The organism is Microvirga medicaginis (assembly GCF_052658925.1).
Genome location: NZ_JBQWEL010000015.1, coordinates 1 through 54,691, shown reverse-complemented (window position 1 = coordinate 54,691; position 54,691 = coordinate 1). Strand labels below are relative to the sequence as shown.

General features: G+C 61.2%; 58 protein-coding genes and 2 pseudogenes (1 of these 60 cut by a window edge). 32 read left to right on the top strand and 28 right to left on the bottom strand.

Translation table 11 applies throughout. The features are described 5' to 3' along the window. The 5 genes from ACUXUR_RS18225 to ACUXUR_RS18205 form a co-directional block, all read right to left on the bottom strand. Positions 1-252 carry the 5' end (the start) of an enoyl-CoA hydratase family protein gene (locus tag ACUXUR_RS18225; RefSeq protein ID WP_445503769.1) on the bottom strand. It extends 585 nt beyond the left edge of the window, so 252 of the gene's 837 nt are visible here — the first part of the coding sequence; it begins with the start codon at positions 250-252; the stop codon falls past the left edge of the window. Further along, complete coding sequence (locus tag ACUXUR_RS18220; protein WP_445503768.1) at positions 249-758, bottom strand: MarR family winged helix-turn-helix transcriptional regulator; 510 nt, start codon at positions 756-758, stop codon at positions 249-251. The genes ACUXUR_RS18225 and ACUXUR_RS18220 overlap by 4 nt, the downstream gene beginning before the upstream one ends. Position 759: 1 nt before the next feature. After that, positions 760-1,521, bottom strand: coding sequence for an SDR family NAD(P)-dependent oxidoreductase (locus ACUXUR_RS18215; RefSeq protein WP_445503767.1), 762 nt, complete (start codon positions 1,519-1,521; stop codon positions 760-762). Between the two features lie 7 nt (positions 1,522-1,528). After that, complete coding sequence (locus ACUXUR_RS18210) at positions 1,529-3,883, bottom strand: bifunctional salicylyl-CoA 5-hydroxylase/oxidoreductase (RefSeq protein WP_445503766.1); 2,355 nt, start codon at positions 3,881-3,883, stop codon at positions 1,529-1,531. A gap of 224 nt (positions 3,884-4,107) precedes the next feature. Further along, entirely contained in the window at positions 4,108-5,751 is a 1,644-nt protein-coding gene (locus ACUXUR_RS18205) for a benzoate-CoA ligase family protein (protein ID WP_445503765.1), read from the bottom strand. A 382-nt stretch (positions 5,752-6,133) separates the two neighbouring features. On the opposite strand from ACUXUR_RS18205, the gene ACUXUR_RS18200 reads away from it, so the two are divergent. The 6 genes from ACUXUR_RS18200 (at position 6,134) to ACUXUR_RS18175 (ending at position 11,903) form a co-directional block, all read left to right on the top strand. Then, on the top strand, positions 6,134-7,309 hold the full coding sequence (locus ACUXUR_RS18200) for an ABC transporter substrate-binding protein (RefSeq protein WP_445503839.1): 1,176 nt from the start codon (positions 6,134-6,136) through the stop codon (positions 7,307-7,309). 143 nt (positions 7,310-7,452) lie between these two features. Next, positions 7,453-8,373, top strand: a complete 921-nt coding sequence (locus ACUXUR_RS18195; protein ID WP_445503764.1) for a branched-chain amino acid ABC transporter permease — start codon at positions 7,453-7,455, stop codon at positions 8,371-8,373. Positions 8,374-8,383: 10 nt separating this feature from the next. Next, complete coding sequence (locus tag ACUXUR_RS18190) at positions 8,384-9,415, top strand: branched-chain amino acid ABC transporter permease (RefSeq protein ID WP_445503763.1); 1,032 nt, start codon at positions 8,384-8,386, stop codon at positions 9,413-9,415. Then, positions 9,408-10,163, top strand: coding sequence for an ABC transporter ATP-binding protein (locus ACUXUR_RS18185; protein ID WP_445503762.1), 756 nt, complete (start codon positions 9,408-9,410; stop codon positions 10,161-10,163). The genes ACUXUR_RS18190 and ACUXUR_RS18185 overlap by 8 nt, the downstream gene beginning before the upstream one ends. Beyond that, a complete protein-coding gene (locus ACUXUR_RS18180; protein WP_445503838.1) occupies positions 10,163-10,861 on the top strand; it encodes an ABC transporter ATP-binding protein in 699 nt (232 codons plus the stop codon). The genes ACUXUR_RS18185 and ACUXUR_RS18180 overlap by 1 nt, the downstream gene beginning before the upstream one ends. A gap of 187 nt (positions 10,862-11,048) precedes the next feature. Then, positions 11,049-11,903 carry an alpha/beta hydrolase gene (locus ACUXUR_RS18175; RefSeq protein WP_445503761.1) on the top strand — a complete coding sequence of 285 codons (855 nt, stop codon included), beginning with the start codon at positions 11,049-11,051 and terminating at the stop codon, positions 11,901-11,903. Here ACUXUR_RS18175 and ACUXUR_RS18170 read toward each other — a convergent pair. Then, positions 11,875-12,105 (bottom strand): hypothetical protein, encoded by a 231-nt coding sequence (locus ACUXUR_RS18170; protein ID WP_445503760.1) that lies wholly within the window; start codon positions 12,103-12,105, stop codon positions 11,875-11,877. The genes ACUXUR_RS18175 and ACUXUR_RS18170 overlap by 29 nt on opposite strands. Before the next feature lie 284 nt (positions 12,106-12,389). On the opposite strand from ACUXUR_RS18170, the gene ACUXUR_RS18165 reads away from it, so the two are divergent. Both ACUXUR_RS18165 and ACUXUR_RS18160 read left to right on the top strand, forming a co-directional pair. Then, positions 12,390-12,710, top strand: coding sequence for a hypothetical protein (locus ACUXUR_RS18165; RefSeq protein WP_445503759.1), 321 nt, complete (start codon positions 12,390-12,392; stop codon positions 12,708-12,710). A 290-nt stretch (positions 12,711-13,000) separates the two neighbouring features. After that, a complete protein-coding gene (locus ACUXUR_RS18160; RefSeq protein WP_445503758.1) occupies positions 13,001-13,420 on the top strand; it encodes a hypothetical protein in 420 nt (139 codons plus the stop codon). 469 nt (positions 13,421-13,889) lie between these two features. On the opposite strand, the gene ACUXUR_RS18155 is transcribed toward ACUXUR_RS18160, so the two are convergent. Continuing rightward, a complete protein-coding gene (locus tag ACUXUR_RS18155) occupies positions 13,890-14,135 on the bottom strand; it encodes a BrnA antitoxin family protein (RefSeq protein ID WP_445503757.1) in 246 nt (81 codons plus the stop codon). 433 nt (positions 14,136-14,568) lie between these two features. Here ACUXUR_RS18155 and ACUXUR_RS18150 point away from each other — a divergent pair. Beyond that, positions 14,569-14,747, top strand: a pseudogene (locus ACUXUR_RS18150) (cold-shock protein). Positions 14,748-15,047: 300 nt separating this feature from the next. After that, the gene (locus ACUXUR_RS18145; protein WP_445503756.1) at positions 15,048-15,485 is read left to right on the top strand and encodes an SET domain-containing protein; all 438 of its coding nucleotides are present in this window, start codon (positions 15,048-15,050) and stop codon (positions 15,483-15,485) included. Between the two features lie 43 nt (positions 15,486-15,528). Here ACUXUR_RS18145 and ACUXUR_RS18140 read toward each other — a convergent pair whose 3' ends face one another. The 4 genes and pseudogenes from ACUXUR_RS18140 to ACUXUR_RS18125 form a co-directional block, all read right to left on the bottom strand. Beyond that, complete coding sequence (locus ACUXUR_RS18140; protein ID WP_445503755.1) at positions 15,529-15,747, bottom strand: hypothetical protein; 219 nt, start codon at positions 15,745-15,747, stop codon at positions 15,529-15,531. A gap of 228 nt (positions 15,748-15,975) precedes the next feature. After that, the gene (locus tag ACUXUR_RS18135; RefSeq protein ID WP_445503754.1) at positions 15,976-16,695 is read right to left on the bottom strand and encodes a hypothetical protein; all 720 of its coding nucleotides are present in this window, start codon (positions 16,693-16,695) and stop codon (positions 15,976-15,978) included. Between the two features lie 319 nt (positions 16,696-17,014). Then, positions 17,015-17,110, bottom strand: a pseudogene (locus ACUXUR_RS18130) (IS6 family transposase); the annotation flags it as partial. A 131-nt stretch (positions 17,111-17,241) separates the two neighbouring features. Next, positions 17,242-17,847, bottom strand: a complete 606-nt coding sequence (locus ACUXUR_RS18125; protein WP_445503753.1) for a hypothetical protein — start codon at positions 17,845-17,847, stop codon at positions 17,242-17,244. Positions 17,848-18,691: 844 nt separating this feature from the next. On the opposite strand from ACUXUR_RS18125, the gene ACUXUR_RS18120 reads away from it, so the two are divergent. The 3 genes from ACUXUR_RS18120 (at position 18,692) to ACUXUR_RS18110 (ending at position 20,726) form a co-directional block, all read left to right on the top strand. After that, on the top strand, positions 18,692-19,087 hold the full coding sequence (locus tag ACUXUR_RS18120) for a VOC family protein (protein ID WP_445503752.1): 396 nt from the start codon (positions 18,692-18,694) through the stop codon (positions 19,085-19,087). Between the two features lie 200 nt (positions 19,088-19,287). After that, positions 19,288-20,016 carry a vWA domain-containing protein gene (locus ACUXUR_RS18115; protein ID WP_445503751.1) on the top strand — a complete coding sequence of 243 codons (729 nt, stop codon included), beginning with the start codon at positions 19,288-19,290 and terminating at the stop codon, positions 20,014-20,016. Next, positions 20,016-20,726, top strand: a complete 711-nt coding sequence (locus ACUXUR_RS18110; RefSeq protein WP_445503837.1) for a DnaJ domain-containing protein — start codon at positions 20,016-20,018, stop codon at positions 20,724-20,726. Before ACUXUR_RS18115 ends, ACUXUR_RS18110 begins: the two co-directional genes overlap by 1 nt. Before the next feature lie 254 nt (positions 20,727-20,980). Here ACUXUR_RS18110 and ACUXUR_RS18105 read toward each other — a convergent pair whose 3' ends face one another. After that, positions 20,981-21,721 carry an FCD domain-containing protein gene (locus ACUXUR_RS18105; protein WP_445503750.1) on the bottom strand — a complete coding sequence of 247 codons (741 nt, stop codon included), beginning with the start codon at positions 21,719-21,721 and terminating at the stop codon, positions 20,981-20,983. Between the two features lie 364 nt (positions 21,722-22,085). Here ACUXUR_RS18105 and aldA point away from each other — a divergent pair, with 364 nt between their 5' ends. From aldA to ACUXUR_RS18070, 7 genes are all read left to right on the top strand, one after another. Further along, positions 22,086-23,558: an aldehyde dehydrogenase gene (gene aldA / locus ACUXUR_RS18100; protein WP_445503749.1), complete on the top strand. Its 1,473-nt coding sequence runs from the start codon at positions 22,086-22,088 to the stop codon at positions 23,556-23,558. 78 nt (positions 23,559-23,636) lie between these two features. Continuing rightward, a complete protein-coding gene (locus tag ACUXUR_RS18095) occupies positions 23,637-24,617 on the top strand; it encodes an ABC transporter substrate-binding protein (protein WP_445503748.1) in 981 nt (326 codons plus the stop codon). Positions 24,618-24,688: 71 nt separating this feature from the next. Continuing rightward, positions 24,689-26,215 (top strand): sugar ABC transporter ATP-binding protein, encoded by a 1,527-nt coding sequence (locus ACUXUR_RS18090; protein ID WP_445503747.1) that lies wholly within the window; start codon positions 24,689-24,691, stop codon positions 26,213-26,215. Further along, entirely contained in the window at positions 26,208-27,215 is a 1,008-nt protein-coding gene (locus ACUXUR_RS18085; RefSeq protein ID WP_445503746.1) for an ABC transporter permease, read from the top strand. Before ACUXUR_RS18090 ends, ACUXUR_RS18085 begins: the two co-directional genes overlap by 8 nt. An 8-nt stretch (positions 27,216-27,223) precedes the next feature. Next, the gene (locus tag ACUXUR_RS18080; RefSeq protein ID WP_445503745.1) at positions 27,224-28,201 is read left to right on the top strand and encodes an ABC transporter permease; all 978 of its coding nucleotides are present in this window, start codon (positions 27,224-27,226) and stop codon (positions 28,199-28,201) included. A gap of 35 nt (positions 28,202-28,236) precedes the next feature. Further along, positions 28,237-29,325 carry a mandelate racemase/muconate lactonizing enzyme family protein gene (locus tag ACUXUR_RS18075; protein WP_445503744.1) on the top strand — a complete coding sequence of 363 codons (1,089 nt, stop codon included), beginning with the start codon at positions 28,237-28,239 and terminating at the stop codon, positions 29,323-29,325. 57 nt (positions 29,326-29,382) lie between these two features. Continuing rightward, positions 29,383-31,071, top strand: a complete 1,689-nt coding sequence (locus ACUXUR_RS18070; protein WP_445503743.1) for a GMC family oxidoreductase — start codon at positions 29,383-29,385, stop codon at positions 31,069-31,071. 301 nt (positions 31,072-31,372) lie between these two features. Here the strand turns inward: ACUXUR_RS18070 and ACUXUR_RS18065 are convergent, their stop codons facing one another. From ACUXUR_RS18065 to ACUXUR_RS18040, 6 genes are all read right to left on the bottom strand, one after another. After that, a complete protein-coding gene (locus tag ACUXUR_RS18065) occupies positions 31,373-32,452 on the bottom strand; it encodes an ABC transporter ATP-binding protein (protein WP_445503742.1) in 1,080 nt (359 codons plus the stop codon). Between the two features lie 13 nt (positions 32,453-32,465). Continuing rightward, a complete protein-coding gene (locus ACUXUR_RS18060; RefSeq protein ID WP_445503741.1) occupies positions 32,466-33,305 on the bottom strand; it encodes a carbohydrate ABC transporter permease in 840 nt (279 codons plus the stop codon). Positions 33,306-33,315: 10 nt separating this feature from the next. Further along, positions 33,316-34,179 carry a carbohydrate ABC transporter permease gene (locus ACUXUR_RS18055; RefSeq protein WP_445503836.1) on the bottom strand — a complete coding sequence of 288 codons (864 nt, stop codon included), beginning with the start codon at positions 34,177-34,179 and terminating at the stop codon, positions 33,316-33,318. A gap of 139 nt (positions 34,180-34,318) precedes the next feature. Further along, the gene (locus ACUXUR_RS18050) at positions 34,319-35,584 is read right to left on the bottom strand and encodes an ABC transporter substrate-binding protein (protein ID WP_445503740.1); all 1,266 of its coding nucleotides are present in this window, start codon (positions 35,582-35,584) and stop codon (positions 34,319-34,321) included. Positions 35,585-35,644: 60 nt separating this feature from the next. Next, positions 35,645-36,817, bottom strand: coding sequence for a PLP-dependent transferase (locus tag ACUXUR_RS18045; protein WP_445503739.1), 1,173 nt, complete (start codon positions 36,815-36,817; stop codon positions 35,645-35,647). Next, entirely contained in the window at positions 36,814-37,461 is a 648-nt protein-coding gene (locus ACUXUR_RS18040; RefSeq protein WP_445503835.1) for a FadR/GntR family transcriptional regulator, read from the bottom strand. Before ACUXUR_RS18040 ends, ACUXUR_RS18045 begins: the two co-directional genes overlap by 4 nt. Before the next feature lie 460 nt (positions 37,462-37,921). Between ACUXUR_RS18040 and ACUXUR_RS18035 the strand changes: the two genes are divergently transcribed. Next, complete coding sequence (locus ACUXUR_RS18035; protein ID WP_445503738.1) at positions 37,922-38,398, top strand: YbaK/EbsC family protein; 477 nt, start codon at positions 37,922-37,924, stop codon at positions 38,396-38,398. Positions 38,399-38,601: 203 nt separating this feature from the next. Here the strand turns inward: ACUXUR_RS18035 and ACUXUR_RS18030 are convergent, their stop codons facing one another. Further along, positions 38,602-39,075 (bottom strand): VOC family protein, encoded by a 474-nt coding sequence (locus ACUXUR_RS18030; RefSeq protein ID WP_445503737.1) that lies wholly within the window; start codon positions 39,073-39,075, stop codon positions 38,602-38,604. 298 nt (positions 39,076-39,373) lie between these two features. Beyond that, a complete protein-coding gene (locus ACUXUR_RS18025; protein WP_445503736.1) occupies positions 39,374-40,042 on the bottom strand; it encodes a class I SAM-dependent methyltransferase in 669 nt (222 codons plus the stop codon). A gap of 315 nt (positions 40,043-40,357) precedes the next feature. Between ACUXUR_RS18025 and ACUXUR_RS18020 the strand changes: the two genes are divergently transcribed. Then, a complete protein-coding gene (locus ACUXUR_RS18020; protein ID WP_445503735.1) occupies positions 40,358-40,693 on the top strand; it encodes a hypothetical protein in 336 nt (111 codons plus the stop codon). Positions 40,694-40,852: 159 nt separating this feature from the next. On the opposite strand, the gene ACUXUR_RS18015 is transcribed toward ACUXUR_RS18020, so the two are convergent. Continuing rightward, entirely contained in the window at positions 40,853-41,203 is a 351-nt protein-coding gene (locus tag ACUXUR_RS18015; protein WP_445503834.1) for an NAD(P)-dependent oxidoreductase, read from the bottom strand. A 323-nt stretch (positions 41,204-41,526) separates the two neighbouring features. Here ACUXUR_RS18015 and ACUXUR_RS18010 point away from each other — a divergent pair, with 323 nt between their 5' ends. From ACUXUR_RS18010 to ACUXUR_RS17980, 7 genes are all read left to right on the top strand, one after another. After that, entirely contained in the window at positions 41,527-41,946 is a 420-nt protein-coding gene (locus ACUXUR_RS18010; protein WP_445503734.1) for a DUF5602 domain-containing protein, read from the top strand. Next, on the top strand, positions 41,943-42,473 hold the full coding sequence (locus ACUXUR_RS18005; protein WP_445503733.1) for a plastocyanin/azurin family copper-binding protein: 531 nt from the start codon (positions 41,943-41,945) through the stop codon (positions 42,471-42,473). Before ACUXUR_RS18010 ends, ACUXUR_RS18005 begins: the two co-directional genes overlap by 4 nt. A gap of 306 nt (positions 42,474-42,779) precedes the next feature. Beyond that, positions 42,780-44,579: a family 1 glycosylhydrolase gene (locus tag ACUXUR_RS18000; protein WP_445503732.1), complete on the top strand. Its 1,800-nt coding sequence runs from the start codon at positions 42,780-42,782 to the stop codon at positions 44,577-44,579. After that, complete coding sequence (locus ACUXUR_RS17995; RefSeq protein WP_445503731.1) at positions 44,572-45,120, top strand: hypothetical protein; 549 nt, start codon at positions 44,572-44,574, stop codon at positions 45,118-45,120. The genes ACUXUR_RS18000 and ACUXUR_RS17995 overlap by 8 nt, the downstream gene beginning before the upstream one ends. An 84-nt stretch (positions 45,121-45,204) precedes the next feature. Then, the gene (locus tag ACUXUR_RS17990; RefSeq protein ID WP_445503730.1) at positions 45,205-45,915 is read left to right on the top strand and encodes an RNA polymerase sigma factor; all 711 of its coding nucleotides are present in this window, start codon (positions 45,205-45,207) and stop codon (positions 45,913-45,915) included. A 397-nt stretch (positions 45,916-46,312) separates the two neighbouring features. Further along, the gene (locus ACUXUR_RS17985) at positions 46,313-46,762 is read left to right on the top strand and encodes a GreA/GreB family elongation factor (RefSeq protein WP_445503729.1); all 450 of its coding nucleotides are present in this window, start codon (positions 46,313-46,315) and stop codon (positions 46,760-46,762) included. A gap of 17 nt (positions 46,763-46,779) precedes the next feature. Beyond that, positions 46,780-47,217: a GreA/GreB family elongation factor gene (locus tag ACUXUR_RS17980; protein ID WP_445503728.1), complete on the top strand. Its 438-nt coding sequence runs from the start codon at positions 46,780-46,782 to the stop codon at positions 47,215-47,217. 239 nt (positions 47,218-47,456) lie between these two features. Here ACUXUR_RS17980 and ACUXUR_RS17975 read toward each other — a convergent pair whose 3' ends face one another. The 6 genes from ACUXUR_RS17975 to ACUXUR_RS17950 all read right to left on the bottom strand — a co-directional run bounded on the left by ACUXUR_RS17975 (position 47,457) and on the right by ACUXUR_RS17950 (position 50,846). Further along, a complete protein-coding gene (locus tag ACUXUR_RS17975; protein WP_445503727.1) occupies positions 47,457-47,780 on the bottom strand; it encodes a GreA/GreB family elongation factor in 324 nt (107 codons plus the stop codon). A 49-nt stretch (positions 47,781-47,829) separates the two neighbouring features. Beyond that, entirely contained in the window at positions 47,830-48,678 is an 849-nt protein-coding gene (speE, locus tag ACUXUR_RS17970; RefSeq protein ID WP_445503726.1) for a polyamine aminopropyltransferase, read from the bottom strand. Then, positions 48,675-49,193, bottom strand: coding sequence for an adenosylmethionine decarboxylase (gene speD / locus ACUXUR_RS17965; RefSeq protein ID WP_445503725.1), 519 nt, complete (start codon positions 49,191-49,193; stop codon positions 48,675-48,677). The genes speE and speD overlap by 4 nt, the downstream gene beginning before the upstream one ends. 118 nt (positions 49,194-49,311) lie before the next feature. Beyond that, positions 49,312-49,731 carry a nucleoside diphosphate kinase regulator gene (gene rnk / locus ACUXUR_RS17960; RefSeq protein WP_445503724.1) on the bottom strand — a complete coding sequence of 140 codons (420 nt, stop codon included), beginning with the start codon at positions 49,729-49,731 and terminating at the stop codon, positions 49,312-49,314. A 37-nt stretch (positions 49,732-49,768) separates the two neighbouring features. Next, positions 49,769-49,936, bottom strand: a complete 168-nt coding sequence (locus ACUXUR_RS17955; protein ID WP_445503723.1) for a hypothetical protein — start codon at positions 49,934-49,936, stop codon at positions 49,769-49,771. 361 nt (positions 49,937-50,297) lie between these two features. Then, a complete protein-coding gene (locus ACUXUR_RS17950; RefSeq protein WP_445503722.1) occupies positions 50,298-50,846 on the bottom strand; it encodes a PTS sugar transporter subunit IIA in 549 nt (182 codons plus the stop codon). A 532-nt stretch (positions 50,847-51,378) separates the two neighbouring features. Between ACUXUR_RS17950 and ACUXUR_RS17945 the strand changes: the two genes are divergently transcribed. Further along, positions 51,379-51,876 (top strand): GNAT family N-acetyltransferase, encoded by a 498-nt coding sequence (locus ACUXUR_RS17945; RefSeq protein WP_445503721.1) that lies wholly within the window; start codon positions 51,379-51,381, stop codon positions 51,874-51,876. A gap of 224 nt (positions 51,877-52,100) precedes the next feature. On the opposite strand, the gene ACUXUR_RS17940 is transcribed toward ACUXUR_RS17945, so the two are convergent. Continuing rightward, on the bottom strand, positions 52,101-53,264 hold the full coding sequence (locus ACUXUR_RS17940; protein ID WP_445503720.1) for a cytochrome P450: 1,164 nt from the start codon (positions 53,262-53,264) through the stop codon (positions 52,101-52,103). Between the two features lie 326 nt (positions 53,265-53,590). Between ACUXUR_RS17940 and ACUXUR_RS17935 the strand changes: the two genes are divergently transcribed. Both ACUXUR_RS17935 and ACUXUR_RS17930 read left to right on the top strand, forming a co-directional pair. Then, positions 53,591-54,061, top strand: a complete 471-nt coding sequence (locus ACUXUR_RS17935) for an RrF2 family transcriptional regulator (protein ID WP_445503719.1) — start codon at positions 53,591-53,593, stop codon at positions 54,059-54,061. A 33-nt stretch (positions 54,062-54,094) separates the two neighbouring features. Further along, complete coding sequence (locus ACUXUR_RS17930; RefSeq protein WP_445503718.1) at positions 54,095-54,334, top strand: hypothetical protein; 240 nt, start codon at positions 54,095-54,097, stop codon at positions 54,332-54,334. The last annotated feature ends 357 nt before the right edge of the window (positions 54,335-54,691 follow it).

The following is a 54,691-nucleotide window of genomic DNA, read 5'->3' as shown; positions in this document are numbered from 1 at the left end:
GATTTCGAGCACATCACCACCGGAGGAAAAGTTGCCGCCGGCACCTGTCACAACGATGGCCCTGACGTTGTCGTCCTTCGCACAGGCGTGAAAGAAGTCGGTCAGTTCACGGTAACTCTCGAATGTCAGCGGATTCTTCTTCTCCGGACGGTTGAATGTGATCGTTGCGACCGGACCCTCTACCGAGAGGAGGAAGTGACAAGGCTTATACTCGGCGAGGGGCAACGTGACCGGGTTGGCGAACTGCATCACTGAACCACTCCCATGATGGCGTTTTTGGCGGAAAGCTTTGTCTTGGCGAGCAGGCGCATCAGATCCTTCTGCTCCCTCTGCGTCAGCCCGCCAAAGATCTCGGCGATCCACGCCTCGTGCTCGGCAGCCATCGCGCGGAACTCCTTGCGACCGGCTGGCGTCAGGTTGATGATCTGAGCCCTCCGGTCGATCTCGGAGACGCGGCGTTCGATGTGTCCGGAGGCGACGAGCCGGTCGACCAGGCTGGTGAGATTGCCGTTCGACACCATCATCCGCTTCGAGAGGTCCGAGAGCGTCATCCCCTCCGGTGTTTTGTCGAGTTGCGCCATCAGGTCGAAGCGGGGAAGTGTCACGTCGAACCGGTCACGCAGGCGACGGCGGACCTCGCCTTCGATCAGCGTCGAGCATGTCAACAGCCGGAGCCAGAGCCGAAGTTCGTCACGGTGATCTTCCGGCATCTCGAGAGCCTTCGTCTCGGCATCAAGCGGGATTGTCTGGTTGCTCATATCAAATCTCTCCACCTGCCACCGCGATGGCTTGGCCCGTCACGGAGCGTGCGCCCTCGCCGCACAGCCACAAGACCGCATCGGCAACTTCCGACGGGCTGATCAGTCTTTGCTGGGGATTGTGCTTTATAAATTCGCTCAGAGCCTGTTCGCGCGTTCTGCCCGTCTTTGCCATGACGCGCTCAAGACTCTCCGTCACAAGATCCGTATCGGTGAATCCAGGGCAGACGGCGTTGACGGTAACGCCCGTCGTGGCGATCTCCAGCGCGAGCGCCCGCACGAAACCGATAACCGCGTGTTTCGCCGCGCAATAGGCACTCACGTAAGGATAACCCTTCAGGCCCGCCGTCGATGCCACTGCGATGATGCGTCCGAAGCCCCGCTCGGTCATAGAACCGAGTACCGCGTGCGTGACGTTGGTCACGCCGAGCAGATTGACGTCCAGCATCTGCCGGAACACGGCCGGAGTAGACTTCAGGAACGGCGCCGAGACCGCTGATCCGGCATTGGCGATCATGAGATCCACGGGTCCATGCCACGAAACGGCAGCCTGAACGGCGGCCCGAACGGCATCCGGATTGGTGACGTCCGCCACAGAGGCAGCATGGGCATCACCTTCTGATACGACGCGATCCAGGGTTGCCTGATTCCGGCCGAGGATGGTGACCTTGGCCCCCGCCCCTGCAAGCGTCCTGGCAATGGCGCGTCCTATGCCGCGCCCGCCGCCCGTGACAATTGCATGGCGGCCCTGAAGAGGGTTCATATCCATATCATTCCGCGGCGAGGGACTTCCCGCCGGCCTCCATTTTCAGTTCGGCCCGCGTCTTCGGCTTGGCCTTCACCTTGAGTTCCTCAAGATCCTGCCGGTCGCGGACGGAATTACGGAAAATCTGGTCCTTGCCCATCAGGTATTGCGGCGGGCAATGAATATCCTTCGCGCCATACCATGCGGCCGCCTTCATGGTGAAGAACGGGTCCACCAGATGGGGCCTCCCAAGCGCGACGAGGTCGGCGCGGCCCGCAGCCAGAATGGTATTGACCTGATCGGCCGTGGTGATGTTGCCGACGCACATGGTGGCGACCTGCGCCTCATTGCGCACCTGATCGGAGAACGGCGTCTGGAACATGCGTCCATAGACCGGCCGGGCCTCCCGCACGGTCTGGCCTGTCGAGACATCGACAAGGTCGACGCCATGTTCGGCGAAGGAGCGCGCGACCTCAACGGCATCCTCCCCCGCGATGCCGCCCTCGGCCCAGTCGGTGGCTGAAATGCGCACGGACATAGGCTTATGCGCCGGCCAGACCTCGCGCATGGCGTCGAAGATCTCCAGCGGATAGCGCAGACGGTTTTCGAGCGGACCACCATAATCGTCCGTGCGCCGGTTGGTGAGGGGAGAGATGAAGCTCGCCAGCAGATAGCCGTGAGCGCAGTGGAGCTCGAGCATGTCGAACCCGGCCCGGTCTCCGCGCTCTGCCGCAGCGACGAACTGCGCCTTGATGGCCTCCATATCGGCGCGGGTCGCCTCGCGCGGCACCTTGCTGTCGGGGAAATAGGGAATGGGCGAAGCGGAGCAGATGTCCCATCCACCCGTGTCCAAGGGGCGATCCATGCCCTCCCACATGAGCTTCGTGGCGCCCTTGCGTCCGGAATGACCGAGCTGCAGACAGAACTTCGCGGCTGAGTTGGCATGAACGAAATCGACGATGCGCCTCCAAGCCGCCTCCTGCTCGTCGTTCCACAGACCCGTGCAGCCGAGGGTGATGCGAGCCTCGGGCGAAACGCAGGTCATCTCGGTGAAGATCAGGCCAGCACCGCCCGTGGCGCGGGAGCCATAATGGACAAGGTGCCAGTCGCCAGGAACACCATCTTCGGCAGAGTATATATCCATCGGAGACACGACCACGCGATTCTCGAGGGTCATGTCACGAAGCCGGAAGGGCTGGAACATCGGCACATTCGGATTGTCGACGGACACGTCGAAGCCCTTATCCCTCACCTGCCGTGCGAAGGTGCGATCGACGGCAGCCACGAAATCCGGCGCACGCAGGCGCAGGTTGTCGTAGGTGATCGCCTTGGCGCGGGTCATCACACCGAAAGCGAACTGCACCGGATCGAAATGCCAGAAACGCGCGACATGCTCGAACCAGACGAGGGACACGTCGGCGGCGTGCTGGGTTTTCTCCACCTCCTCGCGCCGACCCGTCTCGTAAAACGACAAGGCCCGTTCGACATTGGAATCGCGGCGGAAGGCTTCGTAAAGGGCGATGGCGTCCTCCATGGCGAGCTTGGTGCCCGAACCGATGGAGAAATGAGCCGATCCCTTGGCATCGCCGATCAGCACCTTGTTGCCCATGACCCAACGCTTGTTGCGGATCATCGGGAAGTTGCGCCAGAGAGAGCGATTGGTGAGAATCTTGTGTCCGTTCAGGAACCAGCCGAAGATCTGCTCCATGAGAGCAGCGGATTCCTCCTCTGTCTTCTGGCCGAGCCCGGCACGGTTGAAGGTTTCGGGATCAGTCTCGAACACCCAGGTGGAGCGGTTCGCCTCGTACTGGTAGGCATGAGCGATGAACGGTCCCCATTCGGTCTCCTGGAAGATGAAGGTGAAGGCATCGAGCGGCCTGGTGGATCCCATCCAGGCGAACTTGTTGGGCCTTAGATCCACCTCAGGCTGGAAGTGGTCTGCATAGCGATCCCGGAAGCGACTGTTGATACCGTCGGCCACGACGACGAGATCCGCATCGGCGAACAGGTTCTCGTCGTCAACATCCACTTGGTAGCGCAGCCTCACGCCGAGCTCTTCCGCGCGGTCCTGCAGGATGAGCAGCAGCGTACGGCGCGAGCAGCCGCAAAATCCGTTGCCGCCGATGCGGTGCTCGGTTCCCCTGAAGTGGATCGCGATGTCGTCCCAATAGGCAAACTCGCGCGTGATCCTCTGGTAGCTTGGCAGGTCGTATTTCTCGAAGTTGTCGAGGGTCGCATCAGAAAAGACGACGCCGAAGCCGAAGGTGTCGTCGGCGCGATTGCGCTCATAGACCGTGACATCCGCCCCCGGCTGTAGCTTCTTCATCAGGATAGCGAAATAGAGACCCGCAGGGCCCCCGCCGATGATCGCCGTTTTCATGAAGGTCGCCTCCAAGGCAATGCGCAATTGTTTTAAGCATAAAATAATTTCGAATCAACCTCCTGAGCGGCGGGACGCGATGGGCACTGTCGTTCTGCATTGGCTTCGCTCGGCGGTCTTAGCTGACCCAAGCTCAACATTGGCTTTGAACCGGGCTGGATCGTGAGCGAATCCGGGGCGCCGGGCTTCATCAGAAGTGCAACCCTTCTGCCCGACGCTACATCTCAAAGGATCCCGGCTTCACGTGATTGCTCCGCGGCCATCTGACGAAGCTGGAACCGTTGCAGCTTTCCTGTCTGGGTGCGGGGAAGAGCGTCAACATATTCGATGAGGCGCGGATACTTGTAAGGCGCGATCTCTGCCTTCACATGGTCCTGCAACGCCTTGGTCAGATCGGCGCTGGGTCTGAAGTCGGAGCGCAGGACCACATAGGCCTTCACGACCGTTCCGCGCCCGTCATCGGGAGCGCCCACCACTCCGCATTCGGCCACCGCCGGGTGGGTGAGGAGCGCCGCCTCGACCTCGGGTCCCGCGATGTTGTAGCCCGCTGAGATAATCATGTCGTCGGAACGCGCCTGATACCAGAAATACCCGTCCTCATCCATGAGGTAGGTGTCTCCGGTGACGTTCCAGCCATTCTGTACATATTTGCGCTGCCGCTCGTCGGCGAGATAGCGGCACCCGGTCGGCCCACGGACGGCCAGACGACCGATGCTGCCGGGGGGCAGGGTGCGGCCCTCGTCATCGATGACCTTCGCCTCATATCCGGGAACGGGTTTGCCGGTGGCCCCCGGGCGGATGTCCTCCTCGGCCGCGGCGATGAAGATGTGGAGCATCTCCGTCGCGCCGATCCCGTCCATCAGCTTGATGCCGGTTGCGTTCCTCCAGGCCTCAAACGTATCTTTGGGCAGCGGCTCCCCAGCGGAAACGCATTTTCGCAGCGAGGAGAGATCGCGGTCCGCCAGCTTGGCCAGCATGGCGCGATACGCCGTCGGGGCCGTGAAGCAGATCGTGGCGTTGTACTGCATGGTGGCCGCGAGGAGGTCGTCGGGCCCTGCCTTCTCCAGCAGAACGGTCGAGGCGCCCACCCTCATGGGGAAGAGGACGAGCCCGCCGAGCCCGAAGGTGAAGGCCAAGGGGGGAGAGCCGATAAATCTATCGTTTGGCTCGGGCCGCAGCACATTGCGGGAATAACCATCGCAGACCGCCAGCATGTCGCGATGGAAATGCATGGTGCCCTTCGGCTCACCGGTCGTGCCGGAGGTGAAGCCGATGAGGCAGACATCGTCCGCTGCCGTATCGACCGCATCGAACTCGGGTGAAGCCTCGGCGATCAGCGCCTCGAGGCTGTCGGGCTCGCCCGAGCCCCAGTACACCACATGCTGCAGATCCGGCGCCATGGCCTTCGCACGCTCCATCTCCTCCGCGAGGCGATGGTCACACAGCGCGATGCCGATCCTGGCCTTGTTCAACGGATAGGCAATCTCCTTGGCTCGCAGCATCGGCATGGTCGCAACGACGACGCCGCCCGCCTTCAGCACGGCCAAATAGGCCGCAACCATCATCGGGTTGTTGGCCGAGCGGAGCAGAACACGATTGCCCGGCACGAAACCAAGCCGGTGCACAAGCACATTGCAGATCCGGTTCACCCGCTCCTGAAGCTCGCCATAGGTGAGCGTCTCGGCAGGGCTGATGAGACAGGGCTCGTCGCCCCTGCCCCCATCGATCCACCGATCGAGGAAGGCCACGGCGCAATTGAGCCGCTCCGGATATTGAAGCTCCGGACGGGCAAACAGAAAGTTCGGCCATTGATCTCGAGGCGGAAGATTGTCCCGTGTGAAGGTATCGACATGTGCCGTGTTCGCCATCGCTGGGCTCCCATTGTTCTCGCCTGACCGACGATGCGCTGCGATGATCGATAGGGCTAAGATCGACCTCTTTCGGGCCAATACGCAGCTTCATGACCACCAGAGCCTCAGCCGGGATTTATCGATCAAGTCTCTCTCGCCACCTGCCTATCTGCAGAACACTACACTTGAACCTACCTCGAATTTATTTAAAGCCTAAAATATTTATTGGCAATCCTGATGATCGAATCTAACATTCGTCCTCTGTCGAAAGCGGAGTATTCGGCGGGATCGTTTTGCGGCAGTATAGCGCCGACTTTCCGTCGAGGCGTCTCACGTCCCGCCGGGAACAATCATGCAGCACGGCAAACGTGCGCAGGGAACAGCGACTCGGGAGACCATGATGAACGTGACGATCAAGACCCTTGGCCTGGCAGCGGCCGTGACACTGGCTGCAGCCCCCGCCATGGCGCAGGAGAAGCTGAAGATCGGCCTGCTCCTGACCCTCTCCGGCCCCTCGGCCGTCCTCGGCCAGCACGCCCGAGATGGTTTTCAGCTCGCCGTGAAGGATCTCGGCGGCAAGCTCGGCGGACGGGATGTCGAAGTGATCGTCGTCGACGACGAACTGAAGCCCGACGTGGCGGTCACGAAGGTCAAGGGCCTTCTGGAGCGCGACAAGGTGGACTTCGTCGTAGGTCCCATCTTCTCGAACGTGGCGGTTGCCACCCACAAGCCGATCGTCGATTCCAAGACGTTCTACATCAGCGTGAATGCCGGCCCCTCGAACCTCGCCGGCAAGAGCTGCAATCCTTACTTCTTCGCCACCTCCTACCAGAACGATCAGAACCACGAGGTTCTCGGCAAGGTGGCCCAGGACCGCGGCTACAAGAAAGTCTATCTGCTCGCTCCGAACTATCAGGCCGGCAAGGATGCGCTCGCCGGCTTCAAGCGCCACTACAAGGGCGAGGTCATCGAGGAATCCTACGTTCCCCTCAACACCCTGGATTTCCAGTCGGAGCTTGCGAAGATCGCCTCCATGCAGCCCGATGCGATTTTTACCTTCATGCCGGGCGGCATGGGCGTGAACCTGGTCAAGCAGTATCGCGCCGCAGGCCTTGCCGACCGCATTCCGTTCCTCTCGGCCTTCACGGTCGACGAGACGAACCTGCCCGCGCAGCAGGACGCTGCCGTCGGCATGCTCAGCGGCTCGAACTGGGCTCCCAACCTGGACACCCCGCAAAACAAGAAGTTCGTCGCGGCCTACGAGGCGGCCTACAACACCGTGCCGGCCTCTTACGCCATGCACGCCTATGATGCCGCCCTCCTCATCGACAGCGCCCTCAAGGCGACGGGCGGCAAGACCGAGGACAAGGATGCCCTGCGCGCCGCCATCAAGAAGGCGGATTTCAAATCCCTGCGCGGAGACTTCAAATTCGGGGCGAACGGCTTCCCGATCCAGGACTTCTATCTCGTGAAGGCCGCCAAGCGCCCGGACGGCAAGCTCGAGACGGAGGTGGTGGAGAAGGTGTTCGACGACTATACGGACGCCTATGCCAAGGAATGCGCAATCACGAATTAAGGCGCAAAGGGATGGGCCTGTCTGCTCCGGGCACTGCCTCGAGCAGATTGGCCTTTCCTCTTTTGGTTCATGATTGCGCTCCTATCCCGTGAGTGCCCAAGCGGGCACCCAACCGATGCAGGCCTGCTGCCAGCGATGTGCCTATGACTGCAACACTCTTTTTTATCCAGGCTCTGAACGGCCTTCAGTTCGGGCTCATTCTCTTCCTCATTGCGGCCGGTCTGACCCTTGTCTTTGGAGTGATGGACTTCATCAACCTGGCCCATGGCGTGCAGTATATGGTCGGAGCCTATCTGGTTGCCGCCTTCAGTGCCTGGACGGGCAGCTTCGGCTGGGGGCTTCTTCTCGCGCTCCCCACCGCCCTCGCTTTCGGTCTGCTTCTCGAAGTCCTCATCTTCCGGCACCTCTATGACCGGGACCATCTCGATCAGGTGCTCGCGACTTTCGGCGTTATCCTGTTCTTGAACCAGGGTGTGAAGTTCGTCTGGGGAGCGGCCCCGCTGAGCGTGCCCGTGCCGGAGATGCTGTCGGGATCGGTGGAGATCATGGATGGTCTTCTCTACCCGGTCTACCGCATTGCCATCATCACGGCAGGCCTTCTCGTTGCGGCGCTTCTCTACGTTCTCGTCAGCCATACGCGGGTCGGAATGCTGGTGCGCGCGGGTGCCACGAATGCGCCGATGGTATCGGCGCTCGGCGTCAACATCCGACGGCTGTTCATGATCGTATTCGGCTTTGGGGCCATGCTCGCGGGCTTTGCCGGAGCCATGGTTGCGCCGATCCTCTCCGTACAGCCCGGCATGGGCGACAACATCCTTATCCTGGCCTTCGTCGTGATCGTGATCGGCGGCATCGGCTCGATCCGCGGGGCCTTCCTGGCCGCGCTCCTGATCGGCCTCGTCGATACGCTCGGACGCTCGTTCTTGCCCAACCTCCTCCGCCTCGTCCTCGACCCGTCTGCTGCGAGCCAGACCGGGCGGGCGATTGCGCCAATGCTGATCTATATCTTCATGGCTGCCGTGCTGTTCTTCCGCCCCTCCGGTCTGTTCCCGGCGAAGCGATAGAGGCGTAGCGATGACAGAACTGACTCAAGTACGGTCTGCTCCCATGCCATCTGCCGTTGCGCGCTTCGAGCTTTTTCCCCTCGTCGTCTTCGCGGTGTTTGCGGCAGCGCCTTTCCTGGCATCGGCGTCAGGAGCGGAGGGCTATGTGCTGTCGCTCCTCACCCGGGTGATGATCTTCGGCCTTGCGGCGATGTCGCTCGATCTCATTCTCGGCTATGGCGCGCTCGTGAGCTTCGGCCACGCAGCCTTCTTCGGCATCGGAGCTTATGCGGTGGGCATCCTGTCGAGCCACGGCGTCGAGGATGCGCTCATTCAGGTTCCCGTCGCCCTTGCAGCATCGGCGTTCTTCGCTGCCGTGACAGGAGCGATCTCGCTGAGGACGAAGGGTGTGTATTTCATCATGATCACCCTCGCCTTCGCGCAGATGCTCTATTTCCTCGCCTCGTCGCTGGCCGCCTATGGCGGTGATGACGGCCTGACGCTTCCATCGCGCAGCCTTGTGGCTGGCTCGAGCCTTCTCGAAAACGACTTTGCGCTTTATGGCGCGACCCTGGTCTGCCTCATCGGCGCCTACATCCTGTCCAGATCGATCGTGGCATCCCGCTTCGGACGCGTCCTGCGCGGAGCGAAGGAAAATGCTGTTCGCATGGAAGCCATCGGCTTCCAGCCCCTCCACTTTCAACTCACGGCTTATGTGATCAGTGGCATGATGGCGGGGTTGGCCGGGTGCCTGCTGGCCAATCAGGCAGAATTCGTCAGCCCGGCCTTCATGACCTGGCAGCGCTCTGGCGAGCTGATCTTCATGGTCGTGCTCGGCGGGCTCGGCTCGCTTCATGGTGCAATCATCGGCGCGGCAGCCTTTCTGCTCCTGGAGGAGTTCCTGCCCGAAATTCTTCATGCGGCGGGCTTCTTCCTGAGCGACGATCTCCGTTGGCGTCTCACGGAAAACTGGCAGATGGTCTTCGGCCCTATCCTTATTCTTGTCGTGCTATTCGCCCGCGGCGGCATCATGGGTCTCCTGCGGCGGGGTCATCATGGCTGAGCCTCTCCTCGAGCTGCGCAATCTCCGGAAGACCTATGGTGCTGTCGTCGTCACCGACGATGTGAATCTCTCCGTTTATCCCGGCGAACTGCACGCCGTTATCGGGCCGAACGGCGCTGGCAAGACGACGCTCATTCACCAAATCTCGGGCCTGGTGAGCTCCGATTCCGGACAGGTCCTGTTCGATGGCGAGGATATCACTTACCTGCCCATGCACGAGCGGGTTCGGCGCGGTCTCGCTCGCTCGTTCCAGATCACGTCGATCCTCCCTGCATTCTCCGCCCTCGATAACGTGGCGCTCGCAGTCCAGGCACGCTCGGGATCGAGCTTCCGCTTCTTCGGTAACGCAGCAAAGGAGAGAACGCTGAACGAGGCCGCCATGGAATGCCTGAACGTGGTTGGGATTGGTCCGCGTGCCCCCGTTCCGGCGGGCCTTCTTTCCCATGGGGAGAAGCGGCAGCTTGAACTCGCCATCGGACTTGCAACGCGACCGAAGCTCCTCCTGCTCGACGAACCGCTGGCGGGCACGGGCCATGAAGAATCCCTACGTGTGGTCGAAACTCTGCAGAAGCTCAAGAGCCGCATCACCATTGTGTTGATCGAGCACGACATGGATGCGGTTTTCTCCCTTGCCGATCGCGTCAGCGTTCTGGTCTATGGACGCGTGATCGCCACCGATACGCCAGAGCACATCAGGGCCAACGAGGAGGTGCGCGCCGCGTATCTCGGCGAGGAGGAGAGCCTATGATGCTGTCCGTCCGGCATCTCCAGGCGTCCTACGGCGCGGCCCAAGTCCTGTTCGATGTCTCCCTCGATGTCGACGCTGGCGAAGTGGTGACGCTGCTGGGGCGTAACGGAATGGGCAAGACTACGACCATCAAGTCCATCATGGGCCTGGTGCGCCCGTGCGGCGGCGATATCCGCTTCGACGGAACCATCGTAACGGGGCTCGCGCCCTACAAGATCGCACAGACCGGCATCGGCCTCGTACCGGAGGGGCGGCAGATCTTCCCGACCTTGACGGTCGAGGAGAACCTCGTTGCGACCGCTGCCTCGCGAACCGGCGCGCGCCGCTGGAGCCTGAATGCGGTGTACGAGCTTTTTCCGCGACTGAAGGAGCGCCGGAGCAATCTGGGCACGCAACTTTCCGGCGGCGAACAGCAGATGCTGGCTATTGGCCGGGCGCTCATGACCAACCCGAAACTCCTCATTCTCGATGAGGCGACTGAAGGACTCGCGCCGCTGATCCGCGCGGAGATCTGGTCCTGCCTCAAGCGCCTTCGGGGCGAGCGCCAGTCGATCCTGGTGATCGACAAGAACGTGGACGTGCTTGCGAGCTTCGCTGACCGGCATGTCATCATCGAGAAGGGCCGCTCGGTCTGGACGGGCACGAGTGCGGAGCTCGTTGCCGATCCCAGCATCAAGGAGCGGTATCTCCACGTCTGACGAAGCTTCAGGCCTTTCCCTGACGTTGGATGCGGCCGACGAAATGAGAGCGTTTGACGCCGGTGTCCCCTGAATTCGGACCTGCTCGGAGGCTGTTTAAGTGCTAAAATATGATCAGCCGTCCATGAGCTGCTCGACAAATGTTTATAGGCAAGCGCGAAATGGCTCTGTCGCTTGAGGGGGGTAAATGCTCTATCGTGGAATGGACAAGATCGCGCTGGATGCCGCCTACGACAATCCTCGTGCGGTTGGGCTGCCCGTGCTGCAGCAAATAATGGCTGACTGGGCCGCTCGCAGCAGGGATATCGCATCTGCCGCGCGCCTCACGGAAATACGCTATGGTGACGGGGAACGGAACCGTATCGATATCTTCAAAGCGTCCCGCAGCTCAGGCTTTCACGGCAGAGCGACGATCGCCTTCATCCATGGCGGTTATTGGAGGAGCCAGGACAAGGAGACTTATCGCTTCCTTGCGAAGGGAGCTCTTGAGCGAGGATTGAACTTCGCAAATATTGAATACACCTTAGCCCCGCACCAGACCATCGGCGGAATCGTTCAGGAGATCAGGCAGGCAATCAACTGCCTGAACAGGCACCTCAACCAGGTCATTCCTGACCATTCTCTCCTTCACATATCAGGCCATTCCGCCGGAGGCCATCTTGTTGCGACGACGCTCAATGAGAGAGGAGTCAGCAGCGGCACCTCCATTAGCGGGATTTTCGATTTGGAGCCGATCCGCCTGAGCTATCTTAACGAGGAGGTGAGGCTTACGCCCGATGACGTGGCTCGATACAGCCCGCAGCATCACATCCCCGCGCTCTCTCCTCCCCTCATCATAGCCTATGGCGAGGCGGAGCTTCCGGAGCTCTGCCGACAGTCCGAAGACTTCCACATCGCATTGGATGCCGGAAAGCTCGCCTCCAAACTGCTCCGCCTTCCTCAACATCATCATTTCAGCATACTCGAGGAACTCGCGGATCCAGAAGGTGTGATCTTGAAGGAAATCGTCTCTCTTATTTCAGGAACGTTTCCAGCCCAATAACGCCGAAATCGATTGCAGCTCCATCGTCAATGAGCAGCCACACGGCTCCGTAAAGCACGATGATGAACGATTGGGCCACGCGCTCCGACGTCGTCTCCTTGAGAGGGCGGAAGTGGATCCTGCGCCGGTCTCGAAGGGCCAGCCGCACCGGACGTGCTACAAACTCGAAGGGATGATGACTGGATCCCCGTTCCGGCTGCATCAAGTCATTTCATTTAACGATTTGTTAGCTTCTAGGGCGCAGCCTTCTCCCGTGCCTCGTTGGCACGGTCATCGTTCTCCCTGGAACCGGCCGTGAAAGGCGGCCTCCCTTGAGCGCCAAGTGTGTGGCGCTCTTTCTTCGATGGGCCCTGTCACTGAACACAGCATACTTGGGCCCAATGGGACGAGACCGTCGGCAACCTTGAAAGACGGTCTTATTGATGAGGGCCTGAACGTGCCCTCGCACGCATAGCGCACATTGAACGGTACAGAGAAGGAAGCACCATGATTTTCCGCATCGTAACCGCTACCGGTCTCCTGCTTGTCGCAGGCCATGTTATCGCAGCGCCATCCAAGCCCAAGCCTGCCTCTGCACTCGTCATCACCAACGCCCGTGAGGTGCCTGCGACTGACATTGCCATCGAGGCCAACGGGCAAACCGTGAGGATCAAAAAGCCTCTGGCTCCTCAGGCGAAGACCACTCTCAAGCTGCCGAAGATGACGGGTTGCCAAGTGGCAATTGCAGCGAGCTTCCCAGACGAGGCCTCCATCCAGATAGACGAGTTTGACGTGTGCAAGGATGACACCATCCGCCTGACCGACTGAGCGGCCTCAGAGCGTTCTTATCTTGGTACGATCGAACTTCTGAACCAGTCGCATCATCAGCATTTCCAGAGCGCCATCCGAACAGGCGCTCTTTTCTTGTTTGCACCAGATTTCTATTACGATGCCAGCTTGGGTGGCGCAGCTTAAAGTGGCTTCAGCTACGAAATTTCGATTCAAACCTCACCAGTGGGCCGGCTTATGATGGGACGTCATCCTTTCGCCTGCCGCAAGAAAGCCAATGAGTGCGAGACTAAATCGCAAGGCAGACTTGGACTCTCGGGAATCCCTCAATGGTCAGCCTCCTCTCGAAACTCACGCCTGCAGACTGGGCCGTTATCGGAGTTCTGGTCCTGGTGCCGCTCCTAATGGTGTTCGGGATTTATTCGATCCGGAAGGAGGTGCGAACTGCTGCACGTATCGAAGCCAGATCAATGAAGCTCAAGACAAGCAAGGAGCAGCGTCAGAGATGGCGTCAGGAGACCACGTCTCGGGATCTGCTCGACCTGCTGGATGATGTCGAGACACTGCTCAGGTTCACCAATGCTGATGCGGCGGCTCTTCGGCAGGAGCACAAGGAGGCCATGCATCTGTCCTGGATGAGCTATCACATTCCCATCCGCACGGCCCTTCTGGGCAGCTTGCTGCTCGCTGGAGCGCTCTCGGCCATTCTGATGGTGGTCACTCTGGGCCCTCACAATTCCATGCCCTGAGCAATGATGCTTGGCAGCAGGTGTGCTGGCGCACACCCGTCAAGCTGCGGAACGGCTATACAATCGGTCATACTTTCAAAGGCGAGAGAGGGACATGCGGACACTCCTTCGCTTATTAGGCTCCTCAGGTCAGACGACAAAGAGGATGCCGGATGAACTTGACGCAAGGCGCCGAGAGACAATCGAGCGGTATCGTTCTGTTCTGGCCGAAATTGCGGCCAACAAGGTTTCATCCCGTGCGCTGCCCTTGGACCTCCCCCAAAGTATCCGCGAGGCCGTTGAGATTTGGGACATGGCTGCGGAGGAGCCAACAGGTTACGCGACACAGGCGGATCCGGTGCAAACCGTCTGGTAGCTCAGTTCAGCCTATGCCTTCAAGATGCGGAGGCACATGCTCTCCTGTCCCAAGACACAGAAGCGGTCTTCGCTAACGACATGCAGAACCTCGGCTTCTGCGGCAGAACGGGCTTCAGGCATCGGACTTGCCGGCGGCCTTCCGCAGGGCTGCGTTGATGCGCTCTTGCCAGCCTGGGCCGTCCTCTTGGAAGTACTCAAGCACATCCTGGTCGATGCGCAGAGTGACGGTCTCCTTAACGCCTGGGATCGTGGGAGCCTTCGGGGCCCCTTCAATCGGCTTCGTCGTGACCTTCTTGAAGGCAGCCTCGGCTGCCTTGAGGGGATCGTGTGGACGGCGTCCTCCGGGCGACCTGGACATGCTTTCTCTCCTGTGATCGGGGTGTTTGGCTTGTCCCTCCGCTATGGACCAAAGCGGCAAGCATGAGGGTGTTTCTGATAGCAATCACGAAGTATAGAAATTTTTAGAGTCATCTCGCGATTGTGGCAGTGGCACTGGGCCAATGGTTCTACAATAGCCACTCACCGTGGCTATGGACAGCAGGTTCTGAACCCGGGACCCAGCATTCTATCCGAGGACTTCGGAATCTGATGTCTCAGTGGCTGTTGGCCCGGCCCGTTCAAGCGCGTTAGAGAGCCGTCGTAGACGGAGCGAAGCGACAGCTCTCAGCACTGTTCGAGGGAGAGTTGATCCGATTCCTGCCCCGTTATTGCCATAGATCCCCGGGCCGACTAGCTTCCCTCGCGTGGCGGGGACGTCACCTGGAGGGAAGCACCAGGGATAAGGAAGACTCATGGCGACAGGTACTGTGAAGTGGTTTAATGGGACCAAGGATACGGGTTCATTACGCCGGTCAGCGCCGTTGAGCGTGCAGGATTGCGGGCCTTCAAAGAGGCGCGGACGATCTCCTACGAGGTTCAAACGGACCGCCGCACCGGCAGAGAGTCGGCCGCAGATCTGAAGGTTTTGTAAGTTCTGATTATTTGCTCTGCTGAGCTGTATTTCAGATGAGGCTGCTCTACTGGAGTGGTCTTTTGCTTGTCCCCTTTCCCAATTCCCATGCAATCTCCGGATGTTTGTTAAGGCGGATTTCATGGCCCTGATATTGTCTATCGGAGTGGTGCACCAAACCTATCGACGATGACACGGACGGGACGGGCAGTGTCATCGTGTCCACCAATGATAGTTGTGATCGGGCACTCAAACATGAGCAATTGCAGGACGTTCGGACGTCTGCTGCATAATCAAGTGAGTTGGAGCGTTACCATTTCCATGAGAGCCAAAACATCAGAAGAGCCCTTTCGTATTGGACGCTCCGAGACGGGTCTCGGCCTGTTTGCGACCGATGAGATCGAGAAGGGCACGTTCATCATCGAATACCTGGGTCCGAAGATCTCGAACGCGGAAGTACACCGCCGCCGAAGCACCCGCTACCTGTTCGAGGTGAACAGCCGCTGGACGATCGATGGCTCGCCGCGCTGGAATACGGCTCGCTACATCAACCATTCGTGCCGGCCGAATGCCGAGGCGGTGGTGTCGCGCGGCCGGATCCGCATCAAGGCCATCAGGCGCATCAAGCCAGGAGACGAGATCACCTACAACTACGGCAAGAACTACTTCGACACGTTCATCAGACCGATCGGTTGCAAGTGCCTAGCCTGCCGGACCACGAGATCCAAGCGTATCACGGCTTCAGGCCTTCGAAGATGAGTGCCCTTCGACGTCGCTCAGGGCTGACATTGCTGGCGCCGTTTCAAGCCACTCTACCGACCTGAGTCGCAAAGGCCAGCTCTGCGGCAGCACTGCTCTCCTGCTGTCGCCGGCGGAACTCCTCCAGTTCGCGCTTCACGTCCTGATAAAGGGGTCGATGGGCCGGACCGTGCTGCTCCACGATATCGGCAAGGATATTGACGGCCCGGAGGAGCTTTTCCTCGGTAATCGGTCCTCGCTCGCGGTTCTGCCATGCCGTCATCGTCTGTACTCCTTACTTACTAGGATGCACAGTGCAGTGATTGCCTTGACACCAGGTAAACGCGAGTTTCGGGAGCAACTCATCCGCGAGCTGGCCGCAGATCCCTGTATCCCCGTCGCCGCTGCGCTTGAGTGACGGCCTCGCGTGCCTGACCGGTCTCAGTCTCGCTGAAGATCTCCACCCGTTATTGACTACGTGAGTCGACGAGCCCTCAGTTGATCCAATGCTCTAGTAGGGCCGCTGATTCAGCAGCGTCCGTTCTATCTCCCGCATCATGGCTGCCTGAACGTCGTCGAGACTGGCCTGACGCAGCTGGCGGCTCCCATCGGGGCTCAAGCCATTCGACAACGGCTGGGGCTCCGCAGGGCCAGCCTGCCTGGGAGCGGGCCGGTTAATTGGAGCGCGTTGCGGAGGCCGCGCGTCAGCGAACCTGTTCTCCAAGGAGTCGAGCAGGTGGCCCAAAGCCGCGTTGGAGGGCTCTGCCTCCCTTGTGCCAAGCCTTCCATGCAGGGCCAATGCCGCATAGCCGTAGTGTCGATCGGAAGTGACCTCAGGACCGAACCACGGCAGCGGGTAAAAATCCCGCGCTTCGGCGTCGCTCTCGAACTCGGCCGTCACCATATGCAGAGGGTTGGGCCTGATGAACTGATCGACAAAAACGTCCCTGCTGCCGACTGAGAGCCTTGAGCGGACATAGTCGATCTCGCCGGCTGTCACGTCGAGCAAAGCCTCCGCATGCGATTGGGGTACCTCGGTGCGTTCTTCGGACAAGCCGTTCTGGTGGTGATATCGGAGGACGAGAAAGCCCTTGCGGTCATCCAGAAGCACGGAGGAGATCCGGCCATCCCGTTCCGGGAAGTAGCCTTCGATCTGCCTCGTGCCACCGCGCTCCCTCAGGATAAGACGGGCAAAGGAGGGGGCGAGCAAAAAGCGACGGGTCGTTGTCATAAGATGATGGCGATCAAGGGAGCACGGGAGCCTGCTCCAGCTTTCGTACAGACGGAGCGAGAGCACAAGCAAGACAGAATGCCGCAATTGCTTAACGTCGGTGTTCGTCCGAGGGCCTCCGAACCTTACGGTGCTGTGCAGCCGTTGATGTCGTCCACCGGCGATGTCACGTTGATGGGGAATGCTGCCCCATATTCGTCAACGGAAACTTTCGTGCGGGGGGAATCAGCCGCTTGGGCTGTGCAAAAGGTGGCTTTGTCGGGCGTCTCAATGACTATACTCAGTTAGCGTGACATCCCCTCACATGAGGTCGAGCCCTGCGTTCGGCCAAGAGTTCTTCCACGCCGCGACAGCTGAGGGTGAACCGAAGGTAGAGCCAGACGGTATCGCGGATGATTCCAGGCGGTGAGGGCAATCCCTGAGGAAAGGGCTAGAGCCTCGGACGAGAAGTGGATTTCCACTTTTGGGATTGATCCGATGCTCTAGTATCCATCGCATGGCTGATGCGTGCTGATCCCCGCGACCGTAGATGCAGTTCTGACTTCGTCAGGTCAGGCCCGCGACCACGTCAGCGATCTCCGCCGCCTCTTCCGCCCGAAGCGCCACCACGGCCACCTTGACCAGATCCCTGAGGGCTATTTGCAGGGCCTCCAGTGCCGGGAGGAGCGCCTTCGTTGCCATTGCCGTTGCTGCCCTTGCCGTTGTTCCCGTTCCCACCGCCATTGTTGCTACCGCCATTGCCAGTGCCAGGTCCGGACCCGCCCGTGTTTCCTCCGCCGTTTCCGAGATTGCCGTTGTTACCGTTGCCGTTACCGGGACCGCTATTGTTCCCGCCGCCAGAGCCGCCTGAGGCCCCACCACCCGAGGAGCCTCCGCCGGATGAACCACCGCCAGATGAGCCACCACCCGAGGGACTACCGCCGGAGGAGCCGCTATTGGACCCACCGCCCGAGGACCCACCGCCCGAGGAGCCTCCACCCGAGGAATTACCACCAGAGGAACTGCCGCCGGAGGAGCCTCCGCCACCGGAGCCTCCACCCGTTGAGCCACCGCCGGATGAGCCTCCGCCGGATGAGCCCCCGCCGACGGATCCGCCGCCACCAGAACCACCGCCGGAGCCTCCCCTGTCGTTGCTGGCAGTATTCGTGCCACGGTCGCTATCGTTCGAGCAGCTCTCCACCCCAGTTGCTGGATTGATCCAACCGCTTCGCAGGCAGGTGGGGGGCGGCAACGGGTTAACCGGGACAACAGTGACGGAATGGTCAAGCGCACTATCACCCCTGGGCGCGCCGCCCGTCAGGCTCGTAAACTTGGCCTTCTGGCCGAGCTGTTGGGTCGTCTTGGATGGTGCCTGCGAGAGAATTGTGCACCGGCATGTTTCTTGTCCTCGCACGATCCGCAGGCGGCAGTTGGCGTACCTGGAAACGTCGGGGATATCCGGCACGCATTGCTGCCCAAGACTTGGCCCCTGTGCGTGTGATGATGTCGGATATGCCAGGAGCATTGTAATTCCTGACACAGCGAGGATGAGTGAATGCTTCATGGCTCCCCCTTTTGAAGTAATTCCAGCTCGAAGACTGGCAGTTAGGAGTCATGTCTTACCGAAATTAACGTCCTTTCTGTAGTTATCCTCAGTATTAATCCGGTTTTCTCTGATCTTTGTTGATGTATAGTACTCCGTATATTCAGGATAGCGGTTGCAACTAAAAAGTCTTACCCCTGATGGAGATTCAAGAGGTGAGATCAGGGAGCATGCCTTCTGCAGATCAGATCATCCCAATTGGGAGGCTCCGGACTGATTTCCTCAGCTCCTGAAAGGCAGGAGGAGTTCCGCTTGCTGCAGATCGGATGGATCTGCCGCCGGAATTTCGGGGAGCGCTTTCGGTTGGTGAACCATCGATTACAGCCTGGTTCTGAACAGGCAACGGACATGTCCCGACAAGACGGGCTTTGTGACTTTCACTGGCATTGAGTGCGCTGAGCCTGACGTAACGGCATGGTGCAGATGGAAACCCTGGCGCTCGACCTCAACGGCCTCGTGGCGGCGGTGCGGACCCGCGACTGGTCGGACCTGCCGGCAGGCTCGTCCATCGGCCACGCTCATCTCCAGGTCGGAGCGCTCGATCCGGCAGAGCGTTTCTATGCCGGGCTACTCGGGCTCGATGTGGTCTGCCGTTATCCCGGTGCGGCGTTCCTTTCATCGGGTGGCTATCACCACCACCTCGCCGCCAACATCTGGAACAGCCGCGGCGCTCCGATCCGTTCGCAGCCGACGACCGGACAGGCAAATGTCGAACACGTCACCGACGCAGGCGTGCTTGAGGCCCTGCGCTCCCGCCTGTCGCCGGAGCAGGCTGCCGAGCCAAGCCGGACATTCGCTTTACTTCCGTGAGGTGCCAGGAGCGGACGCTCCGGCCCCTTCACTTCACAAGCCGTTTCGCAGCACTGTCATCGCCTGCTGCATTGATGAGGCCGCCTCTTTGTCCTCCCCATCTTCGCAGGTCTCCGAACCAAGCCATCCGGAACTGTGCCTTGGATCCCTGGATTTACAGCCGCTCCCTCGAGCCCCACATCTTTGGGGAGGGAGATACAATGACCGACAAAAAGGATCTCACACGCCCCCCCACGAATGCTGGCAGTCCAGCTTCGATGATCGACACCTTCCTGGCGGCGGCGAAGCGTCTTGGACCGCTAGCGGGCAATGCGCCACGGGCGCGGCTCGTGTTCGCTCTGGATGCCACCATGAGCCGACAGCCCACCTGGGATCTCGCCTGTCGCGTCCAGGGCGAGATGTTTGCCGCAACCCGTGATGCCGGAGGCCTCTCGGTGCAACTGGTCTACTTCCGAGGCTTCGGTGAGTGCCGCGCCTCCGGTTGGGTCGCCGATCCGCGGGCCCTCACCGACCTCATGACAAAGATCAGTTGCCGCGGCGGCCAAACCCAGATCGGGCGGGTGCTCCGTCACGTCCGGACGGAGGCGCGCCAAGCTCCGCTGAAGGTGCTCGTCTATGTCGGCGATGCCATGGAGGAGCCGATCGATGATCTCTGTGCCGTCGCGGGCGAGCTTGGTCTCCTCGGGGTCAAGGCCTTCATGTTCCACGAGGGGCATGACCGGGAGGCGGCGCAGGCCTTTCAGGAGATCGCCCGTCTGAGCGGCGGAGCCTATGCCCGGTTCGATGCAGGAGCCCCCCACACCTTGTCCGAACTCTTGCGCGCCGCTGCCACCTACGCAGCCAGCGGCGTCGAGGGCCTCGCGCAGCTGACCGCCGGCAGCGCGCCGGCCCGCAGCCTGCTCACCGCCATCACTGGAGGCAAGCCGTGATGCTACTGTATGGCATCGCGGCTGTTGCGGTTCTGTGGTGGTTCCTGAGCAACTTTGCGCATGCAAACCCTGCCACCCTTGCGAAGGTCCTCAAGGTTATTGGCGGCATTGTAGCCTTCGGCGTTGCCGGGCTGCTCGCCGTGCGGGGGCGGATCGACTTGGCCCTGCTGATCGGAAGTCTCGGAGTCTGGCTTTTCGGATGGAATCGCCTCACCTTTCCAAGTTTTCGTGGGCACGCACAGCGGGCCTCCGGCAATACTTCGCATGTCCGCTCGCGACTGCTCGAAATGACGCTCGATCACGACACCGGCGCAATTGAAGGCGGCGTGCTTGCGGGTGCTTTTACGGGACAGCAACTCGCCTCACTCGACGCAGCACAGCTGCGGGATCTGCTGACGGAGTGCCATGCCAGCGACCCGGACGGCGTTCGCCTTCTGGAGGCCTATCTCGATCGCCGGTTTCCTCACTGGCGTGGAGCCACTCGTAATGAGGAGCAGCCACGGCCAGACGGTCAGTCTACATCGGGTGTCATGACATCTGAGGAGGCCTACCAGATCCTGAATCTCAGACCGGGGGCCACCGCCGATGAAATCCGGCAGGCGCACCGGACCCTGATGAAGAAGCTTCACCCGGATCAGGGCGGTTCGACCTATCTCGCGGCGCGCGTGAACCAAGCTAAAGACATTCTGTTGAGCCGACATGACGGATGATCCGTCACGGAGATGATGCTTTCAAATTCTGCATTGGGTCAGACTTCGAAATTCCCGCCCTTCAGGAACGTCCGATGTTCTCGCTCCAAGCGGGCATCCGGCCTGCTTCCGGAATGTTCCAAGAGCGGAGTAGAGCCTGATATCCGCGCCTCTGGCTGAGAGCTGTAAGTCTGAAAATGTCCAACAGTCTGACGATCCTATCTTTTAAGGCGATGCCGCACTTGAGCTGTAATGCGGGCTTGGCCGTCCACCATCTAACTTTCGGTCGGAAAGGTAGAGCGCACGAACTCCCAAGCGGCCACCAGATGGCGCCGCATGGCCTCTTCTGCATGGTCTGGATCGCGCGCAGCAATGGCATCGAAGACGGCTCGGTGGCCGGCATGGTTCATCTGATCGATATCTGCTCCGCGCTTCATAGAGCGCCAATGTTGAGTCAACCATTCCACATAGGCTTTGTGGACAGCGGGATAGATCGGGTTTCCCGGAATGCGGTAGAGCACCGCATGAAAAGCAGCATCGGTATCATCGAAGGCAATCGGATGGCCGATGGCCGCACGATTGGCATCGAGTGCTGTCCGCAGCTCTTCAAGATCATCGCGCCGTGCATGGTTTGCGGCCCATCGGGCAAGTGCGCATTCGATGAAGATGCGTGTTTCGAAGAGGTTCCAAACACCTTCTCGATCCACGACAAGGTGGCCTACCAAGTTTCCAACCTGATCGACCGCGAACTCATAGCCCGGTTTGCGCACGACGGGACGATGACCAAGACGGGTCGCGACAAGGCCGCGGTTCGCGAGCGAGACGATCGCCTCGCGCACCGCAGCGCGGCTCACCCCATAGCGTTGCATCAGGTCCCGCTCGGCCGGGAGGCGCTCCCCTTCCTGAAGACGACCGGATTGGATCATACGCACGAGATCCGCGACGACAGCGTCCGAACGCCGTGCTGCCCCTGGTTCGGTTTCCCGACGGTGAAGTCTCTGATCCTGATCCATCATCCCAACTTTGCTGCTTCCAACACCTTAAGTCCCTAAAAGCGCTTCAGCGCCCTCCTGCCAGCCGGACGTCTTTTTGGTAGGACCAAAAACTTGGTAAGAGCAAATCATTTTGACCGCATTAGTGCAAAGATCCAGAGTTTTTATGGGTGAAACGGTCCAAATGGCGGGATGATACGCCACTTGACACCCAACCTGCGTGACATCATTCTGATTTCGGTCATACCAAATAGACCACGAAGTGGTGTTTGGTTTGACAAGGCTCCAGGGGGCTTTCTTGGAGGAAATCAGTGACGTCAATCACAGGCTCGACTCCGTCGTGTTCTGCTTCGCACCTGCCCTGCCAAGACCATAGCGGGGCTCGGCCATGCTGAAGTCCGCTGCAGCCAATAGCGCCGAAGCCGTCACTCATTATCAGATGTATATCGACGGAGCCTGGACGGATGGCCGCAACCCGGATCGTTCGGACGTCGAAAATCCTGCGAACGAAGTCGTCTTCGCCACGGTCCCGGCCGGCTCGGCCGAGGATGCGGTGGCAGCCCTCGAAGCGGCTAAGCGTGCGCAACCGGCCTGGGCCGCTCTGCCGCCCATCATCCGCGCCGGCTACGTGTCCGACCTCGCCTCGGCGATCAGGCGGGATAAGGATCGCCTCGCCCGGACCGTCGTGCTCGAGCAGGGAAAGCCCCTCAACCAGGCGGAAGGTGAAATCGACGCCACCATCACTTTTCTGACTTTCGCCGCCGAAAGCGCGCGCCGCATCGAAGGCGACATCATGCCTTCGGACTTCCAGAACGAAGAGGTCTGGATCCGACGCGTTCCCTTCGGCGTCGTCGTGGGCCTCACCGCCTGGAACTATCCCGCAGCACTGGCGGCGCGCAAGATCGGCCCGGCGCTCGTGGCCGGCAACACCATCGTCGTGAAGGGACATGAGTCCACGCCTCTCTCAGCTCTGGAGATCGCGCGCCTTGCCCACGAAGTCGGATTGCCGAAAGGTGTGCTGAACGTCGTGACCGGCGGTGGGCGAACCGTGGGCGATACCCTCGTGCGCTCTCCTTTGAGCGACATGATCACCATGACCGGCAGCGTCCGCGCCGGGCGAGAGATCTATGCCGCAGGGGCCGATGAGCTGAAGGTCATCCGCCTCGAACTCGGCGGCAAGGCACCTTTCATCGTGCTCGACGACGCCGATCTTGATGCAGCTGTGGAAGCGGCTCTCGTCTCACGTTTCACCAATTGCGGACAGATCTGCACCTGCAACGAACGCATGTACCTGCACCGGGACATCGCGGAGCCCTTCCTCGACAAGTTCGTCTCCCGCGTGAAGACCATGCGGCTTGCCGATCCGATGACGAACCCCGACATGGGGCCAAAGGTGAACCGGCCGGAGGTCGACAAGGTCGAGGAGATGGTAAACCAGGCCATCGCCTCCGGCGCGGAGGTTCTCGCCGGCGGCCATCGCCTGAAAGACGGCGAGTTCGCACGCGGACACTGGTTCGAGCCGACGGTCCTGCGAGTCGACTCCAACCGAGCGAATGTCATGCAGCGCGAGATCTTCGGCCCCGTCGCTCCCGTGATGACGGTCGACAGCTTCGAGCAGGCACTGAGTTTCGCCAACGAAACGAGCTACGGCCTGTCGGCTTACGTCTACACGAACGATCTGCGCCGGGTGATGCGGCTATCACGCGAGCTGTCCTTCGGCGAACTCTATGTGAACCGTCCATGCGGCGAACTCGTCCAGGGATTCCATACGGGCTGGAAGCATTCAGGCCTCGGCGGCGAGGACGGCAAATACGGTTTTGACGGATACCTGCGGAAGCAGACAACTTACGTCCGCTGGTGACGATCTGCAGCGACAAACGGCTGCGGCAATAGATACGAAGAACCCCATCAGGGGCGAAACACTGGAGAGGAAACGAACATGATGCTCAGAAGGACTTTCCTTGCGCTCGCAACGGGCGTCGCAGCCATTGGGCTGGGGCTCGGCGGTGTATCCGCGCAGGAGTTGCCGAAGCTGAAGAAGAAGGACCATTACAAGGTCGGCTTTGCCCAGACCGAGTCCAATAACCCATGGCGCATCGCGCAGACGGAAAGCATGAAGGCGGAAGCGGCCAAACGCGGCGACCAGCTCGTCTATACGGACGCAGCCGGCTCGGCCGCCAAGCAGGTGGCGGACGTCAACTCGATGATCGCTCAGGGTGTCGACCTGATCTTCCTCGCGCCCCGTGAGGAGAAGCCGTTGATCCCCGCCGTCATGGCCGCCAAGAAGGCCGGGATTCCGGTGATCCTGCTCGACCGCAACGTGGACCAGAGCTTAGCGAAGGCAGGTCGTGACTACGTCACCTTCATCGGCTCCGACTTCGTCGAGGAAGGCAAGCGTGCAGCAGAGGCCCTGACCAAGGCCGTGGACGGCAAGGCCAAGATCATCCAGCTCGAAGGCACCACCGGATCCTCGCCTGCAAACGACCGGCGCAAGGGCTTCGAGGATTACATCAAGGCCCATCCGGGCATGCAGATCGTGGCCTCCCAGTCCGGCGACTTCGCCCGCGACAAGGGCCGTCAGGTTGCCGAGACCCTGCTGCAGGCGCACCCCGACGCAACCGCCATCTATGCGCATAACGACGAGATGGCGATCGGCGCGATCGCCGCCCTGGAAGCCGCAGGCAAGAAGCCCGGAAAGGACGTGATCGTCGTTTCCGTCGACGGAACGCGCGATGCGCTCCAGGCCATCATTGACGGCAAGATGCTCGCCACCGTCGAGTGCAATCCGAAGTTCGGCCCGAAAGCGTTCGAGACTCTCGACCGCTACGCCAAGGGCGAACAGATCGAGCCATGGGTGGTCAACACCGACCGGTTCTTCGACAAGTCGAACGCCACTCAGCTCATTGCCGATGCGTATTGATTGGTGCAACGCTGCTCGCCATGGCGGGCAGCGTCCCCTGTCTCCTCGATAGGATGGACCACGGACCCCTCATGGCGCCGCTCCTCAGCATGCACGGGATCAACAAGCGCTTCGCCGGTATCCCGGCTTTGCGCGCAGCCGAACTCGTGGTGGAAAGGGGCGAAGTCCATGCGCTTATCGGCCAGAACGGGGCCGGCAAGTCGACTCTCATCAAGATCCTGACCGGGTATTACAGCAAGGATTCGGGTGAAATCGTCTTCGACGGAAAGCCTGTGACTTTCAGTTCGCCGCAGGAAGCGCAAAGAGCCGGCATCAGCACGATCTACCAGGAAATCAACCTGGTGCCTTACAGATCAGTGACAGAGAATATCTGCCTTGGCCGTGAGAAGCGCCGCTTCGGCCTTTTGGACTGGCGGGCCATGCACGCGGAGGCCCGCGCGCTTCTGTCTCGCTTCAGCATCGACATCGATGTCCATCGCCCGCTCATGGCTTATCCGACCGCCGTGCAGCAGATGGTGGCGATTGCCCGCGCCATCGGCTTCGACGCCAAGCTCGTCATCATGGACGAGCCGACCTCCTCCCTCGACGAGCGCGAGGTCGAAGTGCTCTTCGGCGTCATTCGCCAGCTCAAGGCAGCGGGCGTGTCCGTGATCTTCGTCAGCCACAAGCTCGACGAGCTCTATGCGGTCTGCGACCGCGTCACCATCATGCGAGATGGGCGCACGGTGCAGGTTGCCCCAATGACGGAACTGTCGCGGCTCGATCTGGTGACGACCATGCTCGGGCGCGAACTCACCCAGGTTCTGCAGGAAGGCCGCAAGGCTGACGAGGCTGCGGATACACGAAAACCAATCCTCAAGGTCGAGGATCTTGCCGTCGGGCGCAGGGTCCGCGACGTGGATTTCGAGGTGCGCCCCGGTGAGATCGTCGGCCTTGCAGGGCTGCTTGGTGCCGGACGCACCGAATCCGTCCGCGCTGTGTTCGGCGCGGACAGACCCGATGCGGGGACGATCCGTTTCGCCGGTTCCGATAAGGCAATGCCCGAGCCTGCTGACGCCATCCGGGCCGGTATGGGCTTCTGCTCGGAAGATCGCAAGCTCGAGGGCATCATTCCGGATATGTCGGTGCGCGAGAACCTGACGCTTGCGCTCATGCCGCAACTGGCGAGGCGCGGTATTGTGGACGAGACGCGCAGTCGCGAGATCGTCAACCAGTTCATTAAACGCCTGGGCATTCGCTGCTCGGGACCCGAGCAGCGTATTCGCGAATTGTCGGGCGGCAACCAGCAGAAGGTGCTCCTCGCCCGTTGGCTTTGCATGAACCCGAAGCTCCTCATTCTCGACGAGCCCACACGAGGGATCGACGTCGGCGCCAAGGCCGAAATCCTCAGTCTGGTCCGGGAACTGGCAGGCCAAGGTCTCGGAGTTCTGATGATCTCGTCCGAGCTGGAAGAAATCGTGGAGGCGGCAAGCCGCATCTTCGTTTTGCGCGACGGGCGCACCGTGGCCGAGCTCGAAGGCGCCGCCGTGAATGAACAATCGGTGATGACCGCCATGGCGCACGGGCATGAGCGCAACCGGGAGGCTGCCCATGTCTGATACTGCAACGACACTGCCGCCGAGACCGGCGCAAGAGGCGCCCCGGTTCGAGTTGAAGAGCTTTCTGACACGTTACGGATCGTGGATCGCCCTGGCGCTCCTCATCCTGGTCAATCTCGCCATCACCCCGAACTTCGCGACGTGGCAGACGCTCAACGTCAATCTGACCCAGGTTTGCGCCATTGTGATCGTCGGCGTCGGCATGACGCTCGTGATCGCAACCGGTGGCATCGATCTCTCGGTCGGCGCACTGATGGCGATTGCCGGCGCTCTTGCTCCACTGATCTTCCTCGGCAAGCTCTTCCCCCTGCCCTCTCCGGCGATCGGCATCGCCCTTGCCTTCGTGGTGCCGGTGGTCGTGACCGCCCTCCTCGGCTGGTTCAACGGCTGGCTCATCACGCATCTGCGCATTCAGCCGATTATCGCCACGCTCGTCCTGTTTATCGCCGGGCGTGGCATTGCCCAGGTGTTCACCAACGGCAATCTTCAGGTCTTCAACCTGCCGGAATTTCAGTTCATCGGACTTGGACGCATTCTCGGCATTCCGTTCCAAGCCATTCTGATGGCCGTGGCCGTCGCTTCCGCAGCGTGGATGCTGAGACGTACGGTCTTCGGACGACAGATCCTTGCCGTTGGCGGCAACGAGCGCGCAGCGCGGCTTGCAGGCATTCCTGTGGCGTCCGTCAAGCAGCGCGTCTACCTCATCAGCGGTCTTCTGTCCGGCATCGCAGGATTGATCGTGATCGCGCGCAATTCCGCAGCCGACGCCAATCTCGTGGGTCTCGGCATGGAGCTTGATGCGATCGCCGCCGTGGCCGTGGGTGGAACGCTTCTCACCGGCGGCCGCGCGACGGTCGTCGGAACGCTCGTCGGCGCCCTCATCATCCAGCTCGTCCGCTACACCCTTCTCGCCAATGGCGTGCCGGATGCCGCTGCCCTCGTGGCAAAGGCGGGTATTATCGTGCTGGCCGTCTGGCTGCAGCGACAAGGACAGCGCTGAGGTCAACCATGAACGGCACCATGACTTTCAAGACGCTCCAGACCATCGGTCGCTTCGGCGTTGTCCTCGCCCTCGTCGCGCTCATCGTGTTCGGCTGGTTGCGCTACGACAACTTCCTCGGGACTTACAATGTGCTCTCGGTCCTGCGCTACAACAGCATGTTCGCCCTCGTCGCCCTGGGAATGTGCTTCGTCATCATCACCGGGGGCATCGACCTTTCGGTGGGCTCGACGGCGGCCCTTGGCAGCGTCGTGGCAGCGCTGGCGTCTCCTTACGGTGCTGTGCCCGGCCTTCTGGCGGGCCTGGGCGCCGGGCTCATAATCGGCGCGTGCAATGCCCTTATCATCACGCGCCTCAACATTCTCCCCTTCATCGCCACCCTGGCGACCATGTTGGCCGCAAGCGGCTGTGCGCTCCTCCTTGCCGGCAATCAATCGGTCTCGGTCTCCTATGAATCGGGTTTCACGGAACTGGGTCAGGGCGACTTCCTCGGATTTCCCATTCCCGCCTGGATTGCGCTTGTCGCTTACCTTCTCGGCTCGCTTGTTCTTAATTTCACCGCCTTTGGTCGCACGGTTCTGGCCGTCGGCGGCAATGAAGATGCAACGCGGCTCATGGGCCTGCCGGCAATCCGCGTGAAAGCCATCGTCTATCTGGCGAGCGGCGGCCTCGCTGGCCTTGCAGGCGTCATCCTCGCGGCACAGTTCGGCGCGGGCCAGCCCATCGAAGGTGTCGGCTGGGAGTTGTTTGCCATCGCAGCCGTCGTTGTCGGCGGTACGCTTCTGACCGGCGGCGTCGGATCGGTCGGATCGACGCTTGCCGGCGTGCTGCTGCTCGGCCTGATCTTCAACATCCTGAACTTCGAAAACGGCCTCGGCTGGATCAGCCTCTCCGCTTATTGGCAATCCGTCATCCGCGGCTTGTTCCTGCTGCTCGTGGTCGCCATTCAGGCACGCCTGAGCATCCGCGCGGAAGAGACAGCCTGATCTGCAAGAACGCACAACGACTGACGGGACAAAACATGCCTCGGATTACCTCCATCGAACCCGGCTTTTATCGGATCCCGCTCCCGACGGTTCTGACCGACTCCATGCATGGCGAGATGCGTGCCTTCGAGCTCAATACCGTGCGCATTCGTGATACCGATGGTGCTGAAGGGGTTGGCTACACTTTTACGGTTGGCCGTAACGGGGCCGCCATCGATACCATCCTTGCCCGTGAACTCCCGGAGATCATGGACGGCGAGGAAGCCGATGAGATCGAGCGCCTCTGGCACAAGGCGTGGTGGGCGCTCCATTACGGCGGGCGTGGCGGACCGACCGTCCTTGCAATCTCGGCCTTCGACATGGCCCTGTGGGACCTGAAGGCGAAACGCGCCAATCTCCCGCTTTGGAAGGCGCTTGGTGGCTACGATCCACGCGTACCTTGCTATGCCGGCGGCATCGATCTGGAACTGCCTCTCGACAAGCTCCTGCGCCAGACGGATGACAATCTCGGAAAAGGCTTCTGCGCCATCAAGATGAAGGTGGGCCGCGCCAATCTCTTCGAGGATGTGGAGCGCGTGAAGGCGATGCGCGAGCATCTCGGAGAGAACTTCCCGCTGATGGCGGATGCCAACATGAAGTGGAGCGTCGATGGCGCCATCCGCGCCGCCCGCGCCCTTCAGCCCTTCGACCTGACATGGCTCGAAGAGCCTACCATTCCCGACGATCCGGCCGGCCATGCTCGCATCGTCCGCGAGGGCGGGCTGCCCGTCGCCGCAGGTGAAAACCTGCGCACGCTCTGGGAGTTCAAGCTCTACATCGCCGGCGGCGGCGTAACCTATCCGGAGCCGGACGTCACCAATTGCGGCGGTGTGACTCCGTTCATGAAGATCGCCCACTTGGCCGAAGCCTTCAACCTGCCCGTCACGAGCCATGGCGCGCATGATGTGACCGTGCATCTCCTCGCCGCCTGTCCCAACCGCTCGTATCTTGAGGCGCATGGCTTCGGGCTCGATCGCTACATCGCGGAGCCGCTCAGGATCGAGGACGGTTTCGCGCTCGCCCCCAACCGCCCCGGCCATGGCATCGAGTTCGATTGGCAGGGACTTGAGGGGATCAAGGCCTGACCTCATCCACGCGGCCTGGCCGCCTGATTGCGGATAGATTTCACGACGGGTGCAGGAATGAAGGAACGATTTGACTATATCATTGTCGGCGGAGGCTCTTCAGGTTCGGTGGCGGCGGCCCGGCTGGTCAATGAAGGCGCCCGAGTGCTGCTGCTCGAGGGTGGCTACTCCCATCGTCACCCGCTCCTGGATATGCCGCCCGGCATCTTCAAGATGATCAATGGCAGTAAATACATGCGGTATCACCACACGATACCGCAGGAGCATCTCGACGGCCGCGTGCATGACATTCCGCAAGCCAACGTCCTCGGCGGCGGGTCATCGGTCAATGCCCAGGTCTACATGCGCGGCAGGCCATCCGATTATGACGAGTGGCATGAGATGCTGCGCAGCGAGAATGACTATCCGGGCTGGAGCTGGGCCGACGTGCTGCCGCATTTCCGCACCATGGAGGGCAACAACAGGTTCTACAACGAATTGCACGGCGCCGATGGTCCGCTTCTTGTCTCTGATCCTGGACACATCAACGACATGTCACGCTGGTTCGTGCAAGCCATCCAGGCCTTGGGCGAGCCGTTCAATCCCGACTTCAATGGCCCGCAGCAGCGCGGCGTCGGCTTCTACCAGTTCATGAACAGGCGCGGCAAACGCAGCAGCGCGGCCTATGCATTCCTGGCTCCGCTCGCCGATAACCCGAATCTGGTGATCCGCCTGCAATCCCGGGTCCGTAAGATCGAGATCGAAAATGGCCGGGCAATCGGCGTGACCTATCGCGACGCGAAGGGCATGGACCATCAGGTCTATGCCGACGGCGAGATCATTATGGCCTCCGGCGCGCTCGTCACGCCACAAATTCTCATGCTCTCCGGTATCGGCCCAGCCGATCAATTGAGAGAGCACGGGATGACCTGCATCGCTGATCTTCCCGGTGTGGGCGAAAACCTGATCGATCATCCGGAAGTCCCGATGATCGCGATGGCGAACGGGCCTTACGGCTATTACAAACAAGGTGTCGGCTGGCGGATGCTGCTCAACGGCATCCATTTCCGGCTATTCGGCACAGGCCCGATTCTTTCTGCCGGTGTCGAAGCCGGCGCTTTCGTGAATCCGACAGATCCGAATGGCGAGCCGACGATCCAAGCCTTCTGCGTGCCGATCGTCTATCTCGACCGTGACACGCTCGGCCTCGTCCCGGACACGTATGGGTTGACGATCACAACAGTCGTGATCAAACCGAAATCTCGCGGGTTCGTCCGCCTTCGATCCGCCAATCCGGACGACATGCCGCTGGTGTCACCCAATCTCCTGAAGAATCCCGCCGATGCCCGCGCGATGATCGACGGGCAACGTTTCTTCCTGCGTGTCTTTCAAACCACTCCGGTCGCCGAGCGCATCAAGCAGATCGCAATTCCCGATCCGAGCGATCTCAGCGACGAAGCGCTCATGAAGCATTGCCGCCGGTTCGTGAAAACCAATTATCACCCGAGTGGCACCTGCCGGATGGGCACGTCCAGCGATCCGATGGCGGTTCTCGATTCAAGGCTGCGCGTTCGCGGCATCGAGAACCTGCGCGTCTGCGACCTGTCCGCCATGCCCAACATCAATGCAGGCAACACGAACGCGCCTGCCATGATGCTTGGAAGCCGCTGCGCTGAGCTCATCACGGGTCGCCCGACGGTCAGCACCTCGCAGTTCGGCCCACGCTTGTCTGAGCAGGGAGACATGAGCGTCGCCACCCTGAGCTGACGGGAAGAGCTAGAGCATCGGCCCCAACAGTGGAATCCACTTTTGGGGCCGATGCTCATTTTTAAAGTGGCGCATCGTTGATTGCGGAAAACCGGGTCCCCATTTCGCTGACGCGGCCCTTCGGGTCCGCACGATGCGCTAGAGCGTAGGCGAATGATCCTGCCGATATCCTGAACGCGGCGCTCCTTCTACGGAAATTGAGCGCAAGGGCAGACATCCTGTTTGTTTCCGGGATCCGTCGAGACCGGACTTTGCGGGCCAATTTGATTGCCGCGTAGCGTAGCACGCGATTGGTAAGCACTTATGCCGGAAGTCGCTGTCCTGTCATGGCATCGAAGATGTGCAGCTTGGATGCAGGCAACTCGTAAGAGATACTCGTGCCGACGGTATAGTCGACCCGTTCCAGGACAAATGCCTTCAGGGCATAATGTGTTGCTCTGATATGCACGATAGTTCCCAGGCCCATCGGCTCCACCAGTTCGATTTGACCGGTCAAACCTCCGTGCTTTGCCGGGAAGATTCGAACGTCTTCAGGACGGATCCCTATTCTCACAGCTTGGCCTTCTTGGCCCTCAGCAAGCGAGGTTGGTGAAATTCGGTCTCCCGATCCAAGCTCGACTGATCGCCGTTCTCCGTCGTAGCGCAACGTGCCCTCAAGGATGTTGATGGCAGGTGAGCCGATAAAGCCAGCAACGAACAGATTTGTCGGACGCTCATAAAGGTCGAGCGGCGTTCCGACCTGCTGGATGACACCGCCATTCATGGCCACGATGCGGTCGGCGAGGGTCATGGCCTCGACCTGGTCGTGCGTCACGTAGATCGAGGTGGTGCCGAGCTCCCGGTGGAGCTTCTTGATCTCGACGCGCATCTGTTCGCGCAGCCGTGCATCGAGGTTCGATAAGGGCTCGTCGAAGAGAAAGGCCTTCGGCTGCCGTACGATGGAGCGCCCCATGGCGACTCGCTGGCGCTGACCTCCCGAAAGAGTGCGGGGCTTGCGGTCCAAGAGTGCATCCAGACCGAGCTTGGACGCGGCGGCCGAAACAACGCCGGCCATGCGCTCGGCGGGTGTTCCCCGAAGCCTGAGGCTGTAGCTCATGTTGTCCCGCACAGTCATGTGCGGATAGAGGGCATAAGACTGGAAGACCATCGCGATGTCGCGGTCCTTGGGGGCAAGCTCGTTCACCACATGCCCTCCGATGCGGATATCGCCGCTGGTGATGCCCTCCAATCCCGCGATCATGCGCAAGAGAGTGGACTTGCCGCATCCCGACGGTCCGATCAGCACCACGAACTCCCCATCCCGGATCGACAGGTCGACATTATGGAGAACAGGCATAGCCCCGTAAGATTTGCCGACGCCCTGAATTTCGATGGAAGCCATGTGATGCGAACCTTCACCCTTTGACCGCGCCGGCCGTGAGGCCTTGGACGAGATAGCGTTGAATGAGAAGGAAGAAGAGGCAGGCGGGGATCAGGGCCAGGACACCGGCAGCCATCATTTGCCCGAAATCGACTGAGAATTTCGACACGAAGCTCAGAAGCCCCACAGGGAAAGTACTGGCTCCTGCCTTGGAAACGAGCATCAGGGCAAAGAGCAGCTCGCTCCAGGCTGCGGTGAACACGAAGCCCAGGGTCGCGGCAACGCCCGGGAGCGTGAGCGGCAGAATGATCTGGCGGAAGGCGCGAAAACGCGACGCGCCGTCGATCATGGCGGCCTCCTCCAGGTCCTTCGGGATGCCATCGAAGAACGATTGCATCAGGAAGGTCGCGAAAGGCACATTGAACGCAGTATAGACGATGACCAGCCCGGTGAGGCTGTTGGTGAGACCGAGCGGTGAGAAGATCTTGAAGATCGGAGCCACCAGCATGACGAGCGGGAACATCTGCGTGACAAGCATGAGCCCGATGAGCCACATTTTCCCACGAAAATCGAACCGCGACATTGAATAGCCTGAAAGTGCTGCGACGAGCGTCACAAGAACGGCAGTGCTGCCTGAGACGATCACGCTGTTCTTAAAGAACAGCGGGAAATCGCTATGAGCGAGCACAAAGGTGTAATGCGCAAGCGATGGACGGGACGGCCATAACCGAATGCCTTCACTGTAGAGAAGGTCATTGGGCGTCACCGAGACCTTCAGCAGCCAGTACAGAGGAAAGAGCGCGAAGATCACATAGAAGGCGAGCAGCCCGTAATGAAGGAACCAGTAAGGCCTGCTGTAAGCGGAAGACTTCATGGCGCGTCTCTCATCGTTTCAGCATGGCCTGCCGCAGCAGGATGATGACGAAAGAATAAGCCAGCAGCAGGATGAGAAGGACCATTGCGACTGCGGACGCATAGCCGAAATCGAGACGCCGGAAAGCCTGTGTGAAGATATAGCTGGAAACGATCTGAGTCTGATCCGCCGGTCCGCCGTTCGTCATCACGATGATGAGGTCGGCGAAATTTGCGATCCACACAGTCCTCAATAGTACGGTGATCGCAATAGTCGGCGCCAGGAACGGCAGAGTGATGTCCGTAAAGCGCCGCCACGGACCGGCCCCGTCGATGGATGCAGCCTCGTAGATATCATGCGGAATCGACTGGAGAGCCGCCAAGAGCGTAATCGCGAAGAACGGTATTCCCCACCAGACATTGGCGGTGATCGGCCCCCACATGGCAAGGCTCGGATCGGACAGGATGTTTTCGGGAGCAGGCAGAATTCCGAGGGCCGCCATCCAATGTGGCAGAGGACCCACGACCGGATTGAAGAGCCATGCCCAGTTCAGGCCCGAAAGAAAGGTTGGAACGGCCCAGGGAAGGAAGACCAGCGCCTGAACGAGCCCGCGCCCTGGGAAGGCATTATTGAGCAGCAGCGCCAGCACGAGACCGAAGGCGAATTGCAGCACGACCGATGCGAAGGTCCAGACCAGCGTGTTCTTCATGGAATGCCAGAACGCTGCATCCGTCCAGAGAGTCTGGAAGTGCTCCAAGCCGATAAAGCCGCCGCTGAAGGGATTGACCAGCTGGATGTCGCGAAAGGCATAGGACAATCCGATGACCAGGGGCACGAGCATGATCGTGGCGATCAAAAGCACGGATGGAGCGATATAGAGGTAAGGCTCCGCCATGAGCACGATCCGGCGCAAGGAGATGTGCCTGCGGCGTGCAGCCTCCTCATACAAGGACACGGTTGTCATCGGCACTCCTACCCTGCGCGCAGCCGAAAAGATAACGGCGCGGTTCATAAGAGCCGCGCCGATCAGGCCCTTATTTCTTCGAAGCGAGGTATTTCTTCTGGGCCTTGGTCAGGTAATCGGCCCATTGATTCGCCATGTCCTTCGGAGAAAGCTGCCCGAGGAGCGCCTGCTGGCTTGTTTTCACTCCAAGTGAGTCGGCGAAGAAGGCGAATTCCGGCAGATAGGTCGGCATGATGGTCGGCACGACGTTCTTGTCCGCCAGTTCCTCGAACCATCCCTTGAACTGCGGGCCGGAATAGAACGGGTCGTTCTCCGCGGACTTGTAGATCGGTAGAGCGCCCGTCCGCTTGTTCCAGACAATGTTGCCTTCAGGGCTCGTCAGCGCGGAGATCAGCTTCCATGAGAGTTCCTTGTTCTTGCTGTTGGCGAACATCGACCAGCCGGCATAGCCGATCGTCGGGAAAGCCTTGCCAGCCGGTCCTTTCGGCATCGGGGCTACGCCGTATTCCTCCTGCTTCATGCGCTCGGCGATCGCGATCAGCGCATCGGGATCCTGATCGAGCATGGCGCAGGTGCTGGAATAGAAGCCCGCGACAATCTCGTTGAATCCCCAGTTGACGCTGTCCTTCGGCGCATAGCCCTTTTTGTAGATATCGGTGAGGAAAGCGATGCCCTTTACCCAACCCTCTTCGTTGATGGTGGACGTTCCATCCGGCTTGAAGAAGGTGTTGTCACCCGCCATGGTGGCGCCGAACATCATCCAGCCATTGAGGCCGCCGGGACCGCCACGCAGGCAGTAGCCGTACTTGCCCGGAATGGCCGAGACCTTCTTTGAGGCCTCCTCGAATTCCTCAAGCGTCTTCGGCGGCTCTTTCACCCCTGCCTGCTCGAAGAGCTTCTTGTTGTAGAACATCGCGCGCAGATAGAAGCCGTAGGGCAGCATGTAGGCGGTGTTCTTGACGGTGCGGCCGACCTCCAGGGTCTTGTCGGTGAGACCTGCCGTGTTCGGCCATGCCTTCAGATAAGGTTCAAGGCTCTCCAGGGCACCGTTGTTGGCGTAAAGCGAAAGCCAGCGATCCGGCATCTCGACGACATCGGGCGTATCGCCTGCCGAGACCATGGTGGCGAATTTCTCGAATGCCTGCCCCCATGGAAGGGATGTGATTTCGACCTTAACGCCGGGATTGGCTTCCTCGAAGGTCTTGACGATGCTCTTGAGCGTCTCGGTGCGCTCCGGGCTGGTGATGACCTCAGTCAGTTTCAGAGTAGTTTGGGCGAGAGCGCTTCCGGCAAAAACCGTGGCGAGCGCAGTGGCGAGTAACAAGCGTTGAATCATGGTCTTCCCTCTGCTTCATTTATTTTGAACTTGTCAGGCCGTCGAAGTGCGTAGCAGCATCTAGCTCATCTTCGCCTCCCTGATGGCCTGGAAGAGATCCGAGACGAGAGCATCCTGCCCTTCGAGACCGACATGGAGGCGCACGACGCGCTCCGAGACGCCGAAATCGATGGCGGAGTTGGGCCCTGCCGCCTGCACCCGCACCACCTGCGCCGGGACGACGAGGCTCTCATGCCCGCCCCAGCTCACGCCGAGCTTGAAGAAGCGCAACGCATCCGCGAACTTCGGGATATCAACACTCCCGTCGAACTCGAACGAGAAGAGGCCCGACGTTCCCTGCAATCCGTCGGGCAGGACGTTGCCGAGACCAGGATGATAGACCGCTACCACATCCGGGCGCTCCGCCAATTTGCGCGCCACATGAAGTGCCGCCGCCTCATGCGCCTTCATGCGAACCGGCAGCGTACGCAGGCCACGCAAAAGAAGCCACGCATCGAAGGGGGACAGTTTGCCGCCGAGATAGGGATAGATGCGGGAGCGGATCTCACCCACGAGCGTCTTCGATCCGATCACTACGCCCGCCACCACGTCGCTGTGGCCGCCGATATACTTCGAGGCGGAATGGACCACGAGATCGACGCCGAGCGTCAGCGGCTGCTGGAAGATCGGGCTCGCCCAGCTGTTGTCGATGATGGAGATCGCGCCATTGTCACGGGCGATCCGCGCCAGCGCCGTCACTTCATGGACATGCATGAGCCAGCTCGTGGGGCTCTCCATATAGAAAAGGCGCGCCCCGGGCAGAGCGCGCCGCACTGCATCGAGATCGCGACCGTCGACATACTCGACGGTGACGTTCATGCGCTTGAGATAGGTCTCGAACAGACGATAGGCGTCCGGATAAACGTGCTCTACGCACACGATCCGGTCGCCGGGCTGAACGAAGGCAAGGACCGCGGACGATATTGCCGCCATGCCGCTGGCAAAGCCGATGGCGTCCTCGCCATATTCGAGAGCAGCGATCTTTTCCTCGAACAGCCGGACCGTCGGATTGAGGCCGCGGGTGTAAGTGGGCCGCACCTTCTGGCTCCGATAGGTCTCCTCCATCTCCGCATAGGATCCGAAGGTGAAGAGCGAAGTCTGCGCGATCGGCGGCACGACGGCGTCGTAAGCGTGATTCCCGTCATGGGCGAGAATAGCCATGGCGCGAGCGAGCGGATCGGCGGAAGTGCTCATGTGATCATGTCCTTGATGTCCTCCTCCACGATGGCGAGGATCGAAAGCGTCTTGGCGCGGGCCGCATCCGGGTCCTTGGCAGCGATGGCCTCGAACAACTCGCGGTGAAACGGGAATGAGCGCGCGGCGAAATCGACGCGCACGCGAGACATAGCGAAAAGCGTCTGCACGCTCTCACGCATTTGGGAGAGAAGCTGGCCGAAGACTGGATTGCCGCAGGCATCGTAGATCGAGAGGTGAAACTCCAGATCTTCGGGTCCGGCACAGCCATTTTCGCGGAAGACGGCCTCCGAGATCAGGAGCTTCGCCTCGATCGACTCCAGATCGGCGGCACTGGCGCGAAGCGCCGCGAGAGCGCTTGCCTCGGTCTCGAGCCCGCGCCGCACCTCCAGCATCTGCAGAAGGCCGTTGCGCCCAGTGTCGATGACGAGCGGCAGATGCATGGTCTCAGGTGAAATCCGGCGCAGCAGATAGGTGCCGCTTCCCCTGCGGCTCTCCACGACTCCCAGGGCCTGCCAGTGCCGGATCACCTCGCGGAGAGTGGAACGGCCGACAGAAAGTTCCGCCATCAGCACGCGCTCGGGGGGCAGACAATCGCCGGGCTGAAGATCCGAACGGCCGATATATTCGGCGACAGCCCTCATCGCCATCGACATCCTGGCGGATGACGGACGAGGCGGCTGCTGTCTCCAGTCCGGGTGCATCCCGCGCTGAACCTCCGGCTTGATGAAGAGGCCCTGACCCCTTCACTCGGTAAATTGGTCTGACAACTTTAAGCTGGAGGAATGCCTAGTTCCTGTCAAGCTATAAGGATCGCATCGGATAAGGCACTGCTGGCGGATCCCAATGCACCACCGTGGGCAGGGGCGACCGGAAATGGCTGTCCGGCCGAGGGAGATCTCGTTAACGTCGCCGTCCGCCGATTGGCTGATTGCAAAGGCAATTGTCTGCGTGCCGGAGAGTACTGGAATGGATCGCTCGTGTTGAGCCCGTATGGCCGCACAGGCGCCAGCGGCATTAAGATACGTCCGGCGGGCTTTTCTTCGCCTGATCCCTTCGTCTATGTCTATGCTTCCCTTTCACCTATTCAGGAAAACCTCAATCATGAGTCTTGAATCCGTTCGTGCTTTTTTCGCGGAGAACGCCCCGGATATCGAGATCGTCGAAAAGGATACAAGCACGGCTACCGTCATCCAGGCTGCCGAGGCTCACGGCGTGGAGCCAGGACGGATTGCCAAAACGCTTTCCCTTCGCGTGGGCGATCGTACCATTCTGGTTGTGACCCGAGGCGACATCCGCTTGGACAACCGCAAGGTCAAGGTGACCTTTGGCGGCAAAGCGTCGATGCTGGATGCCGAGCAGGTTCAGGCCCTTACCGGGCACCCGGTAGGCGGTGTCTGCCCGTTCGGATTAGCGCAACCTCTGCCCGTCTATTGTGATATCTCGTTGAGGGCCTTCGACGAGGTCGTGCCGGCGGCGGGCGCGATCCACGCAGCGGTACGCATCGCTCCACAACGCATGGCGGATCTCGTCGGCGCAGACTGGGTCGACGTCTGCCAGACGCCCTTATCCCAGGGATGAGACCACTTCGATACCCACGCGGCAGGCGCAGCGCCGAGGCCCGGCATCACTCCCGAATGTCCGAGTTGGAGCAAAAGCTGTCATAAAGCACGAGTGCGTAGAGGTCTGCTCGCCGAGCCAAGCCGGACATCCGCTTTGCTTCCGCGAAGTGCCAGGAGCGGACAAGTGCCGGCAGCAATTTTGCCGCCATACCTGTTGGAGCATCAGCCTCGCCGCGCCGCCTCGATTGCGGCGATGTCGATCTTCCTCATGCCCATCATCGCCTCAAACGCGCGTTTGGCCTCATCGCCGCCTGCCGCCAGCGCCTCCGTCAGTGCGCGCGGCGTGATTTGCCAGGACACACCCCACTTGTCTTTGCACCAGCCGCATGCGCTCTCCTGGCCGCCGTTGCCGACGATGGCATTCCAGTAGCGGTCGGTCTCGTCCTGATCGTCGGTGGCGATTTGGAACGAGAAGGCTTCGTTATGTTTGAACGCGGAACCTCCGTTGAGGCCGAGACAGGGAACGCCCGCAACGGTGAATTCGACCGTCAACACGTCGCCCTCTTTACCGGCTGGGTAGTCACTGGGCGCACGGTGCACGGCAAGCACCGCACTGTCAGGAAAGGTCTCGGAATAGAAGCGGGCGGCAGCCTCTGCATCCTTATCGTACCAGAGGCAAATTGTATTCTTTGCCATTGCGTCTTCCTTTCACTTTGAAACCAATACTCCGGCCTTTTTCCCACCGCTCTTCGGAAATAGGCAGCACACCGCGCTTCTCCACCCCGGGGGCCTGTCTCGCCCGGACGATCGCCATGAGCGCCAACTTGAAGCATCGCTTCCGCTTTGGGCCATAAGAGGCCCTTCAGCGCGGCCGTTGCAGGTTCGCTTCCCGGCTCAGGATAGACATTCCCGTTGGCGATGCATTCTGGGGCATCTCTGCGGCCCGACAGAGCTGTGCGATGCCGCCCGTGAGCATGCCAGAGGTCGGACTACGTCATCGGGCGGCAAACATTGCGACACAGCCAATGATCTCCACTCTCACCTGTTCAAACCGGGTGGCCAGTTCCCGCCGCAGATCCTCAGGATCATCCTGCTGGTTCGAAAAGATACCCTTTGAATTGTAGTAGCCCATCAGGGCCCGAGCCGTTCGGGAGCGCTCGACACCTTTAGCAAGAAGCGTCGAGCCGAACACGACGCCACCTGGCGCCAGGAAATGCTTGAGATGGTCGAACGCTATTGCCTTCTGCTGCACGCTGCCCGGCAGGCAGTGCAGCAGGTAGTTCAGGCCAATGGAGGCAAAGGGGCCTGTCTCGAGCTGAAAGGGTTCCAGTACGTTGGCGCGGACGATGCTGGGAGCAAAGCGTCGGATCCGGCCTGCAGCCCGCTCAAGGCAAACCGGGTTGAGATCCAGTAGCGTGATCTGGGGCTGGTTGGAGGGGAACCGGCAGTGGTCGAGAAACCAGCCCGTGCCCACGCCCACATCGAGGTGACGGTCGCTCACATTTTCATTGTAGTGGTCGAGCAGACGTTGAGTCGGGCACTTCCAGATCAACGCGTTGGAGAGGCCTAGCACCACAAGATCGTAGAGGTCGAGCGTCCAGGGGGTATACACGGCCTGTCCGGCCATGACCGTTGGATCCGCCCTCTCCTGCTGCTTGTACATCGTTGCGTCCTCCCGCCAGCATCGCCGCGTGCCGCCGCGACATCGCTGAGTGACATACGGGATCGAAGCGCGCAATCCTGGGCCACGGCTCGCTCTCCGCCAAGCGCACCAGGTGCTGACTATGGGATTACCAGGATTGAGACCTGTGGCCTGCCGGAAGACTGCATCCGGGCGAACCTCCTGAGAAATATGGTGAGCGCGTTGGGGCTCGAACCCAGGACCTTCTGATTGATGTCAGAGGCTCCCGATCCGCTGTGCTGCCGGTACAAGCGTTTCTTCCGGCACTTCACTCCTTTGCCCGGAAGGCCGATTCGCGTGAGCCCTATCACGGCTCTCTCTCTCGTCGTTACGTTCCTCAGGGCGGTCCGCGTGCCTGCGCGGCTGCACATGCCGCACGTGCCGTTTCACGAGCTTTCGCATACGAGCAAGAGCCTCCTGAATCTCAGGACGATCAGACACATCCTTGGCCGAAAACTCGTGCTGGCACAGCCGGCAAACGAGATCCGCCCCGAATTGGAGCTTCCGAATCCGGACCTTGAACAGGCGCTGGCAGTGAGGACAGGCCAGATCGATCCGTGTGCTCCCATGATCCTCGAACACGCTGCATCCTCCGTCCAGGGTTCATCCGACAGCCCTGAAGCATGGCAGTAAGGCAAGAGCGAGGCAGCTCCGAACCAAGTCGCTCCGAGCCAACTCTGCCCGCCACAAAAGAGCCAACCCTCAGGATAAGACGTCATCTCTGTCATGCGGATTAAGCGAAGCGCTTCCGCCATGATCTGATGATCGTCGAAATTCTCTGGATCCGCAGCTTCACGGCTGTCGCGCCCCTCCTGAAAGCCGGTACGCAGATGAGCCATTAACCGCGCCACGCGGAAGCCGTCCGTTGAGGATGTCTGCAACATGCTCGACCATCTCTGCGGCTTGGTGCCATATGGCCGGTGCCGTGAGGCCGCCGACATGTGGGGTTGCAGTCACGTCGTCGCGGCGCGCCAGCCGCGCAGGAGGCATCTGATTATCCGCCGTTCCCACATCGAGGGCCGCGCTTGCGATGAGATCTGCATCAAGAGCTGCCTCGAGTGCGATTTCATCGACAAGCTCTCCACGAGATACGTTGATGAGAAAGGCCGTCCGCTTCATCCGACGGAATGCTTTTGCGTCGATGAGAACCTGTTGAAGTGGGTGCCTTTACCGACAGGTCCGTAGCTCCAAATTGCCGAGGCTGAGAGCAGGACCCAGCGCCTCTCGATCATTGAAGATAGACAAGGGGTTGAAGCACCACCGCCCGGAGCCGGCAGCGTAAAGACTCACGAAACGCTGCTCGTGTCCTTTTACTCTCATGGGGCAGCGGGCGAGATCAGGCAGCCATCTGCGCATCGCCCCTGCTCGAAGTCCTGAGGAGCGATGGCACGGGAACCTTTTGGGCGCGCCTTCATCCAATGGGGACGCGCAGGCCAAACAGGTCCGGCGCACCAACGGAGGATATCATGAGGATTGCTGTCGCCACACTTGCCCTGGTCGCCGCTTTCAGCCTGCCGGCTCTGGCTGCCGACCAAGTCGAGAAGGCTCCGCCGACAGGCGCGTACAAGAAGGTGAGCGAACTCGTGAAGCTGCCCGATTTCCTGCCGGGGCTCGGCCAGCTCTATGTCGATCCGAAAACCCTGCCGGCCGGCCCGTTCCTGGCTTACGACCACGAGGGGCGCCTTGTCAGCACTGTCTACATGCTTCCGATCGAGGATCTCTCGAACAAGGACAAGCGCTTCGACGATCTCGCGGCCCCCGGTGGCAAGGTCGATCATGTGGACGTGTACTTCAACGCCGGCCATCCCGGCGTCGAGAAGCCTCACGCGCATGTCATCCTATGGCATGTTCCGAAGGCTGACGAGACGCGGGTGGCCGGAAAGTGACGATCTCGCGCAGACACGTCCTGCGGATCGGCGGGGGATTCCTTGCCGGTCTGGCAGGGCTCAGATTTCCGCTCGCCAGTGAACCGGTCGAAATCCGGATGCAGGGCAACACGGACGGGTCGCATGTGTGGTTTGATCCCATCGGCCTGCGCGTCGAGCCTGGCCGGACCATTCGCTGGGTCAACCTGGATCCCGGCAACTCCCACACGGCCACAGCCTACCACCCGAAGAATTTCGACCGCCCACTGCGCATTCCTGAAGGAGCCGAACCCTGGAACTCGGACTACCTTCTGCCAAACGAGACCTTCTCCGTCACACTCACTGTGGAAGGCGTCTACGACTTCTTCTGCATTCCGCACGAGCATGCCGGGATGGTCGGGCGGATCATTGTCGGCGAACCCGGCAGATCACCAGCCGGCAGCCTGTCGGCGCAAGGGACAGGCGGAGAGCCCATCCCCGAGGTCGCGCTCCGTGCATTGCCGCCCATCGATGAGATCATGCGCCGAGGCGTTGTCAAGCGCGTATAATGACCGATCCGACAGTGAAGGGCACCTTCCCGGTCTCCTCCTCATCCGATGCTCGGCCATTGGGGCCGCCGTCGGATCAGGGCAGCCAGGGCAGGTCTCCTGGACGGCCGTGACAATGCGGCTCACCTGCACTGGCGCATCGTGCGGACCCGAAGGGCCGCGGTAGCGAAAAGTGGATCCGGTTTTCTGCGCGAAACGATGCGCCAGTTAACAAAGGAGCATCGGATCGAAGCCCAAAAGTGGAATCCACTTTTTTCGTCCGATGCTCTGGCCCTGCGGCAGGCCGACCACACGTGAGGGCGCGATATGATCCGCTCGGTTGCCTACTCGAAGGCGGTTCTCGCCGGCATGGCAGGTGCCATGGCCTGGGAGATTGTCGTCCGGCTGCTGATCTGGAGCGGGCTCCCCGTCTTTGACATCGTCGGCACGCTCGGAACCCTGGCGCTGCCTCATGCCAGCGCATGGGCCTCCTGGACGGCCGGCATGCTGTTGCACCTGTTGGTCGGTGCAATCTGGGCCGTGTTCTATGCCTACTTCTTCTGGTCCGTCTTGCCCCTGCGCCCTGCCCTCCAGGGCATGATCTTCGCCTTCGTACCCATGCCGCTGGCGATCTTCATCATGCATCCGCAGTTCGACCTCATGCATCCGCTCGTCCAGAGTGGCCAGCTGTCCTCCTCCGGCCTGTTCGGCTTGAGCGGCGGCGTGCACGAGCCGCTGTCCATCGTGGCCGGCCACCTGATCTGGGGCACCGTGCTGGGCCTGCTCTATATCCGACCCGTCGGCTATCCGGCAAACCGCCAACCGCGCTCGATAAGGCCTGTCGGAGGACGCCCGCCCGTCAGCCCAGCTCCCGAGTCCTCCGATCACAGGTTCATGTTCGCCACCGGGATCGAATGCAGCTATCCCACGCTTGAGGACGGACGGTGGCGCATGGACCAGATGGCCGCCTGCGGCCATTACCGCCATTGGCGCACCGACCTCCAGCTCGTGCGGGACCTCGGCCTTCGATACCTGCGTTACGGCCCTCCCCTTCATCTGATCCATCTGGGTCCAGGCCGGTACGACTGGACCTTCCTGGACGAAGTCTCCGCCGAGATGCAGCGGCTCGGTATCGTGCCGATCATGGACCTGTGCCACTTCGGCCTGCCCAACTGGCTGCAGAACTTCCAGAACCCGGAGGTGCCGCAGGCGCTCGCCGATTATGCGCGTGTCTTCGCGCAGCGCTATCCGTGGGTGCGGTTCTACACCCCTGTGAACGAGATGTATGTATGCGCCAAGCTCAGCGCCCTTGAAGGCTTATGGAACGAGCAGTGCCGGGACGAGCGCGCCTTCGTCACGGCCGTGCGCCACCTCGCCAAGGCCAGCGTGCTGATGATGCAGGCGATTACGGCCGAGCGTCCCGATGCCGTGTTCGTCAACAGCGAGAGCGGCGAGTTCTATCAGCCGTGCTGCCCTGATCCGGAGATCCGCCACATCGCCGCGTTCGAGAACGAGCGGCGCTTCCTGCCACTGGATTTCCTGTATGCCCGTCCGGTGCACGAGGATATGCGCGCTTACCTCCGCCAGCACGGCATGCCGGATGACGAATACGTGTGGTTCATGGAGCAGGACGTGCGCCGCCGATCAATCCTCGGTGTCGATTATTACGAATGGAACGAGAAGCTCATCGACAGTACCAGCCGAGCGGAGGCGCTCGGCGAGCTGTTTGGCTGGTATGCCATCGCCGGCCAGTATTTCGAGCGTTACCGGCGGCCGATGATGCACACGGAGACCAACCGCATGGACGCGCGTGACGGGCCGCGCTGGCTCTGGCGGCAGTGGCACAATGTGGAGCTGATCCGTCAGGCAGGCGTGCCTGTCGTCGGCTTCACCTGGTATTCGCTTACCGATCAGGTCGATTGGGATATCGCGCTGCGGGAGCCGCTCGGCAACGTCAATCCCGTCGGCCTGTTCGACCTCAACCGCGATCCGCGGATGGTCGGCCTCGCCTACCAGCACCTCGTGCGCCTCTTCGGGAGCGATGTGAGCAAGGCCCCGACCATAGAGGCGGTGCTGGAAGGGGCCTCGCAGACCGCAACAGGGGAGGTGAGAAGACTCCATGCTTAGGATGCTCCAGGCCCATGGCCTCGATGCCGGCCCGACCCAACGGCCGCTTCTGACGGGCGCCATCGCAGGCGCGATCGCCGCGGCCCCGGCCCTGGCGGTTCTCGCCGGGTTCCGGGCGCTCGACGCACCTGCCAGGGCGACCGGCACGTCTGAGTTGGCTGCCAGTCTCGCCTATATCGGCCTGATGCTGTTCGGCGGGATTCTCTATGGCTGGCTGTTTCAGCGAGCGGCCAACGACGTGCGAGGCGGCTGGCTCTTCGGAATGGCGTATGGCTTCGTCCTCTGGATGCTGGGGCCTGTCCCGCTGCTGCAATGGCTGCCGGAGCAGCCTATCCTGCACGGCTATCCGGCGGCCGGACTGCTGCTGGCCCAGCTGCTCTGGGGTTTGGTCATGGGTGTGGTGTTCCCGCTCATCCACCGCCACCTCCACGTGAGCCTGGAGAACCAATCACGCATGGCATCCCGATACCCGGGACCGGAGGCGGCAGCCCAGAAAGGAATGCTTCGGCGGCTTCCTTCCTCGCAGCGCCAATTACCCTGAAAACAGCGGGTCTCCTATCCCCGGTGCGGCTCGGGAACCTTTATCTGGATGGCCTATCTAATAGGAAGGGACAGGAGCTCAGTCATGCAAGCAGCAGCGGTCGCGGATACACGATTGGAAGGGCTCGATGACAGCGCTCTGGTCGAACGAGCCCGCAACCGCGATGGGGCTGCGGTCCGGCTCATCATGCAGCGCCACAACCGCCGGCTCTATCGCGTCGCCCGCAGCGTCCTCAATGATGAGGCCGAAGCCGAAGACGTGGTTCAGGAGGCTTATGTTCGCGCCTTCACCCATCTCGAGACCTTCCGCGGCGAGGCGCAGCTCTCGACCTGGCTCACGCGCATTGCGCTGAACGAGGCGCTGGGCCGGCTCCGACGACGGCGTATTACGGTCAGCTTGAAGGATATTGATGCCATCAACGATCAAGGAGAGGCCCGCGTGATCTACCTGCCGTCGGCGCGCCAGGACAGCGACCCGGAAGCCGCAGCCGCCCGAGCCGAGGTGCGACGTCTGCTCGAACAGGCGGTGGACCGGCTGCCTGCCCCCTTCCGCATGGTCTTCGTGCTCCGCGACATCGAGGAGATGAGCACCGAGGAGACAGCGGCGCATCTCGGTCTGCGCCCTGAGACCGTCAAAACCCGCCTTCACCGAGCCAGGCGCCTCCTGCGGCAATCCCTCGACAGAACCCTGTCATCGGCCGTCAGTGACGTGTTCCCGTGCGCCGGCGCCCGCTGCACCCGGATCACGGAAGCCGTGCTGCATCGACTTGGAATCGAGCAGTCGCCGGAGAAGTGATCATGTCCTGAGGACTGATGTGACTCGGGAGGACAGGAGGAGACTGTCGCCTTGGTCGAGTCCGGCCGTGTCATCACACCTACTCCCTTTGTCTTTGTCCCCTCACCTGCCGGAACCTTGCATTCGCAGGCAATAGGGCTATCTTGTGAGTGTCATGATCAGGCTCGTGAAAAACCTTCGCCTTCTGGCGCACGCGGGCTGCCTCAAAGCAGGCACGTAAGCCCCAGGAGTCGGCTTGACCCTCTGCGGTCGCCGACGCTCCGGGGCATCAAATCTCTCTCCACAATCATCGTACCGTTGCATGCGCCGATCAGGCGCTTGTCGGCCCGTCACGTCCGTCCGCCCTGCAGGAACGCGCGCCTGCGCGTCCGGCAGTTGACCTTCTGAGGAGGTTCTCATGAACACGCAGCACTTTCTTCCTCCGATCATCCTCGCGACCAACGACTACAACCGCCTGCTGTTCACGGCGATGCTCCGGCAGAAGCTGGGGCGCCGGAAGACCAACTTCCTCCTTGAGGAGCTGCGCCGCGCCACGGTCTGCCATCCGGCTGCTCTGCCGGAGGATGTCGTCTCCACGAATTGTCGGGTGATCTATCGCATCGATGACGAGCCGAAGACGCACGCGCATCTGCTCGTCCATCCCGACGACCTGATCTGGCCCGGCGCCGAGCTCTCGGTTGCGACGCCGCTTGGTACGGCGCTTCTCGGCCTGAGGATTGGAGACCGCATGCCGTTTCTGGATGACGATGGCGAGACCCGCGAGGTCTATGTGGAGGGAATCGGCCTCCGGTTCCTGGACGACGGTTCGACGGTGACGCGCGCTCGTCGCGGCATCATGTGGGCTTGAGGCGCACGGAGGGCAGCATGATCAAGGAGGAGACCCTTCCACCAGTGACGATCTCGGCGAACGACTACGATCGCCTCGCCTTTCTCGCATCGTTCGGCCTGAGCACTCTGCAGGACCGCGCTGCGGCGGCAATGCTCGCCAACGAGCTGATCCGGGCAACGGTCCTGACGCCGCGCGCCATTCCACCGTGGGTGGCCACGATGCACTCGCGGTTGGAATTCCGCGATGACGTCACCTGGGACGTTCGGCGCGCGACGCTAGTTTATCCCGACGAGGACAATGGGGAAGAAGAAAGCGTCTCCGTGCTGTCGCCGGAAGGCGCCGCGTTGATCGGATTACGCGAGGGGCAGTCGATCACCTGGCGGACATCCAAGGGATGGCGCAGCCTGACGCTGCTGCGCGTCCTCTATCAGCCGCATGGACAATTTGTAGAACCATGGAGGGAAATCTCATGATGAAGTCCAGCGCATCGTGCGGATTCGCCAAGCCATTCGATTCCGCGGATACATGAGCAACACCCTCATCAGATCACCTTCCTTTGCATGCTCCCGATCCCACTACTCGATCCCGGCCGGCCCAAAGGCGCCCGCGGCCCTCGGACCAACGGCCTAGACGTACACGTCGAGCGGCTCGTCCAAGCCTAAAGCATCGGACCCAAAAGCGGACTCCACTTTTGGGTCCGATGCTTCCTCTTTCAGCGATGCTCTAGCAGGGGCATTCGGTCGCCGACGCGCAGTCCGAGCAGGGCCAGCTCGGTCGGCGGCCACATCCGATCGTCCGGGTGGATCAGGATGCGCCTTTCCGACGTGTCTTCCCCGGCGAGCCGATAGGTCACGAACGTGTCGAGAGCGATGACATCGTCCGGGAGCCCCTCCGGCTCGCACAGGGTGGCCCGGCGCAACTCGTGGAGCAGGGGCGCCGCGAGCGGGTGAGCCTGCCCGGCGAGGTCTTGCGCCGTGTGCATCAGCCGCCGATGATCGCGCGCCGTGACAGTGATGGATGGCAGATGGGCGTTCATGGTGATCTTCCTACCCGAACACTTCGACTGCTGTGGCAAAGAGCCGGCCCTATCGAAGAGGAGCATTGCCCACGAACGAGGGAGCAAGTGTGAACGCCGCCCGGTGCACCTCGGGCGTATAGTAGCGTGTCCTGCCCTGCAGCGGGCCGAAGCGCTCCCGCAGGACCTTGCACGGGGGACGCAGCGCGTCGCGGGTCTCACCCGCCGCGACGAGCGCGAGCATGCCGCCGGCATAGGTCGGGACAGGCGCCAGATAGGGCCGCACCCCGGTGAAGGATCCGGAGAGCCGTCCGCACACCATCTCCAGTTCGCCGGGTTGGAAGAACGGCGCGCCGCTCTGCACGACCATCATCCCTCCGGGACGAAGCCGGCTTCGACATGCCTCGTAGAAAGCCGCCGTGAAAAGCGGTGCCCCGGGCCCCATCGGGTCCGTTGAATCGATGATGATGACATCGAACTTTTCGCTGGTCTGGGCGATGTACCGTGTCCCATCCATCACCAGCACGTTCGAACGCGGATCGAGAAAGGCTCCGTCCGAGACCGTGGGAAGATGGCGCCGCGACAGTTCGATCACCTCGCCGTCGAGCTCGACCAAAGTGGCGCGCTCGATGGGGTGCTTCAGCACCTCCTTCAGAGTGCCGCCGTCGCCACCGCCGATGATGAGAACCTGCCCCGCCAAGCCATGCGCCATCAGCGGCACGTGGGCGATCATCTCGTGATAGATGTGGTTGTCGCGCTCGGTCAGCTGCACGACGCCATCAAGCACGAGCACCTTTCCGAAGACCTCGTTCTCGAAGATCAGCACGTCCTGGAACTCGGTTCGCCAATGGTAAAGCACGTCATCAACAGAGAGCATCTGCGCGTGATGCTCGTAGAGCTTCTCCTGAAACCACTTCATAGAACGACACCCCGCTTATGTTCGGCGAGCGTCACCAGACCCGGCGTGAACACGCCCTTCAGGATCTCGATAGCTTTGTGCGGCTGCGCGGCGCCGCACATGAAGACATCGACCGCCGCGTAGGAGATCTCGGGCCATGTATGGATGGAAATGTGGCTTTCGGCGAGAACGGCCACACCGGAGATGCCGCCGTTCGGTGTAAAATGATGCAGGTCAATGTTCAGCAGCGTCGCGCCGGCGCCCGCAACGGCATCCCGCAGCGCCTGATCGACAACCTGCAGGTCGTCGAGATTCGATGCATGCCAGAGATCGACGATCAGGTGTGTCCCGGCAAAAAGGAACCCGTCTCGCTGAATGAAATGATCGAGGCGGCCATCGTCGGCCGGCTCACGGATTGAGGGCAGGATGGCAAGAGATGCAGTCCGTTCAGCATGACGAGAGCGGCTCTCGAAGCCATGCGCGGGCGGGCGCATATCGTGAGTGGCAATCACGCTGAGACGGTTGGTTTCGGCCATTCATTTCTCCGTTGGCAGGATTTCTGCCAGCTGCAGCACAAGGATGGACCACGCGACCGGTGGCGGTCGCGGGTCGTATGGCTTTGTTGGCGGACACGGGGATGTGCACCTGTGTGGGCTATGGCTCCACGACAGCAGGCTCGCGCACCTGCAGCACCGTCAGACGCTTCGTCTCTCCTGTGCGCGTGGTCCAGTCAATCGACTTGCCGACCGGAAGACCGATCAGGGCAGTACCGATGGGCGTCAGCACCGAGATCCTGCCCTTCGAAATGTCGGCCTCGTTCGGGTAGACAAGGGTCACCGTCTGCACGCGCCCGGTCATGTCGTCGCGGAAGTCGACCTCGCAGCCCATGCAGACGGTGTCGACAGGATGGCGCCCCTTGGGAAGGACATGCGCGCGGTCGAGCTCCTCTGCGAGTTCAGCGGCGATCCCGGGCATGGTGCGCGCAGCGGCATTGGCGAGCATCGAGAGCTCCTCGTGATCATTGGCCGTCAGGATGATGCGGGGTTTGGCGCCGCCGGTGTTTCTTTTCGTCATCTCAAGGCTCCTGTTCTGTTGGGTGCGATGGCAGGATTCAAGCTGCCGACGGGCCGGGGTCATCGTCGCCGCCATGCGGCGGCGGGTTCGAGATCTGCTCCTTCGCGGGGCGGCGTCGCGGCATCAGGTGGACGACCTTCTCGTCCGCCTGCTCCGCTGCCTGGGACTTGGTCTCCGGTGCCTGTTCATTCACGAGCTGATGCATGACACGACCTCCTCGGTCTTGAGCGAGCGCAGATCTGAGAATGTGCGCCAAGAATGCGGGTGTTGAATCGAATGCGCGTGTGGGATCTCCGTTGTCGGGACGCGCCTCTCCCGCCAGCAGATTGCGTTGCGAGTCTGCCGGATAAGCGGCTTTGCGCTCCCCAGGGCGGAGCATGAGCTTGAAGAAGTGCCGAATCATGCCGCGCACCGGATGCGCCAGCATCCGGCCTCACAAGATGTCCAAAGATTGAGGGATCTTGCTGTGCCCCGAACTCGGGGCACACATGCGCGTCGAGCTCGGGGCTACTTGCCCGCGATGAGGTTGCCTGCTCGGTGCAGGCCGCGATGGTATTGTGCGATGCTCAACATAATACCTTGATGCTGGTACACATTGCCCCGTTTGTCAAATCGCCGGCGCGCGGTGTGGCTGAATGTCCTGCATCAGATTTCTCACCGGGCTTGCGCCAAGCGTCGCTCGTCAACACGATATAGATTGCTTCCGCGTCCTTCGCGGATCTGAGACGCGCTGCAATCTCGCGATCACGCAACCGGCGCGCCACGCTGGCCAGGGCCCGCAGGTGCGTGGGATCATCGCCGCCAGGGCTGAGCAGCAGGAACACAAGATCGGCGGGGATGTCGTCCGCGGCACCGAAATCCTGCGCGGGCCTGAGACGCGCGAAGACGCCGATGGGTTGCTCAAGACCAGGGATCACAGCGTGGGGGACAGCGACGCCACGGCCGAAACCAAAAGACGATTCCTTGCCGCGTTCCAGAACCGCATCGCGGACAACCTCATGATCCAACGCCGCGTCATCCGCTGCAATGCCGGTGAGTTCGTTGACGACCTGCCGGACGTCGCGTGCGCTCAGGCGCGACATCACGCGCGCAGGCGTGATCAGGGATGCCATCATGGTGGGTGCCATCATCAATCTGGCCCGGTCTGTGCGGACCGCCTCATGCTTGCGACGAACAGGACATGGACAATCGACCCGGGGCGGCGCAGCCGCGCCGCCGCGGGCTCAGGGGCCCGTTTGGAGAAGTCCTTGTCGGAGCAGCATACGCCGCGTGAGAAGACGTGTATTTATGGCATTATGCCAACGTTTGTCGACAAGGTAAGTTCAAGCCTGCGCGGGTGGCTATCCTTAAGAGACTGCGCACGCCATGCCGGTCGGTCTGCGGCCAGCCGCTTGAATGGCCGCCTCTTCAATCGATGATGAGGATGCCATGCCGAGATTCGTCAATACTCATTCCATTGCCGTTTCGACTTCCATAGGGACGACGTGCGCTGCAGGGTCGTCGCGGATCAGATCGACTTCCCTGAGGGCTCATCTCGTCTGCACTGGAGCTAACGCGCAGCCGATCATATCGCCACAGAACCGCAGCAAGACCAGGTAGTCTTGCGATCGAACCGTACAGTTGCTGAGTCATCACTGGAGTCACGTCATGCAAATTCGCCCGGAGCATCCTGGAGATATCGCTGCGATTCGAAACCTGACGACAGCGGCGTTCAAGGACATGCGCTATAGCAGTCAGACCGAGGCTGCGATTATCGATGCTCTGAGGGATGCGGGGGCATTGACCATTTCGCTCGTCGCCGTTCAAGAGGGCGAAGTCGTCGGCCATGCCGCATTTTCGCCAGTCACGATCAATGGCGAGTCGAAGGGCTGGTATGGGCTCGGTCCGGTCTCCGTTCGGCCCGACCGGCAGCGGAAAGGCATCGGGCAGGCTTTGATCCGCACGGGGCTGGAGCATCTTCAGCAAATGAAGGCGCATGGATGCGTCGTGCTCGGCGAGCCCGGTTACTACAGCCGGTTCGGGTTCGTCACCGATCCCGGCCTCCGCTATGGCGACGTCCCGCCTGAGTATTTCCAATATCTGGCGTTCACAGACACCGTTCCAAAGGGCGAAGTCGCCTATCATCCCAGCTTCAACGCCAGCTAGAGCATCGGACGTAAAAAGTGGATTTGCGCTTTTGGGATCGATCCGATGCTCATTCTCGAGAGGAGCGCATCGTTGGACGCGGAAAACCGGGTCCATTTTTCGCTGACGCGGCCCGCTGGGTCCGCACGAGGCGCTAGGATCCGGAGAGATCACAACCGCGCAGGCTCTCGCCGACGAACCATTGGTCCACCCCGCGTTGCTGCTTGACTTCAGGTTCCGCTCGCTCAGCGAGGGCGGTCAATCCGCAACGTCAATGAGGGGAAACCGCTGGCGGGATACGTCGCGCGCACCGGCGGCCTCTCCGGCACCAAGACAATGCCGCGCGTTCTGGCCAGGAACTCCTCCATCACGACCCGCAGTTCCAGCCGGGCCAGGTCCGCCCCCGGACAGACGTGGATGCCCGCGCCGTAGAGCAGGTTATGCGACGGGTCCCGGCCGAAGCGAAACTCGTCAGGTTCGCCGAAGACCGCCTCGTCGCGATTGGCCGAGGCCCAGATCAGGCTGAGGCGGGCGCCCGCCTCGAGCCGGCGCCCGCCGATCTCCACCGCCCGGGTCGTGATCCGGCGGTTGGCGATCAGCGGGGCATGGATGCGCAGGATCTCATCGATCGCCGGGGGCAACAGCGAAGGATTCTCGCGCAGGCGCTGCTGCAGGTCCGGGTGCGTGGCGAGATAGTGGACCAGGATCCCGATGCTGGCGGCGATGGTGCCCAATTCGCCCACGGTCCAATTGCGCACGATGCTGACGATCTCCTCGTCAGTCAGCGGCCTGCCCCCGATCCACTCATTCAGCAGACGGGTGGTGACGTCGTCGGGGGTGGCGCTACCGGCCTCGCGGCGCATGCCGAGCAGACCGCGGATATAGCCGTCAAACTCCAGCGCGACGGCGGCGGTGGCGCTCCGGTCGCCCGCCAGGGTTGCCTCGTGGTTCCGGCGAGCCCATTGCCGCAAGGGCTCGTGCAGTTCTGCTGGCCAGCCCATGAACGCGCACTGGATCCGCAACGCGAACTCCCCGGCGAACTCGCCCATCAGCTCGACCTCGCCAGCACGGGGCAAATCGTCCACCAGCTCGACCGCGATGCTCCGGCAGACAGGTTCGAAGGCCCAGACCCGCTCCGGCGCGAAATAAGGCTCGATGAGCGCCCGGTATGTCGTGTGCTCGGGCGGGTCCATCCCGTTGGGCACGGAGGGATGGCGGGAGACGGCGTTGCTGAAGGTGTCATGGTCCTCCAGCACCCGCATCACATCGGCGTGGCGGAACACGGACCATTGGAGATAATCGCTGTGGGCCACCGGACAACGGTTCCGCATGCGGTCATAGGCGGCGATCTGGTCGTCGAGCACGGTCGGGGATCGCGGATCCCAGTCAGGCTGTGGGTTCTCGTTCATGGGAACATCCAGTTGGGATGGGAGATTTCATGCTGTTTTCCGTGCCGTGCCCGGGACGGATCACAGTCCTCTGGCCCATCCGGCGGGGGCCTGCTTTGTCGCAAAGCAAATACGGGACACTTTGCGTTGGTCGTCTGGAGACGCGCTCCCTATAGAGCCGACTAGCTGCGGCCCGAGTGCCGTCCCTCTGCAAGGCGATGGGTGCCCAATCTCATTCGGGCTCCGGCGGCACTCTGTGGCTCGTTTGGAGCCAAACACGGTCCGGCAGATTCCCCTTTGCTGAAGCTCGAAAAGATGTATTTTCAATGCATCTTTTTGGAGTTCCAATGAAGCTGACGTCCCATACCGATTTCGCGCTGCGTCTGCTGATGAGCCTTGCAGTCGTGGAGGAGCGGCTCGTCACGATCGAGGAGCTCGCGACGCGGCACAGGCTGTCCCGCAATCACCTGATGAAGGTGACTCAGACGCTAGTCGGGCTCGGATACGTCGCCGGTGTACGCGGGCGCACGGGTGGACTGAAGCTTGCCAAGCCCGCCTCCGCCATCCGCATGGGCGCTGTCGTTCGTGCCCTGGAGGATGACACCGCGCTGGTCGAGTGTCTGGGCGGAGGACCCTCGGCATGTGTTCTGAATGGTGCCTGTCTTCTGACCCGTGCCATGAGCCGCGCAAGGGAAGCCTTCTTTGCCTCGCTCGATGAAGTGACGCTGGCCGATCTTGTCGCCCCCCGCCTGGCGCTTCGTCAGCGTCTTGGCGTCGTCAGCGAAGGAGATCCGCCCAGACTTGCCGCCACTGCCTGAGATCAAAATACCCGACGGAGGGAGATAAGAGCCATGTCGACGAAAGCTATCCTGACCACCCTGCTCCTGCTCTCGGCAGCACCGGCCTCCGCAGAATGCGTGTATCGGAATGCCTATAACCACCTGACGAACGAATATGTCACCGTTCCGGTCTCGTGCCCCCGCGTGATGGAAAGCAAGACTCCCAAGTACCGCAGCTGGCATGAATGCCCGGTTCACGAGGAGCGGAATGCCAAGACCGGAGAAGTCTATCAGGTCCGGTCTTGCGCCTGACCTATGGCCATCGCATCGGCGTGTTCCACGGCGCGCGCCACCAGCATTTGATCTAAATCAAACCTTTGAAAAACCTTGCGGAAATCCTCCGCAACCAACCAGGAATTTGCTCTGCAACAAACAACAGCGAGAGACCCGGGAGTACAAAGGCTTCATCCGATAACGGACCACCCCGATCCGCCAGGCGGCGCCTGAGAGGAGATGACGATGAAGGCCCTGACAATCCCGGGACGCCGGCCGCTGCTGGCCACCGCGGCCGTTTTCACCCTTGCCGCCGCGGCCTGGCTCGGTGCTCCGCTCACGGCCAGCGCCGGCGAGCAGGTTGCCGCTGCCGGCCATGCTCATGCCACGCAACAA

What these genes read in the sequence shown, in the direction of transcription:
- ACUXUR_RS18065 (WP_445503742.1), bottom strand. Translation starts at nt 32,452, where the DNA reads ATGGCTTCCATCGAAATTCAGGGCGTCGGCAAATCTTACGGGGCTATG.
- ACUXUR_RS17935 (WP_445503719.1), top strand. Translation starts at nt 53,591, where the DNA reads ATGAAGCTGACGTCCCATACCGATTTCGCGCTGCGTCTGCTGATGAGC.
- ACUXUR_RS18170 (WP_445503760.1), bottom strand. Translation starts at nt 12,105, where the DNA reads ATGCAGCCGGAACGGGGATCCAGTCATCATCCCTTCGAGTTTGTAGCA.
- ACUXUR_RS17975 (WP_445503727.1), bottom strand. Translation starts at nt 47,780, where the DNA reads ATGAACGCCCATCTGCCATCCATCACTGTCACGGCGCGCGATCATCGG.
- ACUXUR_RS18105 (WP_445503750.1), bottom strand. Translation starts at nt 21,721, where the DNA reads ATGATGGATCAGGATCAGAGACTTCACCGTCGGGAAACCGAACCAGGG.
- ACUXUR_RS18160 (WP_445503758.1), top strand. Translation starts at nt 13,001, where the DNA reads ATGGTCAGCCTCCTCTCGAAACTCACGCCTGCAGACTGGGCCGTTATC.
- aldA (WP_445503749.1), top strand. Translation starts at nt 22,086, where the DNA reads ATGCTGAAGTCCGCTGCAGCCAATAGCGCCGAAGCCGTCACTCATTAT.
- ACUXUR_RS18060 (WP_445503741.1), bottom strand. Translation starts at nt 33,305, where the DNA reads ATGAAGTCTTCCGCTTACAGCAGGCCTTACTGGTTCCTTCATTACGGG.
- ACUXUR_RS18180 (WP_445503838.1), top strand. Translation starts at nt 10,163, where the DNA reads ATGCTGTCCGTCCGGCATCTCCAGGCGTCCTACGGCGCGGCCCAAGTC.
- ACUXUR_RS18025 (WP_445503736.1), bottom strand. Translation starts at nt 40,042, where the DNA reads ATGTACAAGCAGCAGGAGAGGGCGGATCCAACGGTCATGGCCGGACAG.
- ACUXUR_RS18135 (WP_445503754.1), bottom strand. Translation starts at nt 16,695, where the DNA reads ATGACAACGACCCGTCGCTTTTTGCTCGCCCCCTCCTTTGCCCGTCTT.
- ACUXUR_RS18210 (WP_445503766.1), bottom strand. Translation starts at nt 3,883, where the DNA reads ATGAAAACGGCGATCATCGGCGGGGGCCCTGCGGGTCTCTATTTCGCT.
- ACUXUR_RS18055 (WP_445503836.1), bottom strand. Translation starts at nt 34,179, where the DNA reads ATGGCGGAGCCTTACCTCTATATCGCTCCATCCGTGCTTTTGATCGCC.
- ACUXUR_RS18050 (WP_445503740.1), bottom strand. Translation starts at nt 35,584, where the DNA reads ATGATTCAACGCTTGTTACTCGCCACTGCGCTCGCCACGGTTTTTGCC.
- ACUXUR_RS18165 (WP_445503759.1), top strand. Translation starts at nt 12,390, where the DNA reads ATGATTTTCCGCATCGTAACCGCTACCGGTCTCCTGCTTGTCGCAGGC.
- ACUXUR_RS18205 (WP_445503765.1), bottom strand. Translation starts at nt 5,751, where the DNA reads ATGGCGAACACGGCACATGTCGATACCTTCACACGGGACAATCTTCCG.
- ACUXUR_RS18215 (WP_445503767.1), bottom strand. Translation starts at nt 1,521, where the DNA reads ATGAACCCTCTTCAGGGCCGCCATGCAATTGTCACGGGCGGCGGGCGC.
- ACUXUR_RS17930 (WP_445503718.1), top strand. Translation starts at nt 54,095, where the DNA reads ATGTCGACGAAAGCTATCCTGACCACCCTGCTCCTGCTCTCGGCAGCA.
- ACUXUR_RS17950 (WP_445503722.1), bottom strand. Translation starts at nt 50,846, where the DNA reads ATGATGGCATCCCTGATCACGCCTGCGCGCGTGATGTCGCGCCTGAGC.
- ACUXUR_RS18080 (WP_445503745.1), top strand. Translation starts at nt 27,224, where the DNA reads ATGAACGGCACCATGACTTTCAAGACGCTCCAGACCATCGGTCGCTTC.
- ACUXUR_RS18040 (WP_445503835.1), bottom strand. Translation starts at nt 37,461, where the DNA reads ATGAGGGCTGTCGCCGAATATATCGGCCGTTCGGATCTTCAGCCCGGC.
- ACUXUR_RS17980 (WP_445503728.1), top strand. Translation starts at nt 46,780, where the DNA reads ATGATCAAGGAGGAGACCCTTCCACCAGTGACGATCTCGGCGAACGAC.
- ACUXUR_RS18070 (WP_445503743.1), top strand. Translation starts at nt 29,383, where the DNA reads ATGAAGGAACGATTTGACTATATCATTGTCGGCGGAGGCTCTTCAGGT.
- ACUXUR_RS18075 (WP_445503744.1), top strand. Translation starts at nt 28,237, where the DNA reads ATGCCTCGGATTACCTCCATCGAACCCGGCTTTTATCGGATCCCGCTC.
- ACUXUR_RS18195 (WP_445503764.1), top strand. Translation starts at nt 7,453, where the DNA reads ATGACTGCAACACTCTTTTTTATCCAGGCTCTGAACGGCCTTCAGTTC.
- ACUXUR_RS18095 (WP_445503748.1), top strand. Translation starts at nt 23,637, where the DNA reads ATGATGCTCAGAAGGACTTTCCTTGCGCTCGCAACGGGCGTCGCAGCC.
- rnk (WP_445503724.1), bottom strand. Translation starts at nt 49,731, where the DNA reads ATGACGAAAAGAAACACCGGCGGCGCCAAACCCCGCATCATCCTGACG.
- ACUXUR_RS18035 (WP_445503738.1), top strand. Translation starts at nt 37,922, where the DNA reads ATGAGTCTTGAATCCGTTCGTGCTTTTTTCGCGGAGAACGCCCCGGAT.
- ACUXUR_RS18045 (WP_445503739.1), bottom strand. Translation starts at nt 36,817, where the DNA reads ATGAGCACTTCCGCCGATCCGCTCGCTCGCGCCATGGCTATTCTCGCC.
- speD (WP_445503725.1), bottom strand. Translation starts at nt 49,193, where the DNA reads ATGGCCGAAACCAACCGTCTCAGCGTGATTGCCACTCACGATATGCGC.
- ACUXUR_RS18140 (WP_445503755.1), bottom strand. Translation starts at nt 15,747, where the DNA reads ATGACGGCATGGCAGAACCGCGAGCGAGGACCGATTACCGAGGAAAAG.
- ACUXUR_RS18145 (WP_445503756.1), top strand. Translation starts at nt 15,048, where the DNA reads ATGAGAGCCAAAACATCAGAAGAGCCCTTTCGTATTGGACGCTCCGAG.
- ACUXUR_RS18185 (WP_445503762.1), top strand. Translation starts at nt 9,408, where the DNA reads ATGGCTGAGCCTCTCCTCGAGCTGCGCAATCTCCGGAAGACCTATGGT.
- ACUXUR_RS18190 (WP_445503763.1), top strand. Translation starts at nt 8,384, where the DNA reads ATGACAGAACTGACTCAAGTACGGTCTGCTCCCATGCCATCTGCCGTT.
- ACUXUR_RS17945 (WP_445503721.1), top strand. Translation starts at nt 51,379, where the DNA reads ATGCAAATTCGCCCGGAGCATCCTGGAGATATCGCTGCGATTCGAAAC.
- ACUXUR_RS18115 (WP_445503751.1), top strand. Translation starts at nt 19,288, where the DNA reads ATGACCGACAAAAAGGATCTCACACGCCCCCCCACGAATGCTGGCAGT.
- ACUXUR_RS18175 (WP_445503761.1), top strand. Translation starts at nt 11,049, where the DNA reads ATGCTCTATCGTGGAATGGACAAGATCGCGCTGGATGCCGCCTACGAC.
- ACUXUR_RS18120 (WP_445503752.1), top strand. Translation starts at nt 18,692, where the DNA reads ATGGTGCAGATGGAAACCCTGGCGCTCGACCTCAACGGCCTCGTGGCG.
- ACUXUR_RS18000 (WP_445503732.1), top strand. Translation starts at nt 42,780, where the DNA reads ATGATCCGCTCGGTTGCCTACTCGAAGGCGGTTCTCGCCGGCATGGCA.
- ACUXUR_RS18200 (WP_445503839.1), top strand. Translation starts at nt 6,134, where the DNA reads ATGAACGTGACGATCAAGACCCTTGGCCTGGCAGCGGCCGTGACACTG.
- ACUXUR_RS18010 (WP_445503734.1), top strand. Translation starts at nt 41,527, where the DNA reads ATGAGGATTGCTGTCGCCACACTTGCCCTGGTCGCCGCTTTCAGCCTG.
- ACUXUR_RS18110 (WP_445503837.1), top strand. Translation starts at nt 20,016, where the DNA reads ATGCTACTGTATGGCATCGCGGCTGTTGCGGTTCTGTGGTGGTTCCTG.
- ACUXUR_RS17940 (WP_445503720.1), bottom strand. Translation starts at nt 53,264, where the DNA reads ATGAACGAGAACCCACAGCCTGACTGGGATCCGCGATCCCCGACCGTG.
- ACUXUR_RS17955 (WP_445503723.1), bottom strand. Translation starts at nt 49,936, where the DNA reads ATGCATCAGCTCGTGAATGAACAGGCACCGGAGACCAAGTCCCAGGCA.
- ACUXUR_RS18155 (WP_445503757.1), bottom strand. Translation starts at nt 14,135, where the DNA reads ATGTCCAGGTCGCCCGGAGGACGCCGTCCACACGATCCCCTCAAGGCA.
- ACUXUR_RS18090 (WP_445503747.1), top strand. Translation starts at nt 24,689, where the DNA reads ATGGCGCCGCTCCTCAGCATGCACGGGATCAACAAGCGCTTCGCCGGT.
- ACUXUR_RS17985 (WP_445503729.1), top strand. Translation starts at nt 46,313, where the DNA reads ATGAACACGCAGCACTTTCTTCCTCCGATCATCCTCGCGACCAACGAC.
- ACUXUR_RS18030 (WP_445503737.1), bottom strand. Translation starts at nt 39,075, where the DNA reads ATGGCAAAGAATACAATTTGCCTCTGGTACGATAAGGATGCAGAGGCT.
- ACUXUR_RS17990 (WP_445503730.1), top strand. Translation starts at nt 45,205, where the DNA reads ATGCAAGCAGCAGCGGTCGCGGATACACGATTGGAAGGGCTCGATGAC.
- ACUXUR_RS18085 (WP_445503746.1), top strand. Translation starts at nt 26,208, where the DNA reads ATGTCTGATACTGCAACGACACTGCCGCCGAGACCGGCGCAAGAGGCG.
- ACUXUR_RS18220 (WP_445503768.1), bottom strand. Translation starts at nt 758, where the DNA reads ATGAGCAACCAGACAATCCCGCTTGATGCCGAGACGAAGGCTCTCGAG.
- ACUXUR_RS17995 (WP_445503731.1), top strand. Translation starts at nt 44,572, where the DNA reads ATGCTTAGGATGCTCCAGGCCCATGGCCTCGATGCCGGCCCGACCCAA.
- speE (WP_445503726.1), bottom strand. Translation starts at nt 48,678, where the DNA reads ATGAAGTGGTTTCAGGAGAAGCTCTACGAGCATCACGCGCAGATGCTC.